Source organism: Staphylococcus piscifermentans, from assembly GCF_900186985.1.
GTDB lineage: Bacteria > Bacillota > Bacilli > Staphylococcales > Staphylococcaceae > Staphylococcus > Staphylococcus piscifermentans.
Genome location: NZ_LT906447.1, coordinates 2,537,544 through 2,595,214, shown reverse-complemented (window position 1 = coordinate 2,595,214; position 57,671 = coordinate 2,537,544). Strand labels below are relative to the sequence as shown.

Annotated in this window: 59 protein-coding genes, 2 riboswitches and 1 other annotated feature (2 of these 62 cut by a window edge); of the genes, 36 read left to right on the top strand and 23 right to left on the bottom strand. The window is 37.1% G+C overall.

Features of this window, described 5'->3' with window-relative positions; translation table 11 throughout:
• The 4 genes from CKV71_RS12225 to ychF all read left to right on the top strand — a co-directional run.
• Nucleotides 1-549: the 3' portion of a ParB/RepB/Spo0J family partition protein gene (locus CKV71_RS12225; RefSeq protein ID WP_095107350.1), read on the top strand. It extends 255 nt beyond the left edge of the window; only the last 549 of its 804 coding nucleotides appear in the window; its start codon lies beyond the left edge, outside the window; it ends in the stop codon at nucleotides 547-549.
• Between the two features lie 89 nt (nucleotides 550-638).
• Entirely contained in the window at nucleotides 639-1,538 is a 900-nt protein-coding gene (locus CKV71_RS12220; protein WP_095107141.1) for a mechanosensitive ion channel family protein, read from the top strand.
• A gap of 18 nt (nucleotides 1,539-1,556) precedes the next feature.
• A complete protein-coding gene (locus CKV71_RS12215; protein WP_095107140.1) occupies nucleotides 1,557-1,769 on the top strand; it encodes a DUF951 domain-containing protein in 213 nt (70 codons plus the stop codon).
• A complete protein-coding gene (ychF, locus tag CKV71_RS12210; protein ID WP_095107138.1) occupies nucleotides 1,769-2,866 on the top strand; it encodes a redox-regulated ATPase YchF in 1,098 nt (365 codons plus the stop codon). The genes CKV71_RS12215 and ychF overlap by 1 nt, the downstream gene beginning before the upstream one ends.
• Nucleotides 2,867-2,935: 69 nt before the next feature.
• Here the strand turns inward: ychF and CKV71_RS12205 are convergent, their stop codons facing one another.
• Nucleotides 2,936-3,646 (bottom strand): dihydrofolate reductase family protein, encoded by a 711-nt coding sequence (locus CKV71_RS12205; protein ID WP_095107137.1) that lies wholly within the window; start codon nucleotides 3,644-3,646, stop codon nucleotides 2,936-2,938.
• 353 nt (nucleotides 3,647-3,999) lie between these two features.
• On the opposite strand from CKV71_RS12205, the gene CKV71_RS12755 reads away from it, so the two are divergent.
• Together CKV71_RS12755 and CKV71_RS12195 are read left to right on the top strand one after the other, a co-directional pair.
• Nucleotides 4,000-6,363: a putative mucin/carbohydrate-binding domain-containing protein gene (locus tag CKV71_RS12755; RefSeq protein WP_269457253.1), complete on the top strand. Its 2,364-nt coding sequence runs from the start codon at nucleotides 4,000-4,002 to the stop codon at nucleotides 6,361-6,363.
• Nucleotides 6,364-6,435: 72 nt separating this feature from the next.
• Complete coding sequence (locus CKV71_RS12195; protein WP_095107135.1) at nucleotides 6,436-9,030, top strand: Ig-like domain-containing protein; 2,595 nt, start codon at nucleotides 6,436-6,438, stop codon at nucleotides 9,028-9,030.
• Between the two features lie 193 nt (nucleotides 9,031-9,223).
• Here the strand turns inward: CKV71_RS12195 and argF are convergent, their stop codons facing one another.
• The 3 genes from argF to CKV71_RS12180 all read right to left on the bottom strand — a co-directional run bounded on the left by argF (nucleotide 9,224) and on the right by CKV71_RS12180 (nucleotide 11,028).
• Nucleotides 9,224-10,228 (bottom strand): ornithine carbamoyltransferase, encoded by a 1,005-nt coding sequence (argF, locus tag CKV71_RS12190; protein WP_095103028.1) that lies wholly within the window; start codon nucleotides 10,226-10,228, stop codon nucleotides 9,224-9,226.
• A gap of 210 nt (nucleotides 10,229-10,438) precedes the next feature.
• Nucleotides 10,439-10,777, bottom strand: a complete 339-nt coding sequence (locus CKV71_RS12185) for a type II toxin-antitoxin system PemK/MazF family toxin (RefSeq protein ID WP_095107133.1) — start codon at nucleotides 10,775-10,777, stop codon at nucleotides 10,439-10,441.
• Nucleotides 10,771-11,028, bottom strand: coding sequence for an AbrB/MazE/SpoVT family DNA-binding domain-containing protein (locus tag CKV71_RS12180; RefSeq protein ID WP_095107132.1), 258 nt, complete (start codon nucleotides 11,026-11,028; stop codon nucleotides 10,771-10,773). The genes CKV71_RS12185 and CKV71_RS12180 overlap by 7 nt, the downstream gene beginning before the upstream one ends.
• 155 nt (nucleotides 11,029-11,183) lie before the next feature.
• On the opposite strand from CKV71_RS12180, the gene CKV71_RS12175 reads away from it, so the two are divergent.
• The 7 genes from CKV71_RS12175 to CKV71_RS12145 all read left to right on the top strand — a co-directional run bounded on the left by CKV71_RS12175 (nucleotide 11,184) and on the right by CKV71_RS12145 (nucleotide 16,442).
• Nucleotides 11,184-12,224, top strand: a complete 1,041-nt coding sequence (locus CKV71_RS12175) for a thermonuclease family protein (RefSeq protein WP_095107130.1) — start codon at nucleotides 11,184-11,186, stop codon at nucleotides 12,222-12,224.
• 145 nt (nucleotides 12,225-12,369) lie between these two features.
• A complete protein-coding gene (rpsF, locus tag CKV71_RS12170; RefSeq protein WP_095107129.1) occupies nucleotides 12,370-12,666 on the top strand; it encodes a 30S ribosomal protein S6 in 297 nt (98 codons plus the stop codon).
• A 22-nt stretch (nucleotides 12,667-12,688) separates the two neighbouring features.
• Nucleotides 12,689-13,213 (top strand): single-stranded DNA-binding protein, encoded by a 525-nt coding sequence (gene ssb / locus CKV71_RS12165; RefSeq protein ID WP_095107126.1) that lies wholly within the window; start codon nucleotides 12,689-12,691, stop codon nucleotides 13,211-13,213.
• Nucleotides 13,214-13,269: 56 nt separating this feature from the next.
• Nucleotides 13,270-13,512 (top strand): 30S ribosomal protein S18, encoded by a 243-nt coding sequence (gene rpsR / locus CKV71_RS12160; protein WP_012664058.1) that lies wholly within the window; start codon nucleotides 13,270-13,272, stop codon nucleotides 13,510-13,512.
• A 612-nt stretch (nucleotides 13,513-14,124) separates the two neighbouring features.
• On the top strand, nucleotides 14,125-14,343 hold the full coding sequence (locus CKV71_RS12155) for a hypothetical protein (RefSeq protein WP_095107122.1): 219 nt from the start codon (nucleotides 14,125-14,127) through the stop codon (nucleotides 14,341-14,343).
• Between the two features lie 683 nt (nucleotides 14,344-15,026).
• On the top strand, nucleotides 15,027-15,620 hold the full coding sequence (locus CKV71_RS12150; RefSeq protein WP_095107120.1) for a hypothetical protein: 594 nt from the start codon (nucleotides 15,027-15,029) through the stop codon (nucleotides 15,618-15,620).
• Nucleotides 15,621-15,848: 228 nt separating this feature from the next.
• On the top strand, nucleotides 15,849-16,442 hold the full coding sequence (locus CKV71_RS12145; protein WP_095107118.1) for a histidine phosphatase family protein: 594 nt from the start codon (nucleotides 15,849-15,851) through the stop codon (nucleotides 16,440-16,442).
• A gap of 178 nt (nucleotides 16,443-16,620) precedes the next feature.
• Here CKV71_RS12145 and CKV71_RS12140 read toward each other — a convergent pair whose 3' ends face one another.
• The 7 genes from CKV71_RS12140 to CKV71_RS12115 all read right to left on the bottom strand — a co-directional run bounded on the left by CKV71_RS12140 (nucleotide 16,621) and on the right by CKV71_RS12115 (nucleotide 23,232).
• Complete coding sequence (locus tag CKV71_RS12140) at nucleotides 16,621-17,787, bottom strand: ArgE/DapE family deacylase (RefSeq protein ID WP_095107116.1); 1,167 nt, start codon at nucleotides 17,785-17,787, stop codon at nucleotides 16,621-16,623.
• 250 nt (nucleotides 17,788-18,037) lie between these two features.
• Entirely contained in the window at nucleotides 18,038-18,661 is a 624-nt protein-coding gene (locus CKV71_RS12135; RefSeq protein ID WP_095107114.1) for an NDxxF motif lipoprotein, read from the bottom strand.
• Between the two features lie 69 nt (nucleotides 18,662-18,730).
• The gene (locus CKV71_RS12130) at nucleotides 18,731-19,360 is read right to left on the bottom strand and encodes a phosphatase PAP2 family protein (RefSeq protein ID WP_095107112.1); all 630 of its coding nucleotides are present in this window, start codon (nucleotides 19,358-19,360) and stop codon (nucleotides 18,731-18,733) included.
• Nucleotides 19,361-19,469: 109 nt separating this feature from the next.
• Nucleotides 19,470-19,796 (bottom strand): hypothetical protein, encoded by a 327-nt coding sequence (locus tag CKV71_RS12460; RefSeq protein ID WP_126557865.1) that lies wholly within the window; start codon nucleotides 19,794-19,796, stop codon nucleotides 19,470-19,472.
• Nucleotides 19,797-19,941: 145 nt separating this feature from the next.
• Nucleotides 19,942-21,465: an alkyl hydroperoxide reductase subunit F gene (gene ahpF, locus CKV71_RS12125; protein WP_095107110.1), complete on the bottom strand. Its 1,524-nt coding sequence runs from the start codon at nucleotides 21,463-21,465 to the stop codon at nucleotides 19,942-19,944.
• A 16-nt stretch (nucleotides 21,466-21,481) separates the two neighbouring features.
• A complete protein-coding gene (gene ahpC, locus CKV71_RS12120) occupies nucleotides 21,482-22,051 on the bottom strand; it encodes an alkyl hydroperoxide reductase subunit C (protein WP_095107108.1) in 570 nt (189 codons plus the stop codon).
• A 401-nt stretch (nucleotides 22,052-22,452) separates the two neighbouring features.
• Nucleotides 22,453-23,232: a 2-keto-4-pentenoate hydratase gene (locus CKV71_RS12115; RefSeq protein WP_095107107.1), complete on the bottom strand. Its 780-nt coding sequence runs from the start codon at nucleotides 23,230-23,232 to the stop codon at nucleotides 22,453-22,455.
• Between the two features lie 163 nt (nucleotides 23,233-23,395).
• Between CKV71_RS12115 and nfsA the strand changes: the two genes are divergently transcribed.
• Complete coding sequence (nfsA, locus tag CKV71_RS12110) at nucleotides 23,396-24,151, top strand: oxygen-insensitive NADPH nitroreductase (RefSeq protein ID WP_095107105.1); 756 nt, start codon at nucleotides 23,396-23,398, stop codon at nucleotides 24,149-24,151.
• Between the two features lie 121 nt (nucleotides 24,152-24,272).
• On the opposite strand, the gene CKV71_RS12105 is transcribed toward nfsA, so the two are convergent.
• The 4 genes from CKV71_RS12105 to CKV71_RS12090 all read right to left on the bottom strand — a co-directional run bounded on the left by CKV71_RS12105 (nucleotide 24,273) and on the right by CKV71_RS12090 (nucleotide 28,231).
• Nucleotides 24,273-25,598 (bottom strand): L-cystine transporter, encoded by a 1,326-nt coding sequence (locus tag CKV71_RS12105; RefSeq protein ID WP_186824457.1) that lies wholly within the window; start codon nucleotides 25,596-25,598, stop codon nucleotides 24,273-24,275.
• A 385-nt stretch (nucleotides 25,599-25,983) separates the two neighbouring features.
• On the bottom strand, nucleotides 25,984-26,958 hold the full coding sequence (locus tag CKV71_RS12100) for a hypothetical protein (protein WP_095107103.1): 975 nt from the start codon (nucleotides 26,956-26,958) through the stop codon (nucleotides 25,984-25,986).
• Nucleotides 26,959-27,076: 118 nt separating this feature from the next.
• Nucleotides 27,077-27,742: a hypothetical protein gene (locus tag CKV71_RS12095; RefSeq protein WP_095107101.1), complete on the bottom strand. Its 666-nt coding sequence runs from the start codon at nucleotides 27,740-27,742 to the stop codon at nucleotides 27,077-27,079.
• 108 nt (nucleotides 27,743-27,850) lie between these two features.
• Entirely contained in the window at nucleotides 27,851-28,231 is a 381-nt protein-coding gene (locus CKV71_RS12090) for a general stress protein (protein ID WP_095107099.1), read from the bottom strand.
• Nucleotides 28,232-28,470: 239 nt separating this feature from the next.
• Nucleotides 28,471-28,572: riboswitch (purine riboswitch) on the top strand.
• A gap of 395 nt (nucleotides 28,573-28,967) precedes the next feature.
• Here CKV71_RS12090 and xpt point away from each other — a divergent pair.
• From xpt to CKV71_RS12065, 5 genes are all read left to right on the top strand, one after another.
• Nucleotides 28,968-29,546, top strand: a complete 579-nt coding sequence (gene xpt, locus CKV71_RS12085; RefSeq protein WP_095107097.1) for a xanthine phosphoribosyltransferase — start codon at nucleotides 28,968-28,970, stop codon at nucleotides 29,544-29,546.
• A 1-nt stretch (nucleotide 29,547) separates the two neighbouring features.
• Entirely contained in the window at nucleotides 29,548-30,816 is a 1,269-nt protein-coding gene (gene pbuX, locus CKV71_RS12080) for a xanthine permease PbuX (RefSeq protein WP_095107095.1), read from the top strand.
• Nucleotides 30,817-30,849: 33 nt separating this feature from the next.
• Nucleotides 30,850-32,316 (top strand): IMP dehydrogenase, encoded by a 1,467-nt coding sequence (guaB, locus tag CKV71_RS12075; protein ID WP_095107093.1) that lies wholly within the window; start codon nucleotides 30,850-30,852, stop codon nucleotides 32,314-32,316.
• A 16-nt stretch (nucleotides 32,317-32,332) separates the two neighbouring features.
• Nucleotides 32,333-33,874 carry a glutamine-hydrolyzing GMP synthase gene (guaA, locus tag CKV71_RS12070; RefSeq protein ID WP_047132259.1) on the top strand — a complete coding sequence of 514 codons (1,542 nt, stop codon included), beginning with the start codon at nucleotides 32,333-32,335 and terminating at the stop codon, nucleotides 33,872-33,874.
• 274 nt (nucleotides 33,875-34,148) lie between these two features.
• A complete protein-coding gene (locus CKV71_RS12065) occupies nucleotides 34,149-35,195 on the top strand; it encodes a PTS sugar transporter subunit IIC (RefSeq protein WP_095107091.1) in 1,047 nt (348 codons plus the stop codon).
• 150 nt (nucleotides 35,196-35,345) lie between these two features.
• Here CKV71_RS12065 and CKV71_RS12060 read toward each other — a convergent pair whose 3' ends face one another.
• Entirely contained in the window at nucleotides 35,346-35,750 is a 405-nt protein-coding gene (locus tag CKV71_RS12060) for an NUDIX hydrolase (RefSeq protein WP_095107088.1), read from the bottom strand.
• A gap of 159 nt (nucleotides 35,751-35,909) precedes the next feature.
• On the opposite strand from CKV71_RS12060, the gene CKV71_RS12055 reads away from it, so the two are divergent.
• From CKV71_RS12055 to CKV71_RS12045, 3 genes are all read left to right on the top strand, one after another.
• Nucleotides 35,910-36,383, top strand: coding sequence for a complement inhibitor SCIN family protein (locus CKV71_RS12055; RefSeq protein ID WP_095107086.1), 474 nt, complete (start codon nucleotides 35,910-35,912; stop codon nucleotides 36,381-36,383).
• 331 nt (nucleotides 36,384-36,714) lie between these two features.
• Nucleotides 36,715-36,990 (top strand): AbrB family transcriptional regulator, encoded by a 276-nt coding sequence (locus CKV71_RS12050; protein ID WP_095107084.1) that lies wholly within the window; start codon nucleotides 36,715-36,717, stop codon nucleotides 36,988-36,990.
• A gap of 148 nt (nucleotides 36,991-37,138) precedes the next feature.
• Entirely contained in the window at nucleotides 37,139-39,037 is a 1,899-nt protein-coding gene (locus CKV71_RS12045; RefSeq protein ID WP_095107082.1) for a DUF5776 domain-containing protein, read from the top strand.
• Nucleotides 39,038-39,087: 50 nt separating this feature from the next.
• Here the strand turns inward: CKV71_RS12045 and abc-f are convergent, their stop codons facing one another.
• Nucleotides 39,088-40,674 (bottom strand): ribosomal protection-like ABC-F family protein, encoded by a 1,587-nt coding sequence (gene abc-f, locus CKV71_RS12040; RefSeq protein ID WP_167376377.1) that lies wholly within the window; start codon nucleotides 40,672-40,674, stop codon nucleotides 39,088-39,090.
• Between the two features lie 312 nt (nucleotides 40,675-40,986).
• On the opposite strand from abc-f, the gene CKV71_RS12035 reads away from it, so the two are divergent.
• From CKV71_RS12035 to CKV71_RS12000, 8 genes are all read left to right on the top strand, one after another.
• Nucleotides 40,987-41,712, top strand: coding sequence for a phosphoadenylyl-sulfate reductase (locus tag CKV71_RS12035; RefSeq protein ID WP_095107079.1), 726 nt, complete (start codon nucleotides 40,987-40,989; stop codon nucleotides 41,710-41,712).
• Nucleotides 41,713-41,874: 162 nt separating this feature from the next.
• On the top strand, nucleotides 41,875-43,725 hold the full coding sequence (locus tag CKV71_RS12030; RefSeq protein ID WP_095107076.1) for an assimilatory sulfite reductase (NADPH) flavoprotein subunit: 1,851 nt from the start codon (nucleotides 41,875-41,877) through the stop codon (nucleotides 43,723-43,725).
• A gap of 23 nt (nucleotides 43,726-43,748) precedes the next feature.
• Entirely contained in the window at nucleotides 43,749-45,458 is a 1,710-nt protein-coding gene (gene cysI / locus CKV71_RS12025; protein WP_095107072.1) for an assimilatory sulfite reductase (NADPH) hemoprotein subunit, read from the top strand.
• 28 nt (nucleotides 45,459-45,486) lie between these two features.
• Nucleotides 45,487-46,263: a uroporphyrinogen-III C-methyltransferase gene (gene cobA, locus CKV71_RS12020; protein WP_095107069.1), complete on the top strand. Its 777-nt coding sequence runs from the start codon at nucleotides 45,487-45,489 to the stop codon at nucleotides 46,261-46,263.
• A 153-nt stretch (nucleotides 46,264-46,416) separates the two neighbouring features.
• Nucleotides 46,417-47,319 (top strand): sulfite exporter TauE/SafE family protein, encoded by a 903-nt coding sequence (locus CKV71_RS12015; RefSeq protein ID WP_095107067.1) that lies wholly within the window; start codon nucleotides 46,417-46,419, stop codon nucleotides 47,317-47,319.
• A gap of 18 nt (nucleotides 47,320-47,337) precedes the next feature.
• Nucleotides 47,338-48,537, top strand: a complete 1,200-nt coding sequence (gene sat / locus CKV71_RS12010; RefSeq protein ID WP_095107065.1) for a sulfate adenylyltransferase — start codon at nucleotides 47,338-47,340, stop codon at nucleotides 48,535-48,537.
• 5 nt (nucleotides 48,538-48,542) lie between these two features.
• Nucleotides 48,543-49,142 carry an adenylyl-sulfate kinase gene (gene cysC, locus CKV71_RS12005; RefSeq protein WP_095107063.1) on the top strand — a complete coding sequence of 200 codons (600 nt, stop codon included), beginning with the start codon at nucleotides 48,543-48,545 and terminating at the stop codon, nucleotides 49,140-49,142.
• A 138-nt stretch (nucleotides 49,143-49,280) separates the two neighbouring features.
• On the top strand, nucleotides 49,281-50,063 hold the full coding sequence (locus CKV71_RS12000) for a (S)-acetoin forming diacetyl reductase (protein ID WP_095107061.1): 783 nt from the start codon (nucleotides 49,281-49,283) through the stop codon (nucleotides 50,061-50,063).
• A 173-nt stretch (nucleotides 50,064-50,236) separates the two neighbouring features.
• On the opposite strand, the gene CKV71_RS11995 is transcribed toward CKV71_RS12000, so the two are convergent.
• Nucleotides 50,237-50,710, bottom strand: coding sequence for a thioesterase family protein (locus CKV71_RS11995; protein WP_095107059.1), 474 nt, complete (start codon nucleotides 50,708-50,710; stop codon nucleotides 50,237-50,239).
• A 165-nt stretch (nucleotides 50,711-50,875) separates the two neighbouring features.
• Nucleotides 50,876-50,981, top strand: a riboswitch (SAM riboswitch).
• A 73-nt stretch (nucleotides 50,982-51,054) separates the two neighbouring features.
• Between CKV71_RS11995 and CKV71_RS11990 the strand changes: the two genes are divergently transcribed.
• The 6 genes from CKV71_RS11990 to CKV71_RS11965 all read left to right on the top strand — a co-directional run bounded on the left by CKV71_RS11990 (nucleotide 51,055) and on the right by CKV71_RS11965 (nucleotide 55,169).
• Complete coding sequence (locus CKV71_RS11990) at nucleotides 51,055-51,234, top strand: hypothetical protein (RefSeq protein ID WP_095107057.1); 180 nt, start codon at nucleotides 51,055-51,057, stop codon at nucleotides 51,232-51,234.
• A 19-nt stretch (nucleotides 51,235-51,253) separates the two neighbouring features.
• Nucleotides 51,254-51,709 (top strand): 2-thiouracil desulfurase family protein, encoded by a 456-nt coding sequence (locus tag CKV71_RS11985; RefSeq protein ID WP_095107055.1) that lies wholly within the window; start codon nucleotides 51,254-51,256, stop codon nucleotides 51,707-51,709.
• Between the two features lie 105 nt (nucleotides 51,710-51,814).
• Nucleotides 51,815-52,061, top strand: a binding site (T-box leader).
• 66 nt (nucleotides 52,062-52,127) lie between these two features.
• Complete coding sequence (locus tag CKV71_RS11980; protein WP_095107050.1) at nucleotides 52,128-53,255, top strand: 5-methyltetrahydropteroyltriglutamate--homocysteine S-methyltransferase; 1,128 nt, start codon at nucleotides 52,128-52,130, stop codon at nucleotides 53,253-53,255.
• Between the two features lie 225 nt (nucleotides 53,256-53,480).
• Entirely contained in the window at nucleotides 53,481-53,804 is a 324-nt protein-coding gene (locus CKV71_RS11975; protein WP_095107047.1) for a PadR family transcriptional regulator, read from the top strand.
• On the top strand, nucleotides 53,797-54,357 hold the full coding sequence (locus tag CKV71_RS11970; protein WP_095107045.1) for an HAAS signaling domain-containing protein: 561 nt from the start codon (nucleotides 53,797-53,799) through the stop codon (nucleotides 54,355-54,357). Before CKV71_RS11975 ends, CKV71_RS11970 begins: the two co-directional genes overlap by 8 nt.
• Complete coding sequence (locus CKV71_RS11965) at nucleotides 54,354-55,169, top strand: DUF4097 family beta strand repeat-containing protein (protein WP_157738605.1); 816 nt, start codon at nucleotides 54,354-54,356, stop codon at nucleotides 55,167-55,169. The genes CKV71_RS11970 and CKV71_RS11965 overlap by 4 nt, the downstream gene beginning before the upstream one ends.
• Before the next feature lie 240 nt (nucleotides 55,170-55,409).
• Here the strand turns inward: CKV71_RS11965 and CKV71_RS11960 are convergent, their stop codons facing one another.
• From CKV71_RS11960 to CKV71_RS11940, 5 genes are all read right to left on the bottom strand, one after another.
• Entirely contained in the window at nucleotides 55,410-55,733 is a 324-nt protein-coding gene (locus CKV71_RS11960) for a hypothetical protein (RefSeq protein WP_167376376.1), read from the bottom strand.
• Nucleotides 55,727-56,116, bottom strand: coding sequence for a hypothetical protein (locus CKV71_RS11955; RefSeq protein WP_095107039.1), 390 nt, complete (start codon nucleotides 56,114-56,116; stop codon nucleotides 55,727-55,729). Before CKV71_RS11955 ends, CKV71_RS11960 begins: the two co-directional genes overlap by 7 nt.
• Nucleotides 56,113-56,655: a DUF805 domain-containing protein gene (locus CKV71_RS11950; protein ID WP_095107348.1), complete on the bottom strand. Its 543-nt coding sequence runs from the start codon at nucleotides 56,653-56,655 to the stop codon at nucleotides 56,113-56,115. The genes CKV71_RS11955 and CKV71_RS11950 overlap by 4 nt, the downstream gene beginning before the upstream one ends.
• Before the next feature lie 109 nt (nucleotides 56,656-56,764).
• Nucleotides 56,765-57,298: an HTH domain-containing protein gene (locus CKV71_RS11945; protein WP_157738604.1), complete on the bottom strand. Its 534-nt coding sequence runs from the start codon at nucleotides 57,296-57,298 to the stop codon at nucleotides 56,765-56,767.
• A gap of 368 nt (nucleotides 57,299-57,666) precedes the next feature.
• Nucleotides 57,667-57,671 carry the end of a type 1 glutamine amidotransferase domain-containing protein gene (locus CKV71_RS11940; protein WP_167376375.1) on the bottom strand. The gene runs 694 nt beyond the window's last position, so 5 of the gene's 699 nt are visible here — the last part of the coding sequence; the start codon falls outside the window, past its right edge; its stop codon occupies nucleotides 57,667-57,669.

Here is a 57,671-nt window from a genome sequence, read left to right as displayed (position 1 = left end):
GAAGCGGAGATGATGGAGCTTGCGATTATCGAGAATTTGCAGCGTGAAGATTTGAATGCGGTGGAGGAAGCGGAAAGTTACCGTAAACTCATGGATGATTTGAAGCTGACGCAAAAGGAAGTAGCAACCAGATTAGGGAAATCGCGGCCTTACATCGCAAACATGCTGCGCTTATTGAATTTACCGTCGGCGATTACCGAATACATTAAAGCGGGCAAACTGTCCGGTGCGCATGGTCGAACTTTATTAGTGCTGAAGGATGAGCCGACGATGAAACGTACCGCGAAACAAGCCATTCGCGAAGCATGGAGTGTGCGCTATTTGGAGAAGTACGTCAGTGAATTGACTTCTGAGGAAAAGAAACCGTCTAAAGAGGAGCCGTCTCCTAAAAAGCCGCGCCTGATTCAAAGAGAAGAACGGCGCTTGAAAGAGCGTTATGGAACCAATGTCGCAATTACGACAAAACGCAATAAAGGACAGATTACCTTTGAATTTACTTCTGAGGAAGAATTCTTACGCTTAATAGAAGCTTTCAATAGTGAATCGTAAGAAATTGAGCGCAATTCATGGTAAAATATATATTTGATGTAAAAAAAGAATATTAAAAACATCTTGCAGTAAGACAGGAGGAAAACGGCTTGAACACGTTTTGGAATACTTTAAACGGGGTCTTCAATTCATTAATTGAACCTTTTACGAAGTCTGAAACCTATGCAGAACTCTTAAATAGGCTCATCATGATCCTGATTTATATTATTGTCGCGATCATTGTTATTAAAGTCTTGAATAAATCAATTGAACAATTTTTCAAATTACAAAATCGTACGAGTCATGGCAGAAAGCGTTCGATCACACTGACTGCTTTGGTCAAAAATGTCGTTCGTTATGTGGTCTGGTTTATCGTACTGACGACAATTTTAGGTAAATTCGGTATTAGTGTCTCGGGTCTCTTAGCTGGGGCTGGAGTTGTCGGTCTGGCAATTGGCTTTGGTGCACAGACAATTGTTAAAGATATTATTACAGGTTTCTTTATTATCTTCGAAAATCAATTTGATGTCGGAGATTATGTTAAAATCAATATGAACGGAACTCCGATTACAGAGGGAACAGTTCAGTCTATTGGTCTGCGTTCGACACGTATTCATGCTTATACTGGCGAGCTTACAGTTTTGCCGAATAGTGTGATGTCTGAGATTACCAACTTTTCAGTCTCAAACGCAAAAGCCTTGGTTGAAGTACCGATTGCAATGGATGAAGATGTGGATAAAGTTGAACAGAAATTAAATGATTTCTTAGCTACTTTACACTCAAGTTATTATATTTTTGTGTCGAAGCCTGAAATTCTGGGGATTGAGGATTTAACAGGAAATGCTTATATTCTTAAAGTAGCGGCTGAAACGACACCGAATAATGCAGTGCCAGGTTCACGTATTTTGCGTAAAGAGATTGCAAACTTCTTGAATAAAGAAGGAATCAAATCTCCTACACCAGTTATGATGCAATATAACGGTCAATTCGGGCAAAGTGACAATTCATAATGATGGAGGATTGTGTAAATGGCAGCACAGTATGGTCTCAATGATATTGTAGAAATGAAAAAAGCGCATGCTTGCGGTGCAAATCGCTTTAAAATTATACGCATGGGTGCTGATATTAGAATCAAATGCGAGAAGTGCCATCGAAGCATTATGATGCCTCGTACAGAGTTCAATAAAAAATTAAAAAAAGTACTTGTATCCAATGATACAAATGAGAAGGAGAATGAATAATGGCTTTAACAGCTGGTATCGTGGGCTTGCCGAACGTCGGAAAGTCTACACTATTTAACGCAATTACAAAAGCAGGTGCGCTTGCGGCAAACTATCCTTTTGCTACTATCGATCCTAACGTCGGAATTGTAGAAGTACCGGATTCTCGTTTGAAAGCACTCTCTGATATTGTGAATCCTAAAAAAATCATTCCGACTACTTTCGAATTTACAGATATTGCCGGAATTGTAAAAGGAGCGTCAAAAGGTGAAGGCCTTGGAAACAAATTCTTATCACATATCCGTGAAGTAGATGCGATTTGCCAAGTCGTACGTGCCTTTGATGATGAAAACGTAACACACGTTTCTGGACGTGTTGACCCATTAGATGATATTGAAGTCATTAATATGGAACTTGTTTTGGCTGATTTAGAATCAGTGGATAAACGTTTGCCACGTTTAGAAAAAATGGCGCGTCAAAAAGATAAAGATGCGGTTAATGAAGTACGTATTTTAGAACGTATTAAAGAAGCTTTAGAGGCCGGGGACCCTGTCCGCAGTCTTGAATTCAATGAAGAAGACGCTAAATATGTCAAACAAGCGCAGTTATTAACTTCTAAACCTATGATTTATATCGCTAATGTGGGTGAAGATGAAATTAATGAAGCGGATAATGAAAAGGTACAAACGATTAAAGAATACGCTGATAAAGAAGGTTCTGAAGTAATCGTTATCAGTGCAAAAATTGAAGAAGAAATTGCAACGTTGGATGAAGAAGATAAAGAAATGTTCTTGGAAGACTTAGGTATCACTGAACCTGGTCTGGATCGTTTAATCCGCAGCACTTACGACTTGCTTGGACTTGCAACATACTTTACTGCAGGTGTTCAAGAGGTGCGTGCTTGGACATTCCGTAAAGGTATGACAGCACCACAATGTGCGGGTATTATCCATACAGACTTCGAACGTGGATTTATCCGTGCAGAAGTAACAAGCTTTGAAGACTATGTAGAAAATGATGGGGAACATGGTGCGAAAGAAGCGGGTAAAATGCGCTTAGAAGGTAAAGATTATATCATGCAAGACGGCGACGTTGTACACTTCAGATTTAATGTGTAAATAAAGCTAATAAATAAACGGAAAAGTTCTTTAGTTAATCTAAGAACTTTTCCGTTTTTTTATATCATTTTAAATTTTGTAGTACAACCATACGATATTGCCATCCAATTGTTCAACGTGGTCGATTTTATAATTTTGGATGACATCACTTTTATCTTTTTCATTATTATCAAATAAATGTGGACGGTTAAAATGATCATCTACTACAGGCGCGATGATGACACTAATTTCATCAACTAGTCCTTGTTCAAAGAACGACCAGTTTACACCGCCACCGCCTGATAAAGTAAGTTTTTCTAAGTTGAATAATTGATTTAATTTAGAAACAACAGATTTTAAATCTAATTTTTTATCCGGGCCACCAAAAACATAAGAAATATTAAGGTTTCTTAAATATTCAAGGTAGGCATCAGATACCTTTTCTGAAAGTACTTCGATAACGTGCATTTTAGGTCTATCGCGGAATTCGATATAATTTTGTTCCCAAGCAGCTTTACCAGAAGGGTCAATAGAAATGACATAATGGTCTAAGTCTGTATTAGCAATAAAATCCTCATTTCTTGAATATGATTTAGGATTTTCAGGCAAGCTAGGCATTTCTTTACTTGTGAAGTTTTCTTCGATGGTTTTACGTCCTAATATCATTGCATTTGAATTGATTTTTTCATCTGCATATTCATAGGCTTTTCCTAAGTTTGCTCCGGCCGCTTTATTATAAGGGCCTGTGATATTACCATTGATTGATTCGGACATATGCAAAATTATTTTTGGTCTCGTCATCAAAATACCTCCTATTATAGTTGAAAGAAATATCATCAATCTCCTATTTATTTTTATATAATAAACGGTAACACCTGAAAGAAATATTACAAATAATAGATGTTAAAAATAGAGTAATAATACTCACATACGAAAAAAAGAGTTTAACTAGACTGAGGGAGGTCTAATTAAACTCTTTTTATTTTCGTTTCAATAATGAAATGGGACGAAACAGAAGAAAATTATTTCGTCGTACCTTCTTGCTTGGTAAACAATCATTAGAAATTTAGATTTCAGAGATGAAAAGAAGTGCTATTCATAATAATAAAATGATAAAATTGTGTAGAGTTAAAAGTGAAAGAAGGGACAACTTTATGTATCAACAACATTCAAATAAACTTTCTAGTAAAGGAGAAAGAAAGAACAAGTATCATATTAGAAAATTCAGTGCTGGAATTGCTTCGGTACTGTTTGGAAGCCTAGTATATATCAATTCAGGCAATATTGCAGAAGCTGCAGAAAATGAAATAAATCAAACCGCTTCAACAGGAAATCCAAGTCAGTCAACTATGGTTGAACAACCAAACGATAAACTTACGGCAGAAAATAATGACAATGCAACGCAGAATTCACAAGCTGTAAAAAGCCAAGAAACACCAATAGATGAAAAATTAGAAAATAAGAAAGATACAACTGTGAATCAACCTATAATTAAACCAAGAGCTGTGCCTGAAACTTCATCTGCTGCTCATCTGACAGTTGCAGCACCATCAGCCCCTGTGGAAGCGAAAAAGACAACTTATCATGCACCAGCTCCAGAAGCAAATGCTACAACTGTTGCACCGATTGAGGGAATTAAAGAACAAGTCTATTCCAAAGAAGTTGACTATTACCCAGCCTCTAAAGTAGCTAAAACTGCAGAGCAACAACGTGGTATTTATCAAGCACGTGAAAGTCTTGGACTGATAGTACCCGCAGGTAAGAATTTTTATATCCGTCAAGCACAAGGGAGCAATCAAACAGATTTGCGTGTAGATTTAATGACTGATGACAGTCCATTAATCAGAAATGCTAATGTTTCTAAAAATGGCAAGTGGACTCATATTTCCACCACTACAGATAGTACAGCTTTCTTAAGAATTCCTGCAGGATTAAATAAAAAACCAGTAGTAGAATACTACGTTGAAGGTGATTCGGGTATAACTTTGCCCACTTTCCGAAAGAATGGCAACCAACAAGAATTTGTGGAAGATTGGAAAAAACGTGATACTTCTTATGGATACGTAGATGGTGATAAAATTGCATTTTTAATCCCCCGAATTGATCTCGAGCGTATTGCTAATTTAGGTGCTAAACCTGGACGCTATAGCTTTCATAGCTTGGAAGAGATGATTGAATATTATGAGGATATTATTAATCATTATGATCGCTGGGTAGGTCTTAATGACGATATCAATTCGATTCACTATAATGTACCTCACAAATATTTTACTATTGCAGATAAACGTGGATTCGGATTAGCTTACTATTCTACAAACAACATGGGCTCAAATAGTCCTTCAATGTATGGCTATTTAGAAAAAGGATGGTTGTCGTTGCACGAAGTCGGTCATGGTTATGATGGTGCTATGACTGGTGATGGAAAGATGGAATTAATCGAAGTTGAAAATAATATTTTAGCTAACCAATATCAAACAACTGTAATGGGCATCAATGATGGATGGTTATATGAAGGCAGACAAGACAAAGTCCAAAAAGGTATCCATGACCGTATTATTAAAGCAAATGGAACATTCAAATTTGGCGGGTCAGGCTTTAGAGATCGACTTGATTTTATGACAAAAATGGTTAGATTAACCGGGATAGACGGATTCACAGATTTATGGAAAGGAATTCGCGAAGAAGAAGCTGCTTTAACGAAGTTGAATAAACCTTTTAACCAAGATGTACCACGCTGGATTAATACATTTTGGTTGGCAGAACATGGAGTGAACGGAACTGCTTATTTCGATTTATACAATATCCCAATCACACAAGATTTAAAAAATGAGCTTTCTACGTATAATAATAGTTTCGCTTATCCATTAGCAATGTTGATAGATAATCCAGAAGAACAGAAACGTTTAAAGGAAAAGTTAAACCTTTCTTCAATATACGAATTAGTGAAATCAGCTGATTTAGCAGATACTGAGCTATCTTCAAACGCAGAAATAATTTTGAATTTAAATGGACAAACATTGCCCGCAGATGTGAAAGTCAGCTTATTGGAAGGCGGAAAAGAAGTGACTCAAGCCAAAGTAGAAGACGGTAAGGCAGTCTTCCCTGCTGTAAAACCTGGCGTTTATAAGATTGCAGCCCCACTCTCTTTAGATAATGCCTTGCCGGTTAGTCAATATTTAATAGTAAGAGAGAAAGGTGATAATCAAGCTATTTTAGACTACCCTAAACATAATACAACACAAGCAATTATGACACAGCGAATATCTCTAAGAGGGTTAGGAAATTCAGAATTTGCTTATGTAGATTACAATCCTGAAAAGAAAACAGTCAAGTTTGTACAAAATAGCGGTCAACCTCATTTGTATTTTTCAGATGAATATGTCCATCTAAAAATCGAAAAAGCGGACGGCACAGTCTTATTAGACGAGTCATTTGTAGGTAATCATAACTTAAAAAGTAAAGTTCAAGATTTCAATTTAGAATATGGAGATAAAATTACCGTTCGTCATAGAGAATAAGCGGCAAGACGAGCAGTTGTACGTAAAGAAACTAACGAAGACATCAATTTACCGAATAAACATGATCAGACTGTGACTTATGTACTCACAGATAAAGGATTTACGGTTAATACAGAAACACAAGCAGATGCTGATCGCAGATACGATGAGGCAATTCAAGGGGATACAGAGAGACTTGTACTTGATATTAAAGCGCATCCAGAAAGAGATTATCGCACTAAATTATTTCATGTGATGCAAGGTGTGAAATTTGCGAGCCCAGATTTGAAGACAGAGTTAGAAATCATTTTAACTCCACTCGCTGAAAAGTATTATGTATCAACTCCGACAATAGAACCGATAGAAGCAGGTGCTGATACTTTAAGTGGAAAAGGTGACCCGGAAAGCACTATTACTGTGACGCTTCCAAACCGTCAAATCGTTAAAACCGAAGTTGATAAAGATAGCAATTGGAAAGTGCAACTTCCAGAAGATATAGTTTTAAAACATAACGATGTTACATTAGTAAAAGCTACCGGGGAATTAGGCTCAGTTAGTAAAGATGTAATTGTGACAGCGGTTGATACTCAGGCTCCTGCTCAACCAGTGATTAATCGTATTGAAGCAGGAAGTGCTGAAATTAATGGCACAAGCGAACCTGAAAGTCTCGTAATTATCACTCTGCCAGATAATCAAAAAGTTGAGAGTACAACAGATAAACAAGGCAATTGGAAAGTAACGCTTGGCACTCCATTAAATCATGGACAAAATGTTAAAGCAGAAGCTCAAGATGCTGCAGGTAATAAATCTATAATGTTATCGCAAATAGTTGAAGATACTATCTCTCCTGTGAAACCAGTAATTCAACCTATAGAAGCAGGCACAAATCATATTTCGGGAACAAGTGAACCGAACAGCACAGTAATTTTAAGTATTCCAGAAGGTAAAACATTAGAAGTACTGACAGATGCGCATGGCAATTGGGAGGCAAACTTGCAACAGATATTGAATTACAATGATGAAGTGAAAGCTGTGGCAAAAGATGTAGCCGGTAATACTTCTTCGGAATCCGGTATTATTGTCAAAGACACAAAATCACCGGCGGCTCCAGTGATTAAAGCAATTGAAGCAGGCAGTACAGAAATCAGCGGGGCAAGTGAACCGAATAGCACTGTAGTAATAACATTGCCAGATAATAAAGTAGTGGAAGTTCAAGCAGACGCACAAGGCAACTGGAAAGCGACTTTACCGTCAGTCTTGCATCATAATGGCGAAGTGAGTGCGATTGCAAAAGATCTTGCAAATAACGAATCATCAAAAGCAACGCAAATTGTTAAAGATACTAAGGCACCGACTACTCCAGCAATTAATGCAATTGAGGCAGGCAGTACAGAAATCAGCGGGGCAAGCGAACCGAATAGTACTGTAATAATAACAATTCCAGGAGATAAAATAGTGGAAGTTCAAGCAGACGCACAAGGCAACTGGAAAGCGACTTCATTGTCCGTCTTGCATCATAATGATGAAGTAAGTGCAATCGCAAAAGATATTGCGAATAACGAATCACCAAAAGCAATACAAATTGTTAAAGATACAATAGCTCCAGCCATTCCTAGTATTGAACCAGTCAAAGAATCGGATAAAAAAATAGTAGGACTGGCTGATCCATTTACAATAATTCATGTAGAATTATCAGCAAATAGTCCTATATTAATTGAAGCTGATGCATCGGGTAAGTGGGAGTACTATTTAAATGAAAAACAAAAATTAGAGGGCAATACATTAATTAAGGTATTTGCTACTGATAAAGCTGAGAATAAATCAGCTCAAAATGAAAGTTTGATTGAAGCTTTGAAATCTACTGTTGTGGAAGTGCCTGTTACAGAGGTTGAAGAAAATTTAAGTGAGCCAACATTTGAAGTAACCGAAGAAGAAATTTACGAACCATTAAAATTACCTGAAGAAGAAAATTTTGAGGAAGAAACAAGCGAAGAATTTGAAAGTACAGAAATGGAACAGCCTGAAGATCCTTTTGCTACTGCTGAAAATGAAGAAATAGAAAATGAGGAATTAGAAGCGGACGATGAGGTTAATAACTCTCAAACTGATACTTCATTAGTTTCTCAAAATACAGATGAAATAGAGGAAGAATTTGTTTCGATATCGCCGATTATTCTAGAAACAGGAGAGGAAGTTGATGCGGAAGAAGAGAATTTAAATTCAGAGAAAAATCCTCTTATTGAAAATGATGATATATATAAAGAAAATATAACATGTTCAGACAATGAGAATTTAGATATAGAAGAAAGTAAAGCGTCTATCACTCCAGTTGAGGAAGAACAATTGAAGGATGAAGACGATTTGATAATCAATAAAGAAGACAAAGAAATACTACTGGATAAGACAATAACAAAAGAAATAAGTGCAAATGTATTTAAAGCAGAAGAAAAAACTGAAGCTATTTCTCAGAGAAAAAATAAAAACTCTGTGCAAAATCTTCAAAAGGTAAAAAGTAAGTATATTGCTAAAAGAAGCAAGAGTGCGGATAAACAAGACACTGCAATCAATAAGAAACTACCTACGACAGGACAAGATAATAAGAATATATTAATAGGTGGATTACTTGTATTATTAGGAACATTATTCAGTAATAGAAGATTTAAACGTAACAATAAAGCCGAACGATAGGATATAAAAAGTACGCTAAGATATGGATTCTATAGATACCTGAGTGTATTTTATAATTTGAAATCAATGTTCGTGTTTAAAATCAGTTGTTTCTAATAAATAAGAAATTCAGAAGACTACTCGGTGTCTAAAAAGAAGAGCCACGACAAGACAATCTTGCCTTGTCGTGGCTCTTTAAGTTACTTAAAATTTATTATCCGATATCTCCTAAAGTAGCGACCATTACTGCTTTGATTGTGTGCATACGGTTTTCAGCTTCTTGGAATACTACTGAATGTTTGCCTTCGAAGACTTCATCTGTAACTTCCATTTCTTTCAAGCCGTATTTGTCTGCGATTTCTGCACCGATTTTAGTTTCATCGTTATGGAATGAAGGTAAGCAGTGCTCGAAAATCACACGTGGATTACCAGTTTTTTCAATCATTTCTTGGTTCACTTGGTAAGGTTTCAATAATTTGATACGTTCTTCCCAAACTTCGTCAGGTTCGCCCATTGATACCCAAACGTCTGTGTAAAGCACGTCAGAACCTTTCACACCTTTGTCGATGTCGTCAGTAACCAAGATTTCGCCGCCGTTTTCTTCAGCCAATTCTTTACAACGATTCAATAATTCGTCTGTTGGATTTAACTCTTTAGGACATACCAAGTGGAAACGCATACCCATAATTGCGGCACCAGCCATCAATGCGTTCGCTACGTTGTTGCGTCCGTCACCAACATATGTGAAGTTGATTTCGTGATAAGGTTTTTTCAATGTTTCTTTGGCAGTCAAGAAGTCAGCCAATACTTGCGTAGGGTGATCTTCGTCAGTCAAACCGTTCCATACCGGAACACCTGATTTTTCAGCCAATGTTTCAACAGTACGTTGAGAGAATCCGCGGTATTCGATACCGTCATACATGCCGCCGAGTACGCGAGCAGTATCTGCTGCTGTTTCTTTTTTGCCCATTTGGCTGCCTGTAGGTCCAAGATAAGTGACGTGAGCACCTTGGTCGTAAGCGGCAACTTCAAATGCGCAACGAGTACGAGTTGAGTCTTTTTCGAAAATTAATGCAATATTTTTTCCTTTCATCGTTTGTTGCTCAATACCTGCGTATTTCGCACGTTTCAAATCTTCTGAAAGGTTGAGCAAGAATTCAACTTCTTTCTGTGAAAAATCTAATAATGTTAGGAAATTTCTGTTTCTTAAGTTTTGCATTATACATACAACTCCTCTTTGTGATTGATTTCACTTTTATTATAAGCGCTTACAATTTAAAATCCAATTCAAAACATGTTTATCTACAAAACTTTCACAATTACGCAATAATTTAACAAAAAATATACTATTTTAATATTTATTTTTAACTCTTACATTATTGGTTTACCCTGCCTAGAAGTTTTAAACAAGAATTATATCAGAAGTTGCTTACTGAAATTCTATCCTGAGTATATTCGTAATAATGTCGTCAATTTGATGCATGACTTCGTGAGAAACGCTATCTACTATCCGAAAATGACGTGTACTTAAATCGAGGGTGCGGATTTGGCCGACATCAACTGTACCTTTGATATGATTTTCTAAGGTTTTCAAAGGAACATCAGTAGGGTATTTAACGGGACGGCTAGTAATTGGTGAAACCCACACGAGACTTGTTTTATCATTAAAGCTTGTACGGCTCAAGACCACACAAGGTCGGTATTTTCCTTTTTCTCGGCCTAGTATAGGATCTAAATTTACGTCGATAATTTTATATTGTTCTACCATTTTTCACGCTCCGATGCTTCACCCCATTGGTGAGTTTCGTAATCTTCATAACTACCGCCTTGTTCGAAAAATTGTTGCCATTCTTCAGAGAAATTGGGATGGCTTTCTTTTTTTAAAATAATCTGGTTGTTGCGTACTTCCTGGATTAGGACATCGCCAGGTTTTAAATTTAATTCTTTAATGACTGAATCCGGCAGAGTTACAGCGTGTGATGCGTCAGATTTAAAAATTCGTGCTTTATTTTCAGACATATTCAACACCTCTTTAAGACTATTTTAACTTAAGTGGCAAATAAAATCTGAATGTCTACTTCTTATAAATGCAAAGTAAAAAAATAATCATAGATTTATCAAAATTATAGTATAATAATGTCATAAATAAAGACATGGCAGAGGTGTACTACATAATGCAATTTTTGAGTGTGATATGTTTTATTGTATTTTTTATATTTTTAATTCGACTTATTTATTTGGCAACTACGAGAAAGCCTAAGAAAACGGCTGTTACTATCATTGCGGCCAGCCTCTTTCTAGGTATTCTTTTCACGGCAGTGAGCGGGGGAGATGAAGAGTCTTCTAAGTCTCATGAACAGAAGACGGCGCATCAAACGGATGAGAAGGCGAAGAAGTCACCGGAGAAGGATTCGGATGCTGAGAATGAAAAGGAGAAGGAGTTTAAGACTGCTCCAACGCAGAAACCTAAGGCTAAGGAGGCACCAAAAGAGGAGCTTCAGAAAGCTGAAAAAGCGGATTCTCAGAAGGAAGCGAATGGCTTGGTGCGAGAGGAAACGACTTATGCGAGGGCAGTTGATGGGGACACGGTACGTTTAATATATAATGGTAAAGAAGCTGTGTTTCGTTTGTTATTGATTGATACGCCGGAAACGAAGCATCCTACGAAGGGTGTGCAACCTTATGGTAAGGAAGCGTCGGCTTATACGAAGAATATGTTGGAAAATGCTTCGAAAATTGAAGTTGAGTTTGATAAGGGTGGTAAGACTGATAAATACGGTCGTTATTTAGCGTATGTCTATGCGGATGGCAAGATGGTTAATGATGCGTTGGTGCGTCAAGGTTTAGCGAAGGTGGCGTATGTTTATCCTCCGAGTGTTACGTACTTAGATCAATTGAAGGAAAGTCAGCGCTTAGCTCAAGAAGAGCATTTGAATATTTGGAGCGGCGATGTGCCTGCTGATACGGAGGCTCAGTCCAGTGCGCCTAGTGAAGCACAAACTTCAAAGCAGACAACAGGTCAGTCTGAGGGGAGTGTAAATTCTGGTAGTGCGACAGGGGCATCGAGTCAAAGTCCAAGCAGTAATGCAAGTGAAAGTTATGCTAATTGCACGGCGTTAAGACAAGTTCATCCTGAGGGTGTTCCGCAAGGTCATCCTGCTTATCAAGCTAAAATGGATCGTGACAAAGATGGTTACGCGTGTGAAGTGAACTAAGAAATCAGGTTGAAAAGTGCTGTAAAAAAGATTGTAAAAAGTAATTGCGTGTGCTATAATTCTTGATTGTGAGTAATGAAAATTATTCCTTGCTTGCTACATCAGATAGTAAGCCGCATAGACCACAAGGAGGTGCAAATATAAAATGAGAACTTATGAAATTATGTACGTAGTTCGTCCAAACATTGAAGACGAAGCTAGAAAAGCATTAGTTGAACGTTTCAACGGTATTTTAACTAAAGACGGTGCTGAAATCATTGAAGAAAAAGATTGGGGCAAACGTCGCCTTGCTTACGAAATTGAAGATTTCAAAGAAGGTTACTACAACATTGTACGTATCAACACTGAAGACAGTGAAGCTACAGATGAATTCCAACGTTTAGCTAAAATCAATGACGATATCATTCGTTACATTGTAATCCGCGAAGACGAAGATAAGTAAAAAACAGAATGGGGGCGTTTAAATGCTTAACAGAGTTGTATTAGTAGGACGTTTAACTAGAGATCCTGAATACAGAACGACACCCTCAGGCGTAAGTGTAGCGACTTTTACCTTAGCGGTTAATCGTACGTTTACGAATGCGCAAGGGGAACGTGAAGCAGACTTCATTAACTGTGTTGTTTTTAGAAAACAAGCAGAAAATGTAAACAATTATTTGTTTAAAGGTAGTCTTGCCGGCGTTGATGGTCGCTTACAATCACGCAGTTACGAAAACCAAGAAGGACGTCGTATTTTTGTGACAGAAGTTGTATGTGATAGTGTTCAATTCCTTGAACCTAAGTCACAAAATCAACGTCACGGCGGCCAACAATCTGGAGGCGGTAATAACCAATTCCAAGATTATGGTCAAAGTTACGGTGGACAACAACAAGGTCAAAATACGTCATCTTATCAAAATCAAAATTCATCAAAATCTGGACAATCTGACAACCCATTTGCAAATGCAAACGGCCCGATTGATATCAGTGATGATGATTTACCATTCTAATCAACGTGTAATGAACGTAGAAATTTGAAAATATCAATTAAAGGAGGCAGTTAACCATGGCAGGTGGACCAAGAAGAGGCGGACGTCGTCGTAAAAAAGTTTGTTATTTCACAGCAAACGGAATTACACACATCGACTATAAAGATACTGACTTATTAAAACGTTTTATCTCAGAACGCGGTAAAATTTTACCACGTCGTGTAACTGGCACTTCAGCTAAATATCAACGTATGTTGACTACAGCTATCAAACGTGCTCGTCATATGGCTTTATTACCATATGTTAAAGAAGAAAACTAAGATAAAACTTATAGATAAACCCCGTAGGCATCGCCTTACGGGGTTTTTTAATGTCTGAAATACTGTTGGGAGGGCGGAAAAAGGGCAGAGATGGTAGGAGAACGATGGAGAAAGACAAATTGAAATAGGAATGGCGCGAATATGATTGTTAAGTGTTAAGTGGGGATATTGGCCAAGATTGAGAGCAACGTGTCCAATAAATAGATATATTGGCCAAGATTCGAAGCAACGTGTCCAATAAACGGATATATTGGCCAAGATCGAGAGCAACGTGTCCAATAAATGGATATATTGGCCAAGATCGAGAGCAACGTGTCCAATAAATGGATATATTGGCCAAGATCGAGAGCAACGTGTCCAATAAATGGATATATTGGCCAAGATGGCGGTCAACGTGTCCGATACTTTCATAACAATTTTAATAATACAATAGTGATATGTGACTTATTTTGAAATATGGGAAGCGATATAAATGAAATAACTACTAAACAGACACATACGCACTCTTATAAATGTTTGACTCACTATACATAAAGGTAATTCAACTATTAATAGGGTTATTAAAATTAAATTATCTCGTTAGCGTATCTAATATCAAGGAGATGAACAGATATGAATGATGAAAGAAGATATGAGTTATTGAAGATGTTTTTACGACCTACTGAAGACGATGGTGAAACAACTTCTAAGAAGCAACTTAAAGAATTAAAAGACGATATTATCACTTTAAGCCACGAGGGATATGTAGATATTGATTATATAGATGGCGAAATTAATTCATGGCAAGTCACAGATGAAGGAAAGAAATTTGTAAATGAACATGGTAAATAAATTTGGAGAAGCTGAGGCAGAATTTAAAGTCTCGGCTTATTTTATTAATAGCCGAAAATGATTCGGATAAAATTATTTTACATCGAGTTTTCTCTGGGGTATTTTTTTCATTTAATAAGAAAATGAAAAAAAGGGGCTGGGACATAATAATAATAATGTCTCAACTCCTCTCTTTGAACTGGCAGTGGCTATCTGAATAGAAAATGCGCTTGTTCCTAGCTTTTTTCTATTCTAGTTAGCCTTGCCGGGGCAGAACAACGAAATAATTTTAATCAATGTTATTTCTGTTCTGCTCTCCTTCTGCAGTCATATTTAAATTATTACTATTTTTTAGGTTTGAAAGTGTCTACTAAGCTCACGATTAATTTGATAATACCACCGATAATATCTGCTACCATCATGATAAGTAACCTCCTTCGTTTTATCTTGATTTTATCGTACAAGATTTGGAGAAAGTTTTGGCGAATATTCCTTAACTCGAGGTATTATGTCCCAAAGTGTTGTGAAACGAATCTTAAATAACGGTTAAGATTCCTAACTGTAAGCGTTATTTTTTGGATGATAGTCATCAATTATATTGTGAACCGCGTTTAGCATAACTGCGTAGGGGTATACTTTCTCTGAGATGTATCCAAATACATTGGACAACTGAATAAACTCGATGGATGAAGGAGTTTTTAATTATGAGCAGAGAAGATATTAAAAAAAATGACCAAAATTATTATGACCATTTAGATCAAAGCGAACATGATGAAAGTCATTTCGACTTGCACAGAGTAGAAAGTTTACTTCAAGAATACAAAGATAATCGTGACAAATGGAATAAAGAAGAACGTACTAAAGAATTGGATATGATTGAAGAAGAAATTAAGAAACAAAAGATGCTAGTTAAAGATAGAGTGAAACCTGATAATATTCCTGAAAAAGAAAGATTGTCTAATATATCAGAAAAAGTAACGGATCAAGTGTTTGGTATATTTGAACATACCGATAGCTTTGATGAAGCTAAAAAATTCTTAGAATCATATTACCAACGCGGCAAAGTTGATATGACTTATGGTCGAGCATTTATTTTAATGTGTGAAGATTCATTACTTGCAAAAGCTAAAGACGAATATGGTAATAATGAAGAAAATGAAAAGTTGATTGACTTTATTTCTAAGAAAAATATTGAATTAGCTAAAGAAATTATGTCAGACGATTATGTTCATTTGTTAGAAGATGAGCGCGAATTTTTACTTATCTTAATGAAAAATAATAAATTAGATTTACTTTAAGTGAAACTTTAAAGTTGGGTGTGTAGGCACTCAGCTTTTTTTATTTTCGAGAAGATTTAGAAAATATTAAAATTACATAACAAAGTGACAAAACAATCATAAAATTGAATAAAAACATGTTATCATATTGTGGAATAAAATACATAATGGCGCCTATAACTTTATTATCAATAATATATTAATAAGGTAACTGGCTATAAAGGTAAGTAATAATTGGAGTGAGACAACATGGAGATTTATTTAATTCGACACGGAGAATCAACAGCAAATTATGATAATAGAAACGGAAAGCATTACTTTTGCGGTCAGCTGGATGTAGATTTGACTGAAGCGGGTATTCAATCAGCAGAAAGCTTGAAAGCGTATTTTTCAGACATACATATTGATCATATTTATGTTTCAGATTTAAAAAGAACAGTACAAACTTATGAAAATGGTTTTGATGAAACTATTCCTGTTACAATTACAGCGTTGTTAAGAGAGCGCTCTTTGGGGAAGTTTGAAGGGCATTCTAAGGACGCACTAATAAAGCAATCTGAATATCGTCCTTATTTTGAAGATCCGCTCATGTCAAATTTCAGGCATAGCTTCACACAACGTGCACCGGGCGGAGATAATTATAATGATGTGTTGGCCAGAGTGGATGAGTTTTTCTCTGAACTATTTGATAAGAAAGATAGCGTAGTAGTAATTGTAGCGCATTTAATTTGGATTCGGTGCTGCTTATTCTATTTAGGTATCATCACTGAAGAAGAATTATTTAATAAGAAAATCAAGAATACTACGCCGATTTTAGTTAATACAGACCACATCGTTTATTGATATAGTTAGGTAAAAAAAGAGGGGAGCAAGGCAATGCCGTGCTCCCGTTTCTAAACTGGCAACAGCTATCTGAATAGAAAATGCGCTTGTTCCAAGCTTTTTTCTATTCTAGTTAGCTTTGTCGGGGCGGAACAACGAAATAATTTGAACCAATATTATTTCTGTTCCGCTCCCAAGATTATTTTTGATGATCGAGATATTCTACAAACAAGGCTTCGAATAAGTCGATGAAATTAAGATAATCTTCTTTCTTTACATATTCATCAATAACATGTGCTTGGCTGGTTTCTCCAGGACCAAACATGATAAATGGGAAGTCTTCTCCTTTGTCTACTACTAAATCAGAAGCATCCGTGACGCCAGGAGAAGCTTTTTTAGGCACTTCTTTTCCTAAATATTGTTTGCTCAATGCTTGAGCTGCATCCACTAAACGGTTATCGCCTGTAGTAAATACAGGAGGGCGTGACATATACGTATCAATTTGCAAATCGCTATCTGGAGCATCGACTTTCACATTTTTAGCAATTTGCTCGAACAGTTTTTGATAACTCTCATTGTTTGCTTCGGGTATCGTTCTCACATTGAATTCTGCCTCTGCATAATCAGGTATAGAGTTGACCTGTGAGCCACCGTTAATAATAGTCGCATTTACGACGGAATCGCCTAGTAATTCATTGCTATCTTTAATTGAGTTATAGGCCTGGTTAATACGGTTGATAAAGTCCACTAAAGGATTGATTGCGTTATAACCTAAGTCCGGCATCGAACTGTGAACAGATTTACCATTTGAAGCAACGCGGATATCCATAGACCCTTTGTGCGCATAAATAATTTTATCTTGCGAAGGTTCTGCAATGACTAATGCATCCACATCGTTCATATAACCCTCTTTATAAAAAGCTTTAGCGCCATATCCCTCAATTTCTTCACCGACTGTAGCTAATAAACGAATCGTTCCGTTTTTCGGCAAGCCTTGCTCGTGCAATTCAATCATACTAATGACAAACGCTGCTAAGCCTGATTTCATATCGGCAGAACCACGACCGTGCAACCGTCCTTCATCATCTTCTGTCAATTTAAAGGGAGGTGTCTGCCATTTCGAAGCGTCACCCGGTGAAACCACATCCATATGTCCAGAGACAGCTAAGACAGGCGTTCCGCTTCCGATTTCCGCAACTAAGTTAGCACGCGAATCAGTAACTTTAATAATCGTTGACTGAATATCATGTTGCGCCAATAACGATTTCAAATATTCAGCGACTTCTAATTCATTGTCATTTACGGACTCAATACCTACTAAATCAGCTAATATTCTAATCTTCTCATCTGTACTTAATTTTCCCATAATCAACATCCCCTCATCTTATTTATCCTTATATATAATAGTATGTTCCGAAATCACATAATTCAAACAAATCACTCAACACGCATTCAAACTAATAAACACGAACATTAAATAGCGGGTTTTTCTTTGCTGTAAAAGACGAACTATGTGAGAGATAAAAACTTTTAAAGTACGCCCTGAAAAAGGGAGATTAAATCGGCATAATAAAAGCCCGCTTCACTTATCCTCAGAGTGAAGCGGGCATACATTTTTATTTATCTATTGCTTTGGTTTCTAGATTATGCGCCTTCAAGAAAGCTTTAATTTTCTTTTGCTGTTTATTATTGACGTCACCAGCATAGTTAGTTGGAACGTCTACCACATTGACTGTATTATTTGGACTGTAACTTAATTCCTCAAGTTGCTGATCTGCTTGTGCCGCTTTATGGTTAACCGCTTTGAAATATTTCTCGATACGCTTAATATCTTCTTTTTCATTTGCAGGCACTTTATTATCTTTAATATAACTTTCGAAGTTCATCTGATTCTTAGTCGCAATGTTTGCAAGATCACGTAAATCAGAATCTAACTTTTTAGAGACCTTTTGATTACCGTCATATTGTTCATCGAGTTGGTGCTGAAGCACATACTTGTTATCGATAATATCGTTGTTAGCTTTTAAGTATGCTTTCAATTTTTCATCCATTTCCTTTTCAGTCAGTTTTTTACCTTTCTCATCTGATTTGAAAATTTGGATTTTCGAAAGCGGGGTTGCATTTTTAGGTGCGTATTTTGCATTGTGGTGTTGTGAGTCGTCTGAATTCTGGCCGCATGCACTTAATACAACTGTCAGCACCAAAGCTAGTGTAATACTTATGAGATACTTTAATTTCATGAGATTTGAAACTCCTTTAATAATCTGCTTGCTCTTATCATCCATTATAGCCTATCTCTGTATCAGACCTTAAGTGTCGAAATTCTTACGTCTTGGATGACGTAAATAAGTTGTAAATGGGACATCTAAATGGTACTTCACTAAATAATGATGCGCAACTTGTAAACACAAAACTTCAAATACCAGGCTTGCAACGGTATCTGAAAAATAATGCGCGTGTAAGTAAATTCGCGAAACCATCATGATGAACACCATAATATACACGATAATATGCCAATAAAATCGGCGGAACAACATTAAGAATACTACGCCTGCTACGGCTATTGTCAACGTATGCAAACTTGGGAAGCTGTATCCTGAAATATATTCTACCGGTCTAGGACGGTGAATAAAATATTTCAAGCCGATTCCTAACAACAGAGTACAAGTCGCAAAGATAGAAGTAATATATGCGACTTGTCGATTTTTAAATAAGAGAATAAGAATGATAACGGCCATTACACCGACCATATGCCAAGGCGCAAATATCTCTGAGTAGTAGGTCAGAAATGTATGAGCATAAGGTATGTAATGGAGCAATCTCACTAAATGATAAACAGGTTCATCGATGAAGAGAATGAGATTCGATTTCACGAGAACCATTAAAGCAATTAAGATAATTAAAGTGGAAGCAATATATTTTCTGTGGATTGCTGACATATTAAAAACCTGACTTTCTGAATTAATAACTTAAATTATAGCGGATAGCACGCCTGTTGCCATCCTACTTTGGAACGAACTCATGTTTTTATTTTTGGTGAAATTCGATTTATTCATTTGTCTGATTGATATAATGCTTTACCTTTTTAGAAATGATAGTCAGGGAAAGTAAGTAAATCACTAACTCTACCAAAATCAACCAGGCATTGTGAAACTTCACTAAAGTGAAAATATCGATAATCATACATGAAAAGCTGAGATATAAAAGACGTTTGAAATACTTTAATTCGAGTACTTGGTAGTAGCGTTGAATTTCGCGCCAATCAATATGTTGCACGGTGTGATGAGAGTTGAATCCAAGGAAAAGATTTCGTGTGTTGGCAGAGGCGCTGGAAGCTTGACTGATATGAATGAGTGAAACAAGTAGTAAGAGCATAATGAACGCAAGCTCCTTTAGCTATAAAATAGAGTAACAATATATATTCTAACATAATTAAAATACAAAAAAAGAAACGGAATCCTCAATAATGTAGGGATTCCGTTTCTCTACTTTCCGTAATAATCAAAATGATAGGGAGAGATTAGTTACGGATAATATAGTCGAATGCATTCAATGCAGCATCTGCACCTGAACCCATTGCAATAATAATTTGTTTGAAGCGATCATCTGTTACATCGCCTGCAGCAAATACACCTGGCATACTTGTTTCTTGTTTACGGTCGACCATAATTTCACCATGGTCATTCGTATCAATAGCACCTTCTAACCATTCAGTGTTTGGTAATAAGCCGATTTGAACGAATACACCTTCAACATCGATTTGGTTTGTTTCGCCAGTTTTATTATCTGTATATTTAAGTCCGGTTACGTGATCTTTACCAAGAATCTCTGAAGATTGCGCGTTTTTCAAGATTTCAACATTCGGTAATTCACGTAAACGTTTTTGCAGAATTTCATCTGCACGTAAAAAGTCTTTGTATTCCACAAGTGTAACGTGTTTTACAATACCTGCTAAATCGATGGCTGCTTCAGCACCAGAGTTGCCGCCGCCGACTACTGCTACATTTTTGCCTTCGAATAGAGGGCCGTCACAGTGAGGGCAGTATGCTACACCTTTGTTTCGCAATTCATCCTCACCAGGAATATTCAGATTGCGGAAACGTGCACCTGTAGAAATAATCACTGTTTTACTTTTTAGTTTTGCATCATTATCTAAAGTTACAACAATACCGTCTTCAGTTTTCTCGATATGAGAAGCACGGATACCTTCCATTACGTCGATATCGTATTCATTAATATGCGCTTCTAAAGCAGATGAGAATTCTGGACCTGTTGTTTCTTTGACGGTAATAAAGTTTTCGATACCTGCAGTTTCGTTGACTTGGCCGCCGATACGGTCTGCAACGATGCCAGTACGTAGTCCTTTACGAGCAGTATAGATTGCAGCTGTACCGCTTGCAGGACCTCCGCCGATGACTAATACATCGTAAGGTTCTTTATTATCATATTCAGCTGGGTCTGCTTTGCTTCCTAACATGTTTAAGATGTCAGAAATACTCATGCGGCCATTACCGAATTCTTCGCCATTTAAGAACACAGCAGGTACTGCCATGATATCTTCAGATTCTTCTTTGAATACTGCGCCATCAATCATAGTGTGTGAAATATTCGGATTGAGCACACTCATTAAGTTTAGCGCTTGAACCACATCAGGACATTTATGACAGCTTAAGCTGATAAATGTTTCGAAATGAAGCGGTTGATCTAGCGCTTTAATTTGATCGATAACACTTTGTTCTTCTTTAGGAGGGCGGCCGCTGACTTGTAATAAAGCCAGAACGAGTGAGTTGAATTCATGACCTAACGGCACACCGGCAAATACAACACCAGTGCGCTCATCAGGGCGGTCTACACTAAAACTTGGTGTACGTTCTAGTGTATCCTCTTTAACAGTGATATGAGATGACATATCAGCAATTTCATCTAACAGGTCTTTCAACTCTTTAGATTTTTCGCTGTCATCATAGCTCGCTGTTAAAACCACGTCGCCTTCCATTAATTTAAGAAGTTGGGATAATTGTGATTTTAACTCTTTTTTCAGCATTTAAATGAATGCCTCCTTAAATTTTACCTACTAAGTCAAGACCTGGTTCTAAAGTTTCTCCGCCTTCTTCCCATTTAGCAGGGCAAACTTCGCCTGGATGTTGACGTACATATTGAGCAGCTTTGATTTTGTGTACTAACGTGCTTGCGTCACGGCCGATTCCGTCAGCGTTGATTTCAGCAGCTTGTACTACGCCGTCTGGGTCAACGATGAAAGTACCGCGTTGAGCTAAGCCTTTTTCTTCATCTAATACGTCGAAGTTACGAGTGATTGTTTGAGAAGGATCACCAATCATTGTATATTGCAATTTGCTGATTGCATCTGAATGGTCATGCCAAGCTTTGTGTACGAAATGAGTATCAGTTGATACTGAATAAACATTCACGCCTAATTTTTGTAATTCATCATATTGACCTTGAACGTCTTCTAATTCAGTTGGACAAACGAATGAGAAGTCAGCTGGATAGAATACTACAACGTTCCAAGAACCGCGTAATGTTTCATCTGAAACTTCGATAAATTCATCTTCTTTAGGGTTATATGCGTCTGCTGTGAATGGTAAAATTTCTTTGTTAATCAATGACATAAAATACATCCTCCTAGAAATATAAGTAGTTGATTTAGATTAGAATCCAATTAAGAAAGCTACATTGTCTTAATTATTTAATTATAATAATTCTAATCTCTTCGAAACCTATTATCACATTTACGGTATAAATAGTCAATATAAGAAACTCAATTTGAATATACCTTTATTTTCGAGGCAAATCTCTTGATTTATAAAGGTTTTTAGACCTTTCGTGCTCGTCTGCGTGAAATAAGATTTCTTAGAGATTGATACGTGCTGTGTAATATCAATTAGCGTTTCATTTTCTCAATAAAGAATAGTGATTATTAATCGCAATCACATTTCCATTATCATTATACCCACTTCACACCAGTGTATGTGCAGTGAGAAAACTTTGAAGAACTGTCTTGTTTTTGTGTTTATTTTTCAAAAGTAACTTGGATAGCGCCAGGATAACTATATTCAGCTGTATAAGTGCCTTCTTTGGCAGGGACAGGCGGTACAAAGGTACCTGATGATACGATTTCTCCTTTGTGGAGGTGTTTGCCTTGTTCATCAAGTTTGCGAATTAACCATTTCAATGCTTCAATCGGATTATCCAAGACATCAGAAGACACGCCTGTCGCAATTTCTTCATCATTATGAGAAAGTTTTAACGTAATCTTTGCAAAGTCTTCATAAGAAACGGGGTCTGCTGCTTCACCGAGTGCTACTAATCCAGAAGCGGTATTATCTGAAATCAGATCGCCTAAAGTGAAGTTAGGGAACCAGTCGATATAACGTGCATCAGGTATTTCAATACCAGGGGCTACTTTAATACTTTGTAAAATTTCTTCATCTGAAGCACTGATAGTTAAATCTGCAGTCAAGACAAAGACTAATTCAGGTTCAATCAACGGTGCGAACAGTTTGGATAAAGCCACTGTATCTCCGGATTTGACCACCTTGTTAGATAAGATAGTGCCATATGCAGGTTCATCTGTACTTGCATAGGCCTGTGTTTCAGCGCTGGTCATACTCACTTTATAGCCGGCAATTTCACTATTGTCAGCCTTTTTAAGTTCTGAAATCAATTCGTCTTGAATTTGATAAGCGACAGGCTCCTCTACTTCATAAGTTTTAGAAATAAATTCTACCGGTTCATGATTTTGTTGCGCTTTGAATAATGTGTTGACGATTTCTTTTTTGTGTTGAGTCACAAAAACCACTCCTTTTATCAGAATATTACTATTATTAGAATAACTTTAATTGAAAAAACTTTCAAAGCGTTTATTTTTATATCTGACTGAAGAGAAGGTAGAATAGGAAACAGTATGATAACTTTAACTATTTAAAGCTAATAAATTGGAGGCGGAATGTTTTATGTCAGATATGATTGAACAATTAATGAATCGACATCATTCAGTAAGAAAATTCAAACAAGAACCATTAAGTAAAGAAACTGTGAAACAGTTGGTACAAGCGGGACAAAGCGCTTCAACTTCTAGTTATTTACAAACATACTCAGTTATCGGTATCACTGATCCTGAGATTAAAAAAGCATTGCGCGAAGTTTCTGGACAAGCTTATGTAGAAGAAAATGGTTACTTATTTATGTTTGTAATGGATTATCATCGTCATGAATTAATTAATGAACAAATTGACGGAGACATGGAAAAATCATTCCAATCTGCTGAAGGATTGCTAGTAGGAACTATTGATGTTGCGTTATTAGCACAAAATATGGCGGTAGCAGCCGAAAGTTTAGGATTAGGTATCGTTTACTTAGGTTCAATGAGAAACGATGTAGCTCGTGTGAAAGAACTCTTGAAATTGCCTGAGTACACTTTCCCATTATTTGGTATGGCAGTAGGAGAGCCGGCTGATGATGAAAATGGTGCACCGAAACCGCGTCTACCATTTGAAAGTGTCTTCCATGAAAATGAATACAATCAAGATAAAGCAGATCAATTAGCTTACTTGAAAGAATTTGATACAGAAGTCAGTGAATATTATAAAAAACGTACTGGCGGACAACGTAGTGAAACTTGGTCACAACAAATTGCTGGTTTCTTAGGTTCTAAACAACGTGCAGACATGTTGGATGAATTGCATAAATCTGGATTTATTGAAAGATAAGAGTTTATTAGCGAGTGGGGTTCTCTTGAAGAGAATCCTGCTCTTTTTTTATTTTTTTTTCAAAAAGAAAAGTACTGACGGTAAGGTCAACACCTCAGTCAGTACTCTAACTCTGATTATCTTAATAATCTGTGCTTAAATCACCATATTGGTTTGAATTGAATTTTTCTTTATCAAGATTGTTTGTAAGTTTTGCTGTGCCTGTGCCTGCTAACATAGAGTCATTTACATTCAACGCTGTACGTCCCATATCGATTAATGGTTCGACTGAAATTAAGACCCCTGCAAGTGCGACTGGCAAGTTCAGTGTTGATAAAACTAAGATGGCTGCGAAAGTTGCGCCGCCACCGACTCCAGCTACACCGAATGAACAGATGACTACTACTGCTACTAATGTAATGATGAATTGGAAGTCAACTTGTACGTGTGCCACAGGTGCAACCATTACGGCAAGCATAGCAGGATAGATACCTGCACAACCGTTTTGGCCGATGGAAAGGCCGAATGAAGCGGATAAGTTCGCAATACCTTCGGGAACACCTAAACGTGATTTCTGCGTTTGCACGTTTAATGGTAATGCGCCTGCACTTGAACGTGAAGTAAAGGCGAAAATAAGAACTTCTGCTGTCTTTCTTAAATAACGCCAAGGATTTAATCCAAGCACTCCTACAATAATCAAGTGAATGATGAACATGGTGATTAAGGCTGCATAAGAAGCGAGAACGAATTTTCCGAGCGTCCAAATTGCGCCGAAATCACTTGTGGCAATTGTAGAAGCCATAATCGCTAAGATACCGTATGGCGTTAAGCGCAAGACGAAAGTAACGATAGACATGATTAATGAATAAACGGCTTCAATACCACGTTTAACAATATGTCCATTGTCTGGTTGTTTGCGTGCAACACGTAAGTAGGCAAAGCCGATAAATGTTGCAAAGATAACTACTGCAATGGTAGAAGTTGTACGTTGACCTGTGAAATCTAAGAACGGATTAGTAGGTAATAATTCTAAGATTTGTTGTGGCAAGGTACTTGCGGTCATTTCTTTAGCTTTTTGAGAAATTTCTGTTCCACGAGCATGTTCAGCGCTTCCTAAATCAATAGATGAAGCATCTAAACCGAATACTAGTGCTGAAATGATACCGATGATAGCGGCTACAGCGACTGTACCGATGAGAAAAACGAAAATGAAGAAACCAATTTTCGCGAATTTTTCACCTAATTGAATTTTAGTGAATGCTGAAACAATACTGATGAAAATCAATGGCATGACAATCATTTGTAATAAGGCGACGTAACCATCTCCGACGATGCTGAACCAGTCTGTAGTTGTCGTAGTAATCTTTGAATCTGATCCGTAAGCGAGATGCAGAATCGCTCCTAATACAATTCCAATGCCTAATGCTGCGAAGACACGTTTAGAGAAAGCCACGTGTTTCTTCGCCATGAAAAATAATCCTATGATGAGAAGTAAAAATACAATGATGTTAAGAATGATAAAACCCAATCGAATCGAAACTTCCTTTCTTCTGTTAATTTAATATTGTAAGAAGCACAATTATGAGTTTTAAATAGCATTTATGTAGAAAGTTCACGTATCCCTAGCCCAATTGTAGACATGAATAATTACAAAAGACAAATTAAGAGTAGATATCTATTGTTAAATGATTATTAATGCTATTTAAATCCTTAGTAAATATATCGTATTTATCAACACGGGTCAATGGCGGTTTTGATAGGGGGAGGAATAGAATTAACTGTGAGTAAAGGATGGTATATAGAAAAAGAACTGAGACCTCAATAAAAGTCTCAGTTCTGTATATCCTAATTAGTTACATTCCGAATAAACGTGCGAAGAAACCTTTCTTCTCTTGTTTATGCTGAGCAGAAGGTTGGTGTTCATTACGTGGAGCATCCACAGGAACTTCTGGCTCAGGTGTTGTAGTTTCAGGTGTGCCTTGTACTTCAGATGAAGGTACACTGTTTGAATCTTTTTGTTTTGAAGAAGATTGATTTTCAGTTTTAGACTTATCTTCTTTATCAGTAGAAGCAGCAGACGCTTTAGGTTTAGTTTCAGATTGAGCAGAAGCAGTTGTTTTGCTTTCTTCTTTCTTCTCAGGTTTTGCTGAAACGGCTGCACCTTTGAAATCTGCTGTAGAATTTGATTTTTCATTTTGAGATGTTGCTTTAGCAGGTTCAGATTTAGCGGAAGAAGCGGTAGTTGATTTTGATGCTCCAGGTTTAGTTTCTTGTTTAGCTTCTTGCGGTTGAGACAACACTTTAGCTGTATTTGATTCCACAGCTTTAGTATTATCTGCTACTGCTTTAGCATGTTCTTGTTGCGCTGTCTCGATCGCTTTCAATGTTTCGGCATGTTGATCAAGCTTATCAGTCAACTTTTGCTGCAATGTTTGCAAGTCCTTTTGTTGCTGATGTACTTGAGAAATCATTTGACCGAGCATTTGACGTTCTTCGCGCATTTTTGCAATGTCATTATGCAAGTCGTTTAAAATCTTAGCGAAATTTTGGTCGCTTGGAAGATTTTCTTCGTCTTCTTTAACAACAATTTGCAAGAAGTCGTTTTCTTTTTCTAATTCTTCAAAAGCTAATTCGTAGCTGTTTGTTTTTTTAACTTTCTCAGCAATTTCTTTAAATAGTTCGATATCTTCTTCTTGGAAGTCAGTCGCTTCACGGCCGCGATATTCTGTTTTATTTAAATGGTATCCGCGTTCTTCTAAATGTTGAACGATTTTACGTACTTGTTTCTCGCTCAATTCAACGCGTTGGGCAAATTCTTTTGTTAGCATCTAATCAGTATCCTTTCACTTCTATATTGTTTTAGTGAGACGTCTGTCTTCCGGCACACAAACGTCAGTCTAACCTCTATGCTAGTTTACCGTGATTGCTGCAAGATTTCAAGTTGTCTCAGGATTTTCGCAAGTCCATTTCTTCTAACAGAGGATACACTCTTTTTCGTGAAAGGTGATTCGCAAAAACATATTTTAAGATATAACATGACTTTACACTCGTAGCATAAATATCTTTCGTTAGAGGAATTCGAGTGTGCAAGAATAAATTTAATGGGACAGGCGGTGCTTCTTTTTCAAGCCCTGGACGCTTATAATCAATCTCAGTTTGTTCTTCAAAGCCGTGATCATTTAAAAATCGGTGACGTTTAAAGAGTAGGTCAGCGTCTTTCTCGTCCATAGAATCAGGTAACGGCAAGGCTTCCATCATAAAGAAATTTACTTCGCGATTATGAACACGTTCAGCCAGATGGTCCAATTCATTTTGAACTTGTGCGAGTGTGTCGGTTAAATATTGTTCACGTTCAGGTGTATCTACAGCTACGAGATAAATAATAAAGGCAGCATTGGTAGTGGCTTCATAATGAGCAGTTGCTAAACTCACAACTTTTCCTTTATCTAAACCTACTAAAAAGACATAATCATTTTTAGTCCTTTTATTCTCAAGAGATTGTTTGAAGACGTGGTGTTGTTGCATGACGTTGCCGAATTGGTAAGTATCATATAAGTTTAAGGCAGCTTCATATAACGGATCAGATGTTTGTTTTACTAGTTTAAATTCCATAAATTTTGCCCTCCCGCATTTTTCTTTTCATTATAGCATAGCGGAAATAATGATTAAGAAATAAAAAAATCGGCAGAAATACTGCCGATTTCATCACTCAACTAAGTATTAAATTTCATATTCTTTCTCAGGCTTTTTTTCATCGTGTTCTGCTTTGAACTCTTTTCTGCTGTGAGGATGTTTACCAGCTAAAATAATGATATTGCCATTTAAGATTTCACGTTTGCATACTTTTCTTTCTGTATCAGTTAAATCATAGTGTCCAAGTACGGCTTCTTCTCCATCCTCTCCAGTAAGGAGGCGGGCTACTCGGTCACTGAATGTACCGCTTGTTGATTGTACTTTCATATCTGTACTTTCAACGCTGTCAATGTGCAATTTGTTTTTGCTGATAACCGATAGCTCGTCTTTTGTGTAACCTTCATCTAATTTGCGTTTTAATGCGTCGAAAATCTCATCTTGTGATGTAAGAATAAGAATGTCTGCCATAGTAAAGCTCCCCCTCCGAAATGATTACTAATATAAAACTATTTACCCTATCTGATAATAATGTAAACGGTTCAATTATTATGGTACGTCTAATTCCAGAAGTTTTCAAGAAGATAAAGTTGAAAATTCTGAATAATAAAGGCGTCTATCGTATTTGCTTACAATGAAAATAGAATTTCTAGAAAATAAGAATATCTCTTTAAGGAATATTGAAAAATAGCGTCAAAATGTGGTATTATCAGTAAATAATTTAACTAACTCATATAATCTAGAGAATCAGGCTTTAGAAGTTTCTACCATGTCGCCTTAACGACATGACTATGAGTCACTTAAACAATACAACACAATGGTGCATTTTAGAAATACGGGAAGTGCGTGCAGGGCAGAGATTTATATGTGAGGACTATTTGGGGAAATGGGACATATACTTCATTGCTTGCAAGATAACATATTTCTATTTGCGAAATGGGAACATTCTAGCTTCTCAAATCATCATCTTTCATATTTTTGCTTTGGCACCTAGCTATAAGGGGTTTTTGGCTAGAGCTGATATGAAACAACAGCCTCAGCAGCTGTTAATTTATATGGAGAGACAAAGTCGGTTATCATTTTCATAACCTCCTTATTCCAAGCAAATAATAAAATGATATGTATTGCTTATGCCACTCATAGATCCTGAAACTAAGTTAGTAGTTTGGGATTTTTTTTATACACAAATTGAGGAGGGTGTTTTTACGTGGAAGCGTTGAGACAGAAAGTTAAAGAAGATGGTGTAGTCATCGGAGAAAAGATTTTGAAAGTTGACGGTTTTTTAAATCATCAAATTGATGCACAGCTTATGTATGAAATCGGAGAAACATTTTATGACCAGTTTAAAGATCAAAAGGTGACTAAAATTCTAACTGTAGAAGCCTCAGGTATTGCACCTGCAATTATGGTTGCTTACAAATTCGGAGTGCCTTGCTTATTTGCGAAAAAAGCAAAACCTAACACTTTGAATAAAGGTTTCTATCAAACAGATATTCATTCCTTTACGAAAAATAAAACAAACAGTGTCATTATTTCGGAAGAATTCTTAGATGAAAATGACCGTGTCTTGATTATCGATGATTTCTTAGCGAATGGAGATGCATCCCTTGGGTTGAACCGTTTAGTTCATCAAGCAGGCGCAGAAACAGTCGGTATCGGTATTGTAGTAGAAAAAAGTTTCCAACAAGGCCGTACAAGATTAGAAGAAGCTGGCTTAAAAGTATCTTCTTTATGTGAAGTAGCTTCTCTTGCGGGTAATAAAGTGACTTTGGTCGGAGAAGAATAATATGAAGAATTTCATTTTAAGTCTACAACATTTACTTGCCATGTATGCAGGTGCTATACTTGTTCCAATTATCGTCGGGACAAGCCTCAAATTCACCCCAGAAGAAATTGCTTATTTAGTCACAGCAGATATCTTCATGTGCGGGGTCGCAACATTTTTAGAAGCAAACAAGATTACAGGTACAGGCTTGCCGATTGTCTTAGGTTGTACCTTCACGGCGGTTGCACCGATGATATTAATAGGACAGACCAAAGGATTGGGCGTACTTTACGGCTCCTTGTTCCTTTCGGGTATCCTAGTGGTCTTAATCGCCCCTATCTTCTCATACGTAGTAAAGTTCTTTCCGCCTGTTGTTACAGGTAGTGTTGTCACAATTATCGGAATTAATTTAATGCCTGTAGCCATGAACTATGTTGCTGGAGGCCAAGGTGCTAAAGACTATGGGGATATGAAAAATATTATCTTAGGCTTTTCCACTTTACTGATCATCTTAGTTTTACAGCGCTTTACACGTGGATTTTTGAAATCTATTGCCATACTGCTCGGACTTATTGCAGGTACTTGTTTAGCAGGAGTATTCGGTATTGTAGATTTAAATCAAATCGGTACAGCGCATTGGTTTGAATTACCAAGACCTTTCCGCTTCTCTGGCTTCGGTTTCGACATAGGCGCTACCCTCGTATTCTTTATTGTTGCACTTGTCAGCTTGATTGAGTCAACTGGAGTCTACACAGCATTAAGTAAAATCACTGGCAGAGAATTGAATCGTAAAGATTATCGCAGAGGTTACACTGCCGAAGGTCTTGCGATTATCTTAGGTTCAATCTTCAACGCCTTTCCATACACTGCTTATTCTCAAAATGTCGGTTTGGTTTCCCTCTCTGGCGTGAAAAAGAATAATGTCATCTATGGAATGGTCATACTGCTCTTAATTTGCGGATGTATTCCGAAATTAGGTGCTTTAGCCAACGTCATACCACTTCCTGTACTTGGAGGCGCAATGATTGCGATGTTTGGAATGGTAATGGCTTATGGTGTAAGTATCTTAGGCGGTATCGACTTCAAGAACCAAAACAATTTATTAATAATTGCAGTATCAGTAGGACTCGGCACAGGCATCAGCGCTGTTCCTGAAGCATTTAAAGCAATGGGAGAGCAGTTTGCTTGGTTAACTCAAAATGGAATTGTACTCGGTGCAATTTCAGCAATTATTCTTAATTTCTTTTTTAACGGTATAAAGTATCAACAAAATGAGGAAAATGTGAAATAATGTAATTAATAAAATAAATGGAGGCTGTATTCAATGTGGGAAAATAAATTTGCTAAAGAATCTTTGACGTTCGATGATGTACTATTAATTCCAGCGGAGTCTAACGTATTACCGAAGGAAGTTGATTTAAGTGTTGAATTATCAGACAGAATCAAATTAAACATTCCAGTAGTCTCAGCAGGTATGGATACTGTTACTGAATCAAAAATGGCAATTGCAATGGCAAGACAAGGCGGTCTAGGTGTCGTTCATAAAAATATGAACATCGAAGACCAAGCGGATGAAGTACAAAAAGTAAAACGTTCTGAAAATGGCGTTATTTCTAATCCATTCTTCTTAACTCCAGATGAAAAAGTTTACGAAGCAGAAGCGTTAATGGGTAAATACCGTATTTCTGGTGTACCTATCGTAGATAACAAAGAAGACCGCAACTTAGTTGGTATTCTCACTAACCGTGACCTACGTTTTATTGAAGATTTCTCAATTAAAATTTCAGATGTCATGACGAAAGAAGACTTAATTACAGCTCCAGTAGGCACAACTTTAGATGAAGCAGAATCAATTTTACAAACACATAAAATCGAAAAATTACCATTAGTTGAAAATGGCAAATTAAAAGGACTTATCACTATTAAAGATATTGAAAAAGTTCATGAATATCCATTTGCAGCGAAAGATTCATTAGGTCGTTTATTATGTGCAGCAGCAATTGGTATTTCTAAAGATACTGATATCCGTGCTGAAAAATTAGTTGAAGCAGGCGTAGATGCATTAGTTATTGATACAGCACACGGTCACTCACAAGGTGTAATTGACCAAGTTAAACACATCAAAACAACTTATCCTGAAGTTACAGTGATTGCAGGAAATGTTGCAACAGGCGAAGCGACTAAAGCATTGTTTGAAGCGGGGGCAGATGTCGTTAAAGTAGGTATCGGTCCTGGTTCAATCTGTACAACACGTATCGTTGCAGGTGTAGGTGTACCTCAAATTACTGCAGTTTACGATTGCGCAACTGAAGCACGTAAACAAGGTAAAGCAATTATCGCTGACGGCGGAATTAAATTCTCTGGTGATATTGTGAAAGCATTAGCAGCCGGCGGACATGCAGTAATGTTAGGCAGCTTGCTTGCAGGTACTGAAGAAAGCCCAGGAGAAACTGAAATCTTCCAAGGCAGACAATATAAAACTTATCGCGGAATGGGATCATTAGGTGCTATGGAAAGTGGTTCAAATGACCGTTATTTCCAAGAAGATAAAGTACCTAAAAAATATGTTCCAGAAGGTATTGAAGGCCGTATTGCTTATAAAGGTTTATTACAAGACAACATCTATCAATTGATGGGTGGCGTGAGAAGCGGTATGGGTTACACAGGTTCTCACAACTTGAAAGAATTACGTGAAGAAGCAATGTTTACTCGTATGGGACCAGCTGGTTTAGCAGAAAGCCATCCGCATAACATCCAAATTACAAAAGAATCACCAAACTACTCAAGATAAAAGGAGAACAAGATTTATGGAAATGGCGAAAGAACAAGAGTTAATTCTTGTATTAGACTTCGGTAGCCAATACAACCAATTAATTACACGTCGTATTCGTGAAATGGGCGTATATAGTGAGTTGCATGATCACGAAATTTCTATTGAAGAAATTAAAAAGATGAATCCAAAAGGTATCATTTTGTCTGGTGGTCCTAACTCAGTATACGAAGAAGGCTCATACACAATCGACCCTGAAATTTATAATCTAGGCGTGCCTGTTCTTGGTATTTGCTACGGTATGCAATTAACGACTAAATTATTAGGCGGTAAAGTAGAACGTGCAAATGAAAGAGAATATGGTAAAGCTATCATCCATGCTAAAGCAGATGAATTATTCTTCGGATTACCTGAAGAACAAACAGTATGGATGAGCCATTCTGATAAAGTGATTGAAATTCCAGAAGGCTTTGAATCAATTGCAGATAGTCCAAGTACGCCATATGCTGCAATTGAAGATAAAGAGCGTCGTATCTACGGTGTTCAATTCCATCCAGAAGTACGTCATACAGAATACGGTAACGATATTTTACGTAATTTCGTACGCCGTATCTGTGACTGTACTGGTGAATGGACTATGGAAAACTTCATCGATTTAGAAATCGAAAAAATTCGTGAGCAAGTCGGCGACCGTAAAGTATTATGTGCAATGAGCGGCGGTGTAGATTCATCAGTAGTTGCTGTATTATTGCATAAAGCAATCGGTGACCAATTGACTTGTATCTTCGTTGACCATGGTTTGTTACGTAAAGGCGAAGGCGACATGGTAATGGAACAATTTGGTGAAGGTTTCAACATGAATATTATTCGTGTAAATGCCAAAGATCGTTTCATGGATAAATTAAAAGGTGTTTCTGATCCAGAACAAAAACGTAAAATTATCGGTAACGAATTCGTTTATGTCTTTGATGATGAAGCATCTAAATTAAAAGGTGTAGACTTCCTTGCACAAGGTACGCTTTACACTGACGTAATCGAATCAGGTACTAAAACTGCACAAACAATTAAATCTCACCACAACGTAGGTGGATTACCTGAAGACATGCAGTTTGAATTAATCGAACCTATCAATACTTTATTCAAAGATGAAGTGCGCGCTTTAGGTATTGAATTAGGTATTCCTGAGCACTTGGTTTGGAGACAACCGTTCCCAGGTCCAGGACTTGGTATCCGTGTACTAGGTGAAATTACTGAAGAAAAATTAGAAATCGTTCGCGAATCAGATGCGATTCTACGCGAAGTGATTCGTGAAGAAGGACTAGAACGTGAAATTTGGCAATACTTCACAGTATTACCAGGTATGCGTTCAGTAGGTGTTATGGGTGACTATCGTACTTATGATTATACGATTGGTATCCGTGCCGTAACTTCTATCGATGGTATGACAAGTGACTTTGCGCGTATCGATTGGGAAGTATTACAAAAAATCTCAAGTCGTATTGTAAACGAAGTTGATCATGTAAACCGCGTTGTTTATGATGTAACTTCTAAGCCGCCAAGTACCATAGAATGGGAATAATGATATAACTGATATATGAGGCTAGAAACGTTGATATAATGCGTTTTCTAGCCTCTTTTTTGATTATCAGCGGTTGTGTGACTACGTATTATAGACGTCTAAGTTATGGGTAGATTATTCATGTCATGGATTTTTGAGAATCTTTTTTTGAAACAATATCAGCCTAAAATCGTAATTACAATTTAGAAAATTCAAATTAAACAAAAAATTCATTGCAATTTTCCTTAAAAAAAGATAAAGTTGAGTCACTATACTTTTTAAGGAGCTGTGTAAAATAGATATTATAATTGGTACTGGCTTATTATTACTCATCTTAGTCTTTTTCACGTTATTTACATATTATGCACCAGATGGCCGTGCAGTAATGGGGGCTTTGGCTACTGCAGCAATTGCGACATTTTTAGTTGAAGCGCTTCAGGGATATGTTTTGGGAGATATCTTACATATTGAATTTTTGAAAAAAACAGGGAAATTAGCAGGGACATTAAGTGGTGTTATTGTAGGTTTTCTAGTCGCTTTATCTAGAAAAATAAACACACAAAATTCAGCTTTGCTTGCTGTATCATTTGCAGGAATCGGGTTAATTCCAGCATTATTCGGAGCTTATCTCATGACATTTGTTATTCGATTGATAGAAAAGAAAATTACAAATGGATTAGACTTTATCATAGTTGTGATTTTCTGTATCCCATTAGCGCGTCTATTAGGAGTAGGTTTTACCCCGTTAGTTGATGGGTCGTTGCTGAAAATCGGGGGTATCATTGATGCAGCGATGGCAGCAAGTCCATTGCTTATGGGCTTAATACTTGGCGGTATTATCACAGTAGTAGGTACTTCACCGCTGAGTTCTATGGCACTTACAGCGATGTTAGGATTAACAGGTGCTCCGATGGCAGTTGCCGCTCTAACAGCATTTGCTTCCAGCTTTATGAATACAACTCTCTTGCATCGCCTGAAAATCGGTAATTTGAAATCTGTGATTTCTATTGCAATTGAACCTTTATCAAAAGCGGATTTAGTATCATCAAATCCTGTGCCGATATATGTTACAAACTTTATAGGCGGCGGACTTGCTGGAATGGTAATTGCTTATTCAGGTTTAATTAACGACGCACCAGGCACTGCAGCACCAACACCAGGTATATTGGTAATGTTTGGATTTAATCCTGCATTAGAAGTGTTGAAATATGCTGCGATTGCTGCAATAATCTGCTTTATTGTAGGTATCGTTATGTCATATTTATTTAGAAATTATCCTATTCGAAATAGTGAGGTTACAGGATATCAATCGAAAATAAATCCAGAACTAACAAAAGTATAAGAAATTTAAAACACAGTAATCTTCTTGGGGTTACTGTGTTTTAGTGTATAAACTTGAGAGTATATAATTAGTAATATTAGAGAATGATTTGCGAAGCAGAAAAATATAGAAAACAATATTTGATACTAGGAAAAGTTATTTATTGGGCATTTAAAATGAAATTAAAAAAGGTTTCTTTTCCTCAGAAAAGCACAAACGTATACGTTCAGTAAAATTTCCCCAGGTTACTTTTTCCATTACTTCTGCATAAGTGAAGAAACCGACTTCTAAACTTTCGTCACTTATTGTAAGTTGACCACTGATATATTTACCTTTAAACAAGTTGTTGATAATAGAATGCTCTGTATTTTGAAAAACACCGCAGAACTCAGTCAACTCAACGTCAACGCCTGATTCTTCTTTGACTTCGCGGATGACACCTTCTCGAATGGTTTCCCCGTTTTCAATTTGACCGCCAGGAATTTCCCAACCGCGCAAGGGGCTTTTAATTAATAAAATTTTGTCTTCGTCGTTTAATACAACACATGAAGCAGACACTATATGTTTTGGTGGCATTACAATTCTCCTTTCATTGTCGTTCTTCTATACCCGATGATTATAAGTTTATCTCATCTATTCTTTGAATAAAATAATTAAAATTTAATAATTAGTTAATTCAATAAAAGTTATTTCTGACTTACAATTTGAGTATGTAAATTAAAGGAGATAACAACGATGAATTTTAAACAATTTTTACTCTCAGGATTAGCAGTAGCTTTACTTGGATCAGCGGGAGCGAGCGTATTTTCAAATCAAGCTGAAGCTGCTTCTTATGGGGCGTATGAATTCCGTGACTATAATGTAACAGCCAAAGAAAACTTAAAGAACTTACTTAATGCAAGTTCATATTATAAAGCAATGGCGAAAGAATCTGGCGCAACGCTTTATCAAAACAAATTAAATCAAGCGATTTTCTTTGCTAAAAAACAACAAAATGCCTCAAATGATTCACAAGTTGTAACAGCGATTAATAAATTATCAGTTGTCTATAACGAAGTATTCCAAATCTACTTACAAACTGAAAAGGGTAGTTCAGATGTTCAAGGTAAAAAGACAGAGCTACAAAATTTAATTATTAAAGCAAACAGTTTGTTAACTGAAAGTAGTCATTCAATGAATCAAGACGAAGCACAATTGAAAAGACAGTAGAGCAAGCACAAGTTGTATTGAACCAAGCGCAACCAGGCTATGAATTAGTTAATGCGATTAGCTCAGTACAACAAGGCATTCATAATGTTGAGCAATACAAAGCATTTGTAAACTATCGTTAAAAATATAAAGATAAGCAGTCTTTCTAATGTACGTTTATGTATATTGGAAGGTTGCTTTTTTAATTCACACGAGTCACAAGTCTTTTGTTTTTAAAAGTGTCCAATTAGTAACATTAAATAATCTAATTTAATATATGCATCCCATTTGTATTTACCTATGTAAGTACTTGGAATACAATTATTTTATTATACAAAAGGAGTGTTTTTGAATGCCTCGATCTTTACACAATATTAATTTGACGTATAAACGTACTTTGGGAGTAGAGGATTTTAAAGTTTTAAGTTTAAGCAATCAAACTATGAAGCTTTCAGGTTTGAAAATAAGAGATAAAGTGGAAATTCAAAAAAGTAATGACGAGATTCTTATTAAGAAAAAAGAGAATAATATGGAAGATAGAATTGAAAAATTTTATCAAAACGGCGGTAAATACACTGAATTAGAAATTGATTTCGGAAGAACTATTGGACGTGAGATGGAGATATAATAGTTAAATAAATCCTATTGATTTAAAATTCAACAATACCTTTAATACTATTTTTAGCCCTCCTCCCTTTGTAAACATGAATTTTTATGTAGCGGGTAAAAAATAAATAAAATATTTCAGAAGACCATGCAGACGAGGAGGGACTGTTGTGACTAAAGATTTAGCAATCATCGTTCCAGTTTACAATAAAGAACTATTTTTAGATAAAACAATGCAATCAATTGATAACTTAGATCTCGATAAATCTCAGATAGAAGTAATTTTTGTAGATGATGCTTCTACTGATCAATCTTTAGAAAAGATAAAAACATATGAAAATGAATATAACTATGTGAGTGCAACACAATTAGAAGAAAATACAGGAAGCCCTGCAATGCCTCGCAACGTAGGAATAGACGCTTCTGATAGTAACTATATTATTTTTTTAGATGCAGACGATTGGTTGGATGCAGAAGGTTTCCCTAAACTGCTGCAACAAGCATTAGGCACACAAAATGATATTTTATTTGGACAAAGTTTACGACACAAAAATCATTCTGTGCGTAAAATTGCTCGCTTCTCTTCATACGAAACAGCATCTAACCTTATTCCTTATGAAATAGATAAAATATTCAGAGCAGTAGGCCCGCCCGGCAAAATTATAAAATCCTCCGTTATTAAAGAAAACGATATCCGTTTTGAATACATGAAGTATGGTGAAGATAAATTATTCTTCACTGAAGTGATTGCCAAATCGGAAACTGCAGGAATGAATGAAGCGACTGCCTATCACGTCAATCGTTATGGTGCGAATCGCTCATTAATCAGCGAAACAGATATCTTTGAAAAGACGACTTGCAACTTACAAATCTTGAAAAAATTATTTGAATTAGACATCCCTGAGACGGCACGCCACAATGCTATCAGCCGTATTATAGAGATGGACTATTTATCCCGCCTCTTTATCAATAAACGTTTCTTAAAAAGTGAGGATAAACAAGCCTTTTATGACGCTTTTGCGGAAATGGAAACGGTGTTAAAACACCATCATCTCAATATTAGAGATTATCTTACTGAAGATAAATATGAAAAAGTCTACCAATTACTTAATCATTCTGATAAAGAAAAAGTTGTGAAACTTATTAAAATTCTGGTTAAAGGTGAACGTGCACCACGTTATGTGTCAAACGGTTTAGTCCACTTTGCAGTGCCAGAGGAATTACAAGAAGTTGCCCCTCTCTCTGAAGATTTCTTTGCCGTGTACGGCGGTACGGAAGAAGCGGATGGCCAATTCTATGAGGTGGTTTATCTTTATAAACGCATGTCTGCCCAAATTAGTCGTGTGCAGTTGGTGAAGCTGGGGGACGAAGCGGTGACCAGAGATGTTGGATATCAGGTCAGGGGCGGAAGATTGCGTATTCCGACGAAAGAGTTGGAGGAAGTGAATTTCAACTTTAATATTCAAATCACCTATAATCACTATCGTCCATGCACAGTTAATATGAATTTGCCAAGTGCTAGCCAGCATCCTGCATTGAAGCGGCAACAATTTAAAGCTGAATTTGAAGATAAGCGTTATCAAAAAGCAGCCGATCAACCTCAATTTGTTGATACTACTAAGTATTATGATCAAAATCCAGGTAAAGTTTATGCGATTAAGCAATTTAAAGTGTATGGAGATGTGGAATTTCAAAAAGAGGCTGCACGCGAAATTGAGGTTGGTGAATTGTTTGCGGTGAAGGGAAATCAATATACAGAAAAAGGGACGCCACGTCTTATTTTGGAAGACGGTTCAGTTGTGACTGCAAATAAAAAGTTCGTCGCTGTTTTGGATGATACGGTGGCAGATCAATATTTAATAGAAGTTCCTGCAAGCGTACAAGTGCTGAAAGTTTGCAAGGCCTATAATGACCGTAACTTTAAAGAGGAAGCAGGTTCGAAGTTTGCGAAAGGCGATGTTGTAAATATCGATAAAATCGTTTTCTCTTCTAATGGCACGCCGCGTTTGAAGACAGATAAGGGGACATATATGACTGCTAACCGAGACTTTGTAAAGCCGATAACCTAATTTAAGATATTGAAAGAGGAACTGAGTTTAACTATCGGTTCCTCTTTGATTTATTCATTTAATTTTTCAAGTATCGTTCTTTTTTCTTTCAAATATTCTTGAAACTGGGCATCAAGTTCATCTGAGGGATTGAGACTCAAACGACTTAAGATGTCTGAAATACGATTTTCTATTAACATGAGTTGGTTACGTAATGCTGTTTTGTCTTCTGTAACTTCAGGCTGTTCTAGTGTTTTAACGAAATGATGATAGTCTTCATTAAACAACTTTAATTGTTGATCGGATAAATATAATATCTTATTAGTAACGTTCGCTAAAAATTCTCGATCATGAGATACAATAATACTTGTGCCTTCATAATCTTTTAAGAGCTGTTCTAAAGCTTCAATAGATTCAATATCTAATGAATTCGTGGGCTCATCTAATATCAATAAGTTAAAAGGACTTAAAATCAACTGGCATAAAGCAACTTTGACTTTTTCACCACCGCTTAACACTGCAATCTTCTTATAAACTGAATCTCTACGAAAATGCATACGTGCTAATACAGTTCGAATCAAAGTTTCGTCGTGTTCGCTATGCGCTTTGATGAAATTCAAAATATCTTTGTCTTCATCTAATTCGCTTAACTTCTGACTTAAATACCCAATGCGTAAACTTGGAGACAGTTTTAGACCTTCTTCATTTTCTACAACTGCTTTTAGGAACGTTGATTTACCTGAACCATTTGCTCCGACTAAGCCGATTTTATCGCCGCCGTTCATGTAAAAATAAGCATCTTTCCACAATGCTTTATTACCAATAGATTTTGAAAAATAATCTGCGTGAATCACCGATTTATTTCTCAACTTGTCTGCAAAAGGTAAACTTAATTGAATAGATTCAACACTTTCCGGACGTTGTTTTACCTCCAGTTGGTCCAACCGCTTCTGCATTGTTTTTGCATTTTGATCTAATTTTTTCTGTTTCCCTTGATAGTGATGCTTGAAGTTAGCTGCTTCATTCGCTCCAATTCCCTTAGGCACCTTTGTGGCTCCTTGCGCACGTTGTTGTTTAGACTGAATTGCTTGTTCCAGTTGCTTTTTCTTCTGCTCATATTGATGATAATCATCCCACGCTTGCTTTTCCAAATCCGCTTTTTGTGCAGCATAAGCATCATAACCGCCATTAAATACAGCAACTGTCTGATTATTGATTTCCCATATTGTTTGGCAAGTCCGCTTTAAGAACGTTCTATCATGCGAAATAATCACACACGCACCTGTAAACTGCTTGATTTCTGACTCTAAAGCTTCAATTGCTTCTACGTCCAAATGCGTTGTCGGTTCATCCGCAAATAAAATATCCGCATTTTTCTTTAAAGCTTCAGAAACATACTTCCGCATCATTTCGCCACCGCTCAAGTGACTGTTCCATTGAGTAAATTGCGGAATGTGTGCAATTATACCCTTGCGATTAACATGTCCGCTGTCAGGCTCAATCGCTCCGCTTAAAACTTTGAGTAAAGTCGATTTTCCGCTGCCGTTTCTGCCCACAATCCCGATACGTGCACGTGGTTGCACACTTAAATGTGAGACTTCAAATAAACAGCGGGCCCCTATACTCAATGAAATATGATTCGCTTCAATACTTCCCATGATCCCACCTCTTTCGTTCCTCATCATAACACAACCCTTCACCCGCTCTATTCATTTTTTGAAAAAAGAACTGGGAGAGTAGTCTTAAAAATAAAATTATATACTTCCCGGAGTCTGACCGGTCTCTAAAGAGGGGTAAATAAGTATAAAAAGAGATGAGATATTAATTTTGTAAATGTTCCGATAATTCATTGACATGAATAAAAGAACGCGGTATGATTTTTAACATAATTATTTTCAGACAATTCATACATCGTTACTGTTTGAATTGTAACTCGCAAAATTTATATAATATGAGGGGAGAGTATTTATTTGGATTCTAAAATCACTTATACAAACTTCGCCTCACACCCATTTGATTCATTAAATATCTTTGATGAAACGAAGGGTGCGTATCAAGTCTTGAAATGGGCTTATGATACCTATGGAGATGAAATTGTGTATGCATGCAGTTTCGGAGCTGAGGGCATTGTTTTAATTGATTTGATTTCACAAGTGAAGCCAGATGCACGCATTGTATTTCTCGATACAGGACTCCATTTTGAAGAAACTTATGATTTAATCGAACGCGTTAAAGCAAAGTATCCAGAACTGAACATTGAATTAAAGAAACCAGACTTAACTGTAGACGAACAAGCAGAACATTACGGCGACAATCTATGGCGCAGAGACCCTAATCAGTGTTGTTATATTCGTAAAGTGAAACCGTTAGAAGAAGTCTTGACAGGACAAACAGCCTGGGTTTCAGGACTTAGAAGAGAACAGTCTCCTACACGAGCAAACACAGACTTTTTAAATAAAGATGAACGTTTTCAATCTGTGAAAGTCTGTCCGTTAATCCATTGGACTTGGGATAATGTATGGGATTACATTAAATCTAATGATTTACCATACAATGCGCTTCACGATCAGAATTATCCGAGTATCGGCTGCGCACCATGTACATCGCCTGTAGCAGCAGGTGGAGATTCCAGAGAAGGCAGATGGTCGAACAATATGAAGACCGAATGCGGACTGCATGTAGGCCGTAAGTCTTAAAGTTAAGTCGCGGCAAAAAATTTTGTTGTTAATTCTTAGTAATCCTATTGGAATTAGACCGGCGTAATAGTGATAAGCGTTTAGGTTCCGTAAAATATATTTTTTTAAGCATAATTCCTACTAAAAAACTAAGAATAAATTGAATATATAGGGGGAAGAGACTTGAACTTATCATCAACAAACAGTCCGTTCAACGATGAACAGGCACAACTTATTAACCAAGCTTTATCAACCTTATCCAACGACCAGAAACTTTGGTTGAGCGGTTATTTGACAGCTAATATGCAAGGCAGTGAAGCCGGTGCAGTTCCAACGCCAGCAGCTGGAGCTGTACAAGTACCTGAAACACAAGGTGCACAAGCAGCACAACCGCAAGTCATCGAGCCTAGAAAAATCACAGTATTATTCGGCTCTGAGTCTGGTAATGCACAATGGGTGGCTGAACTATTAGAAAGCAAATTGAAAGAAAATGATTTCGATGTCACATTATCTGAAATGGATCAATATAAAACGAAAGAACTGAAAAAAGTAGAAGATTTATTGATTGTGACTTCCACACATGGCGAAGGGGATCCACCGGACAATGCAATTTCATTTTATGATTTCTTATATGGACGCAAAGCGCCTAACTTAGAAGGTGCACGCTTCTCCGTATTAGCACTCGGTGACCAATCTTATGAATTCTTCTGCCAAACAGGTAAAGATTTCGATGCACGCTTAGAAGAATTAGGGGCAGATCGTATCTTGCCGCGTGTAGACTGTGATATTGACTTTGAAGAATTAGCGAATGAATGGATTGACAATATCATCAACGAATTAGGTGACCAAGAGGTAAAGCAAGTCGTTCAAGATGCGCAAAGTGAACCGATTCAAAATGATATAGCTGCCCCTGTTTACTCACGTACGAACCCGTATGAAGCTGAAGTATTAGAAAATATTAATCTTACAGGACGCGGTTCTGACAAAGAAGTGCGCCATCTTGAACTTTCATTAGAAGGCTATGGCGAAGAATATGCGCCAGGAGATTCGATTAATATCTTACCTGAAAATGACCCAGAACTTGTTAGTGAATTAATCGAAATGCAAGATTGGGATTCTGAACAAGAAATTGAAGTCGATACCCAAGGTGGAACAATGACTTTATCAGATGCATTGACTTCTTATTTCGAAATTACCAAACTAACGAAACCATTGTTGGAAGGCGCAGCTCAAATTTTCGACAACGAAGAATTGATGGATCGTCTTTCAGATAATGAATGGGTGAAAGAATATATTTACGGCCGTGATTTGCTGGACTTATTGGATGACTTCCCGACTGAAGCATTACAACCTGATCAGTTACATCAATTCTTGAGAAAAATTCCGGCACGCAGCTATTCTATTTCTAGCAGTAACCAAGCAAATCCAGATGAAGTCCACATTACAGTTTGCGCGGTCCGCTATGAAGCACACGACCGTGAACGTTCAGGCGTCTGCAGTGTGCAATTAGCAGAAAGAGTAGAACCGGGCGATAAATTGAAAGTGTACTTGAAGAAAAACCCTAATTTCAAATTCCCATTTGATGAAACAACGTCTGTCATTATGATTGGACCAGGAACAGGTATTGCGCCTTTCCGTGCTGTTTTACAAGAGCGTGAAGAGTTGGATTTAACAGGCAAAACATGGTTATTCTTCGGAAATCCGCATTTTACAACGGATTTCTTATACCAAACTGAAATTCAAGAATGGCTGGATAGTGGCGTCTTGGAAAAAGTAGATTTGGCCTTCTCAAGAGACCAAGAAGAGAAACGTTATGTTCAACACTTGATTGATGAAAATAGCGAAGAATTCTATGACTGGTTAAGAAATGGCGCAGCTGTCTTTGTTTGCGGCGATGAAAAAAACATGGCCAAAGATGTACACCAAGCAATTGTCCATGTTTTAGAAAAAGAAGGCGGCTTGACTGAAGAAGAATCAGAAAATTATTTAGCAGAATTGAAAAAAGACAAACGCTATCAACGTGACGTTTATTAATATTCAAGGGGGGACAGTCCAAGATGGCGAAAAATGATAATGAGTTATACAAAGGCTTAGATGATTTAGAACGTATAAAAGGAGAAAGTAATTATCTGCGCGGCACTATCGTGGAAGGGTTGAATAACCCTGTCACAGGTGCCATTGCAGATGCGGATACTAAACTGTTGAAGTTCCACGGCAGCTACATGCAAGATGATCGAGACTTGCGCCAAGAACGTCGTAAGCAAAAATTAGAACCGCTTTACGCTTTCATGATTCGTGTACGAATTCCTGGAGGCAAAGTTTCAACAGACCAATGGTTGAAACTCGATGCACTAGCAGATAATTATGCGGGAGAACAAATTCGTTTAACAACACGACAAACATTACAATATCACGGCATCTTAAAACGTAATTTGAAGAAATCTATGCAGAGCATTCATGATGCTGTATTAGATTCGATTGCAGCTTGCGGCGACGTTACACGTAACGTGATGTGTAATCCGAATCCTTATCAGTCTGATATTTACGCAGAAGTCAATCGCGCAGCAGACAGTATCAGTGAACATTTATTGCCGAAAACAACGGCTTACCATGAAATCTGGCTAGATGGCGAGAAGATTGTAGATACTAAAAAAGAAGACCATGAACCGATGTACGGCAAAACTTACTTACCACGTAAATTTAAAATCGGCATTGCAGTACCACCTTCAAACGATATCGATGTGTATTCACAAGATATCGGTTTAATCGGTATCGTAGAGAACGACGAATTGATTGGCTATAACGTCTCTGTCGGCGGCGGTATGGGAATGAAACATGATGATTTGAGAACTTATCCTCAAGTCGGCAAAGTGATTGGTTTTATCCCTAAAGATAAAGCAGAAGAAGTTTGTGAAAAAATCTTAACTATCCAACGTGACTACGGCGACCGTTCAGATCGTGCACAAGCTCGATTTAAATACACAGTTGACCGTAAAGGTCTAGATTGGATCAAGCAAGAATTGAATGACCGTTTAGGATGGGAGTTAGAAGAAGCGAAACCGTTTGAATTTGAAGATAACGGAGATCGTTTAGGTTGGACAGAAGGTTCAGGCAAACATCATTACACACTTTTCATTCAAAATGGCCGTATCAAAGACACTGAAGATTACAAGTTGAAATCCGCAATTAAAGCCTTAGCGGAAGTTCATAAAGGTGACTTCAGAATGACACCGAACCAGAATTTGATTATTGCTAACGTAGATGAAAAGGATAAACCAGAAATTCAACAGATTATTGATGAGTATGGTTTAACAGATGGCAAGAATTACAGCGGTTTACGCCGTAACTCTATGGCGTGTGTGGCCTTCCCGACTTGCGGACTTGCCATGGCTGAATCAGAACGCTATCTACCTTCATTAGTTAGTAAAATTGAAGATTTATTAGATGAATTCGGGTTAAGCGAAGAAGAAATTACAATTCGTATGACGGGCTGTCCAAATGGATGTGCGCGTCCGGCTTTAGCTGAAATTTCATTTATCGGTAAAGCACCAGGCAAATATAATTTCTACCTAGGCGGCAGTTTTAAAGGCGACCGTTTGAACAAATTATATAAAGAAAATATTGCAGAAAAAGAAATCCTAGAAAGTCTGCGTCCTATTTTGGAACAATATAGTAAAGAACGCGAACAAGGCGAACATTTCGGTGACTTCGTAGTACGCAAAGGTATTGTAGATAAAGTAACAGATGGACGCGATTTCCGCGGTTAATTTTTAAAAAAACAAACGGGGTGATCAGATGGGAAAAGTATATATAGTTGGAGCAGGCCCGGGCGATCCGGATTTAATCACCGTCAAGGGCATGAAAGCCATTGAGAGTGCAGATGTGATTCTATATGATCGCCTTGTTAATAAAACATTATTAGAATACGCCAAACCTAACACGAGATTTATTTATTGCGGCAAGGATCCGAATGGACCTTCCATCCCTCAATCAGAAATCAATCATTTATTGGTCAGCTTAGCAAGTAAAGGACATACCGTCACTCGTCTTAAAGGCGGAGATCCTTTCTTGTTCGGCAGAGGGGCAGAAGAAGCAGAAGTATTGGCAGACCATCATTTGCCATTTGAAATTGTACCAGGCATTACTTCCGGTATTGCAGCACCTGCTTATGCTGGGATACCTGTGACGCATCGCGATTACAGTTCTTCTGTAGCGTTTGTAACAGGCGTCAATAAATCACAAACCTTTAAACAAGACTATTGGAAACATTTAGCACGCGGTCCTGAAACTTTGTGTATTTACATGGGGGTCAGCCGTTTGCCTGAAATCAGCCGTTTACTGATTGAAAATGGCAGAGCTGCAGATACACCCGCAGCATTGGTTTATCAAGGTACATCTGATGTGCAACAAACTGCGATTGGAACTTTGGAAACCATCGTAGAAGACGCCAAAGATTTTAAAAATCCTTCGATGATTATCGTGGGGGAAGTTGTACGTATGAACAGTAAAATCAACTGGTTCCAAGAATATGCACAGCATCAGCAAGAAACAGAAGCAGCAGTGCAATCGTAATAAGTTGATGTAGGTTGAACAACAAAGAAAGTGAAATTTCTTCAACTATAAATCCTTGTAAACCAATAGGAATAGTAAAATTATTGGCTTAAAAGTCAGTTAAAATAAATTGAAAATTATGAAAATATCTACTCGAAGAAAGGAGCAGAGACAATGAAAAAATTAATAATAATCGCTTTTGTCGGTTTCTTTGCACAACTGATTGACGGGTCTCTCGGCATGGGGTTCGGTGTTACTTCATCATCTATCTTATTAACACTCGGACTCACTCCTGCCATTGTTTCAGCGACAATTCATTTTTCTGAAATTGCAACTACCGCAGCATCAGGTATTTCACATATGTCATTTGCAAATGCAGATAAGAAACTCATTCTAAGATTGGCGGTGCCGGGATCCATGTTCGCTTTCATCGGTGCAGCCTTAGTCAGTCATCTGCATGCTGGATTAGTCAAACCGGCCGTTGCTTTGTTCCTGATTTCGATTGGATTATATATTCTGTACCAATTTGCATTTAAAGGTAAAAAAAGCTACAGCGACGGTCCTCCACCAAGTAATAAGCTGTTAATTCCGCTTAGTTCTTTGGCAGGATTCTTAACAGCTGTCGGCGGTGGCGGTTGGGGACCGGTAAATACATCGGTATTAGTTTCAAGACGTAATGCGAACGTACGTCACGTCATCGGCAGTGTTTCAGTCAGCGAATTCTTTGTTACCATCGCTGCTTCTATCAGTTTCTTAATTTTCCTAAGATTAGATCAAATTAATTGGGGATTAGTAGCTGCATTGAGTATCGGAGGCGTGGCAGCCGCACCATTTGCTGCATGGATGGTAAAGGTGATTCCGGTAGAAGTACTTGGTATTTTTGTCGGCGGTTTAATTATATTTACTAATAGTAACACGTTGATGAATGCTTTCGGCGCTAATGCAGGAATCGCAGCAGTGGTAAGAATTACAGTAGTAGTCGCATGGTTAGTACTTTTAGTTTACACCTTGAATAAAGCTGGCAAATTGCCCAACTTTTTTCAGAAAAAGCAAACACATAAAGTAGGAAAAAATTAAACAAGGGAGATGGATAAAATGGCAACAGCAACTCAAATTATCAAGGATACAAGCACACCTCATGGTGGAGAACTGATTAACCGACAACTTGAAGGTTCAGAAAGAGAAGCATTTATTAAAGAAGCGGCTTCTTTCAAGAAATTGACGTTGAACGCATGGAGTTTATCTGACTTGGAATTAATTGCAATCGGCGGATTCAGCCCTTTAACAGGATTTATGGGAGAAGCGGATTATACGAATGTGGTGGAGAACTTGCATTTAGCTGACGGCACCTTATGGAGTATTCCTATTACTTTACCTGTAACTGAAGCACAAGCTGAGACTTATCAAGTAGGTGACAAAATTGCTTTGTATGGTGAAGATGACAAACTTTATGGAGTATTAGAATTACAAGAAAAATTTACTTACGATAAAGAAAAAGAAGCGCAGAATGTTTATGGAACAACTGAAGAAGCGCATCCAGGCGTGAAAAAAGTATATGAAAAAGGTAACGTTTATTTAGCAGGTCCGATTCAATTAGTGAACCGTCCTGACCATAGTGAGTTTGAAGAATTCGAATTAGATCCAATTGAAGTCCGACAAATGTTTCATGATTTAGGTTGGAAAACAGTAGTCGGTTTCCAAACACGTAATCCAGTTCATCGTGCGCATGAATATATTCAGAAAGCGGCTCTAGAAACAGTGGATGGATTATTATTAAATCCTTTAGTGGGCGAAACGAAAGCGGATGATATTCCAGCAGATGTACGTATGGAAAGCTATCAAGTTATTTTGAAAAATTATTTCCCGGAAAATAGAGCGCGTTTAGCGATTTATCCAGCAGCAATGCGTTATGCAGGACCACGTGAAGCTATCTTGCATGCCATTGTACGTTTGAATTACGGTTGCACACATTTCATCGTGGGTCGTGACCATGCTGGTGTAGGTGATTACTATGGTACATACGAAGCACAAGAACTCATTAGTCAATATGAAGATGAACTTGGCATTAATATTATGAAATTTGAACATGCCTTCTATTGCACAAAATGCGAAAATATGGCGACAGCTAAAACTTGTCCGCATGATAAAAAATATCATGTACATTTAAGCGGTACAAAAGTACGTGAAAAACTACGCAACGGTGAACCATTGCCGAAAGAATTCTCAAGACCTGAAGTAGCAGAAGTGCTGATTCGTGGTTTGCGCAGACATAGAGAACAAAATGGGGAGGCTTAAAGGAAATGGTTAAATCGCAAAATATTACTTGGCATGATTCAGAAGTAACAAAAGCAGAACGGCAAGAGAAAAATGGCCATAAGAGTGTGGTGCTCTGGTTTACTGGCTTATCAGGTTCTGGGAAATCAACCATCAGTGTTGCTTTAGAAAAAGCATTATTTGAACGTGGCGTCCGTTCTTATCGCTTAGATGGTGATAATATCCGTCATGGATTGAATAATAATTTAGGGTTCAGTCCTGAAGATCGAAAAGAAAATATCCGTCGTATTGGAGAAGTGAGCAAACTTCTAGCGGATGCTGGATTAATCACTTTAACGGCTTTTATTTCGCCTTATAGAGAAGACCGTGACCATGTACGTGAAATCTTAGAAGATGGCGAGTTTGTAGAAGTTTATACCAAAGCAAGTGTAGCAGCTTGTGAAGAAAGAGACCCTAAACAATTATATAAAAAAGCACGCGCAGGAGAAATTAAAAACTTTACGGGTATTGATGCTCCATATGAAGCTCCTGAACAACCAGAAATCATCGTGGATACTGAAGAAAATTCGGTAGAAGAAGCGGTAGAACAAATTATCCGATATTTAGAAGACCAAAAAGTAATATAATTTTTTAAATGAGAAGCACATACAGTAATGAGGGACTGTATGTGCTTATTTTTGTGGATTATTTTGAGATTATTCAGAAAATAAACTATAATATAAGTGAGAATTCATATTTCATACAACAAGGAGTTGGACATCAAGATGACAGAAGTAAAAGGACAAGTAGCATTAGTTACAGGTGGAGGGCAAGGTATTGGGGAAGCCATTTGCCGAAGATTAGCAGCAGATGGGTTTAAAGTAGGAGTTGCAGATTATAATATCGAAACTGCTGAAAACGTTGCGCAAAGTTTAAACGATGAAGGTTATGAAGCATTAGCAGTCAAAGTGGATGTAGCTGATCGTGATCAAGTCTTTGCGGCGGTAAAAGTAGTGAAAGAACACTTTGGTGATTTCAATGTGATTGTAAATAATGCTGGTTTAGGCCCGCAAACACCATTAGATACAATTACGTATGAACAATATCGTCAAGTATTTGATGTCAACGTAGGTAGTATCTTCTGGGGTATTCAAGCAGCAGTAGAAGCTTTTGAATCTTTAGGACATGGCGGTAAAATTATCAGCGCTTCTTCACAAGCAGGTCAAGTCGGCAACCCAGGTTTAGCTTTATATGGTGCTACTAAATTTGCGATTCGCGGAATTACACAAACTGCAGCACGTGATTTAGCAGACAAAGGTATTACAGTGAACGCTTATTGCCCAGGTATTGTGAAAACACCGATGATGGAAGATATCGCGCAAAAAACTGCGGATGAAGCGGGCAAACCTTACGAATGGGGAATGGAACAATTCTCTAAAAATATTGCATTGAAACGTTTATCAGAACCATCTGATGTCGCTGCATGTGTATCTTATTTAGCAGGACCAGATAGTGATTACATGACAGGACAAGCATTGATTATTGATGGCGGTATGGTGTTTAACTAAGCAATATAAGATGAAACGAGCTGGGACATTATAATGTCTCAGCTCCTCATTTGAAATGGCAGTAGCTAACTGAATAGAAAATGCGCTTGTCCCAAGCTTTTTTCTATTCTAGCTAGCTTTGCCGGGGCAGAACGACGAAATAATTTAAATCATATTATTTCTGTTCTGCTCCCTTATTTTTTACGTCTGATTCCAATTTGATGTCCTAATTGTTTCGGCGTTTCAAAATCCCCTTGTTCTTGATAATATTTTTCGATATTTCCATACACGAACTCAGGGAACTCAGCACTGCGACGTTCTTCGTTATTAATGCACATCATAATGACTTCATAAGCCGCTGTTTGTACACCATCTTGATTGAACATTTTTAAGAAGAAGTGCACACGTTTATGGTCGAAGTCATAAACATATACTTCCACTTTAAATTCTTCGTCTAAGACCATTTCTTTCATGAAAGTAATATGTGCTTCTAAATTAAAAATAGTTGTATCGTGGTTTTGACGATAATCAATCGAGAATCCTAAACTTGCAAAGAAGCCTACTACAGCATCGCTGAATATAGAGAAATATTGCGCGTCATGTAAATGTTGATTATGATCAATCCAAGACGGATGGACCTTATCTTCGTATGTATAAATTGTACCCATATCAAACATCTCCCTTTATTTGAACATATTTGAAGTTTAACATAATTTTGTACAATAAATAGTTTAGATGGTTTATAAATGAAATTTTCGACTTTCTCTTATTTTTTGTAGTGAATAAGTTGAAAAAGTACAGGAATACGGTATGATTATAAATGAATAAAATAGTTCTTATTAAGAGTGAGTGGAGGGACTTGGCCCTATGAAACTCCAGCAGCAACCGTTTTGCGGTATCGTGCTAAATCCAACAAGTTGATGACTTGAAAGATAAGAAGATGTGTTGAAGCGCTTCTTCTTGTAAGGAGGGCTATTTTATTTATCCAAAAATAATAAAGGTGGTAAATAAAATGAAACAATTCAGCAAACAACAAATTAGAGAAAAGATGGACGAACTCGAACACTGGGAAAATTATAAACCTATGAATATGGCGAGCAGCATGGGAAGAAAAGCACAAATCAACAATCTTAAAGCTTCAATCAGAGGAATGGTGCCTATTGAAGTGATTAAAGAATGGTTGAAGGAATAAGAATGTGAGATAAAATATTATGATAGCAATCAGTGCATGTTTAATTGGCGAAAATGTTCGTTATAACGGTTCAAACAAGTTAAATCAAGAATTGCAAGAGCTAGTCACACAGCATAAAGCCATCAGTATTTGTCCTGAAGTATTAGGAGGTTTATCTACACCTAGACCTCCTGCAGAAATTGTAGGTGGCGATGGTAGAGGTGTATGGAATGATAAAGCAAAAGTTTTAACCAATACTGGAGAAGATGTGACAGCACAATTTAAGGAAGGTGCTTTAAAGGCACTAGAAGTGCTTCAAACATATGGTTGTACTGCTGTTGTGCTTAAAGCTGGAAGTCCTAGTTGCGGCTCGAAAGTTATTTATGATGGTACGCTCTCTGGTGAATTAAAAAAAGGAATAGGAGTGACTGTCGCTTTATTTGAAGCTCATAACATTCGAGTTAAAGATGAAAATAATTGGAAAGAATTATTATAGAACCAAAGTTATAAAGAGTTTGTTGAAAATAGCAAACTCTTCTATTAATTTTAAAGTTGACAGAATATTCTTTTAAATATACAATGAGCATTAATCAAATAATTCGAAAAGATAAAGATGAGTAAAGTATATATTTAAAAATCTTCAGAGAGCTTTTGTGTGGTGTGAAAAAGTGATTTGAGAATATAGAAAATGGACTCTGAATCTGTTAGCTGAATGATTAAGTTGACACGTAGTGGCGCGCGTTATAATCGCCGGAAGTACTAATATTTAATAGTGCTTTTTCAGAGGTGTGCTATGATGCATACAAACCCGGGTGGTACCGCGTGGAAATAGATTCTTCGCCCCTATAGAGCTTTAGCTTTATAGGGGTTTTTCGTGTTATTTGGACAAGATAAATAAAACAGGGGGATTTAACATGAGTGAATTATTAAGATATGACATTGTAGGAAGTTTTTTAAGACCGGAAGCTTTGAAAGCAGCACGTGCTCAATTTGAAGCAAGTGAAATCGACCAAGATGCACTTTCGAAAGTAGAAGATGCAGAGATTAAGCAACTCATTACAAAACAAGTAGAAAATGGTTTGAAATCCATTACAGATGGAGAATTTCGTCGCAGTTGGTGGCATTTAGATTTCTTTTGGGGACTAAATGGTGTAGAGGCGATTAAAGATGCAGGAGGATTTGAGTTTGCGAATGTCCAATCTCGCTTTGAAACAGCAAGATTAAGCAATTACATAAGCGGAGAACATCATCCGTTTGTGGAACACTACAAATTTTTAAAAGCACACACACCAGAAGGCATTGAAGCACGACAAACTGTGCCGGCACCAGCGCGCTTATTCTCTGAACTGACACGTAAAGAAAATATTGAAGCGACTAGAAAATTCTATCCCACAGATGATGCATTGATTGACGCGATTGCACAAGCTTATCAAACTGTCATCCAAGATTTATATGACGAGGGGTTACGGACTATCCAATTCGATGATACTACTTGGGGCAGATTAGTAGGAGATCAAACAGAAATTAACGGTAAAAATGGAGATGCGAAAGAGAAAGAACGTTTGAAAGAAGTATTTGTAAAAGCGAACAACAAAGCCATCGAAGGATTGCCTGAAGATTTAACGGTACAAACACATGTGTGTCGTGGAAATTACCGTTCAACATGGTTTGCTGAAGGGGCATATGATTCCGTTGCCACTCCGCTTTTTGATAGAGAAAATGTTGATAATTATCTTTTAGAATATGATACAGACCGTTCAGGAGGGTTCGAGCCGCTAAAATATGTGTCCGAAGGTAAAAATGTGGTGCTAGGATTAATTACTTCGAAAGACGGCCAACTCGAAGACCGCGATGAAGTCATTGCACGAATTAAAGAAGCAAGCCAGTATATTCCGTTAGAAAATTTAGCCTTGAGTACCCAATGCGGATTTGCCTCTACTGAAGAAGGCAACAATCTTACTGAAGAAGAGCAATGGGCTAAGATCCGTTTAGTGAAAAGTATTGCAGAAGAAGTGTGGAATACTGAAAAAGTTGAAGGATAAGTAGAATAAGGGAGCAATCGTTGTTTTGGGTTAGCCGAAGCAACGATTTTTTAATGCTTAGAAAGCTTTAATAGCAGGGTTGATGGCTTAGACAGAATATCTGACACAACTTATACATATATTTATTAACCAGTACCTTGTAATGTTTAATACTGCATGCTATATTATAGATAACAACTAGTGAACATTACACAGTACTGAGTAATGTATATTGGAGGTAATGCGATGAATATACAATTTAAAAAAGGTGCATTGGAATTTCTAGTATTACTCATCATTAAAGGTGAAGATCAATACGGATATTCCTTAGTCCAAAAGATTACACCTCGCATCGCAATCGCGGAAGGTACGGTATACCCGCTTATGCGCCGCCTGGTAAAAGAAGGTTATTTAACCACTTATTTCAAACCATCCACAGAAGGTCCTGCCCGTAAGTATTACAAAATTACTGAAGAAGGTAGAGAGCGTCTTCAGTCGCTACTAGCAGAATGGAAAGATTTCACCGATGCTGTCAATTTGTTTATAAAGGAGAGTGAAACCGATGAGTAAACAAGAATATTTGAGATTATTAGATCGCTATTTAACAAGAGTCACTCCAGAAGAGCGACGCGATATTTTAGACGAATATGAAACACACTTTATCAGCGGTAAAGAAGCTGGTAAATCAGAAGATGAAATTGCTGAAGAACTCGGTAATCCTAAATATATCGGCCGTGAAATGAGTGCCACTGCCGCAATGGATAAAGCAGAGAGCTCTAAAAATCCTAATCATGTGACAAATGCCGTACTAGCAGTTATGGGTCTCAGCATTCTTAACTTCTTTGTAGTCATGGTAGTACTGACTACATTGATTGGTCTCCTTTTTGGACTAATCACAGCAACTGCCACGCTTCTGGTTTCGCCTGTTTTACTCTTAGTAAAAGGTTTCATAGACGGATTCGGTACCATCATTCCTTTGGATATCTACTCAGTCTTTGCTTTATTCGGTGTCGGATTAATGCTTCTAGTCATTACGTACTTAGCTTGTAAGTGGAGCTTCATCTTATTCATGAAATATCTCAGATGGAATATCGATGTTGTGAAGGGAAGTGCACGCTCATGAAAAAAATATTAATCATTTTATTTACAGTCGGGCTGCTCATGTTCATCGGATTTGGCTCAGCAACCTTTTTTGAAGCTAAAAAGATTGCAAATCAACCAAGAACGCCTGTCCACTACGTAAAGGATTATCAAAAAGAAGATGCTGCAATTAAAAAGTTGAAAGTAAATAGTCAGTTGGCTGATGTTAAAGTGCAACGTGGTAAACATTTTAAAGTTGAAGCGGCAGGCGGAGATAAAAAGAAAACAGAAGTAACAAGTGAAATTAAAGACGGTACATTGATTGTCAAAGAAAAACACAAAGGTTCAAAAATCAATTTCAACATCGGAGATATCAAGGCTTCAGACATTACGATTACAGTGCCGGATCGCATGCTAGAAACAGCAGAATTATATAATGACTCAACTGACATTACCGTAAAAGGATTGAAAGCTAAACAAGCCACTGCTAGCGCAAGTACAGGAGATATTGAATTTAGAAATAGTGATATCAGCCAATTGAACCTAGTCAATGATACAGGAGATATCGACTTGGCTAAAACGCATTTCAAAGATATAACAGCTGAAAGTGACACTGGCGACATTACTATTAATTCAATTAAGGGAGACGCTAATATTAAAGCAGACTCAGATACTGGCGATATTGAATTGAATTACACAGAACCACCTCAAAATACGAAACTCATTAATCATACTGATGAAGATAACGGCAGTGAAGTCAGAGTGAATCAACCTCAATTGAAAGCTGAAAAATATGGACAAGGCAAATATAAAGTTGAGGTAGATACAGATACGGGTTATGTAGAAATCAATTAATATTAATAGCAAGAGCGGGATTAAATTATGTCCCGTTCTTTTTTTGGTACAAAATTGTAATTATATGAAATGAATATTTATTTCGACTTTAAGTTTAATAACTTTGTCTGTGCTTTCTTATTCGCATCCTTATAAACCAGCGAAATTACAACAGATACTTTGTACACTTAAAAAAGAAACCTAGGAGGGTGGGGAAAAGAATAAAACTCCACTTTACCTAGGTTATTTGTATACACTCTATTAATTTTCAAGCTCGCTTCTACTAAAGTTATAGACGTTCTTATCGTTTTTCAAATCGTCTTTAGATAATGGAACCAATTTCTGATCTTTCTCTAATAAAGTAGTGAAACCTAATGATTTATCAGTGTCATCACTGCCAGTCACAACAGAAGGATCGAAAGTAAATGTGCCGTAAGTTTTAGGTTTGTCTGTAGGGTATTGAGTGCCGCCGCTGCTCGTTTCCGAGTATGCTAAGTGACTCTCGTTGTTACTTAAATCTTCCATAACACGGTCTACGGATTTTGTGTCGTGGTCCTTCATTCCTTTTTTATTGCTAATTACCATAGAGTGACAAGAGGTTTATTGTCGCTGTTTTCAATCACGATGTAGGCGGGGTCTTGCCATTTGGCTTCTTTATATTTAGAAGCGTTTTCTTTTTTCAATTTATCTTCTAATTCAGAAGGGGTATTACTTTCAAGGAAGGTTGTGGGCATTTCAGCTGATTGATTAATTGGAATGGATTTGATTTTGCCGTTCTTTGTAAAAATAATTTGCGAAACATATCCAGAATGCTCACCGCCACCGCCTGTTGCCCAAATCACATGTTCGTGTTCATCGTTGATAATATCTTTAATCGAAACTTCTTTTTTATCTTTAAAATCTTTTTCGCATCCTGTTAAAGTCATAAATAAAACAAGTGCAAATAGAATCGTAAATATCTTTTTCATTGTTGAGCACGCTCCTTTGATGGTGAAATTAAAATGGTGAAATTGTAGATAAATAAACCGATTGTTACTAATAAGAGCAACGATGCGATAGGGTTACCTGCACCGCTAGATACTTCAAAAAATGGCTCGATAGGTAAAATAAGACTTACCCAAATGCTCCACTTGCGCTTCTTTACATCGTTAAAACGTCGATATGTAATGGCGAGTTGAGGACAGAGTGTTACGATGATAAAGAATATCGCTATATATAATAGCGGAGACGCTTGTCCGGTTAATTCGTCTCTACCAGTAATACCGATAATTAATAATAGAGTTGTGATCAGAATATTAATAATCGTACTTACCCAAAAAGGTGTCCGTTTTGTCTTACCTTTAAAGTTAATAAAGTTTCGCCAAAAAGCTTGGTAATTCTGCCAAATATTAAGTTCAGAAGAAGCGGAAGACGTGGCGGTTTGTGTATTAGATGCGATAGGTGCACCACACTGAGCGCAAAATGCATCATTTGAATTTAATTTAGCTCCGCATTTATTGCAATACATTATGAGTAACCTCCTTATAAGTTATCGAATTCTTTTTCATTACTATTACTTTGGCCACACCCCGCTATAAGAAGCGGAGCTGCAATCAAAAGTGCAGGGATTAATTTTTTCAAGTTGTGCCTCCTGAATTTGTTTTGATTTCTTGATTTAAATATGTTTTTTGCATCTCTAACATCGCATCTACGACCTTCTGAAGAAGAGAAGCAGGTTCAATGACCCGAATACGAGAATGGTAAATAAAGACGAGAGAAAGTGCGTTCGGTTCGGGTATCCGCATCCGAACAAGTACCACATCCTCTGCTTTGTGTTGAATCAGTTCTGAGGTGTAATAAGGGCGGAGTTTATCAAAAACTTCTAATGTCATTTCAAAGGTGACAGAGATTTTAGGATAATGACGAAAGTTTTTAGGATTAATTAAATCAGGACGATTGAGATAATAACTCTCAGCTTTAGCATCATATAAAATCTGCGTTTGCCAAGATCCATTCTCAAACAAATAATTCCTTAAATTATCAATATCACGTTGAATTGTGCGCTTATTCACATCGAAACGTTCAGCCAAATCAGATTTATTTACTGTTTGTCGTTGTACGAGTCTTGTGTAAATATTTAAAATACGATATGCCTGTTCCGTAATCCTCACCTCAATTCGCTAACACTATGATACAAAAGAGATATAGGCACGAAAAGTCACTTTGAGGAGAATTTTGAAATTCTCTATAATACTTACTACAATAGGGCTTTAAACAATTTATTTTTAAATTTTTCTTTCGATAAAGACATCTCATGTCCAACCGACCTCCTTATTTAGATTCACGGCCGAACCTACACGTTAGGTCAACGTGTTTTAAAGCACCTTCATTTTTGGAAAAGAAAAGACGGGAGAGCGGGCACAAGCTTGAGAGGGCATTTTTTTCAGAGGTTTTGTAAAGGTTTTCAATGATAAAAAACGGCAGGGCTCAAAACGAAAGTTTTGAGCCCTGCCGGCGCGGTTTTTGTTTTTAAGGTTACTTATT

Coding starts and splice junctions, on each gene's coding strand:
- CKV71_RS12215 (WP_095107140.1), top strand. CDS start 1,557: ATGGCAGCACAGTATGGTCTCAATGATATTGTAGAAATGAAAAAAGCG.
- ychF (WP_095107138.1), top strand. CDS start 1,769: ATGGCTTTAACAGCTGGTATCGTGGGCTTGCCGAACGTCGGAAAGTCT.
- CKV71_RS12205 (WP_095107137.1), bottom strand. CDS start 3,646: ATGACGAGACCAAAAATAATTTTGCATATGTCCGAATCAATCAATGGT.
- CKV71_RS12755 (WP_269457253.1), top strand. CDS start 4,000: ATGTATCAACAACATTCAAATAAACTTTCTAGTAAAGGAGAAAGAAAG.
- argF (WP_095103028.1), bottom strand. CDS start 10,228: ATGCAAAACTTAAGAAACAGAAATTTCCTAACATTATTAGATTTTTCA.
- CKV71_RS12185 (WP_095107133.1), bottom strand. CDS start 10,777: ATGGTAGAACAATATAAAATTATCGACGTAAATTTAGATCCTATACTA.
- CKV71_RS12180 (WP_095107132.1), bottom strand. CDS start 11,028: ATGTCTGAAAATAAAGCACGAATTTTTAAATCTGACGCATCACACGCT.
- CKV71_RS12175 (WP_095107130.1), top strand. CDS start 11,184: ATGCAATTTTTGAGTGTGATATGTTTTATTGTATTTTTTATATTTTTA.
- rpsF (WP_095107129.1), top strand. CDS start 12,370: ATGAGAACTTATGAAATTATGTACGTAGTTCGTCCAAACATTGAAGAC.
- ssb (WP_095107126.1), top strand. CDS start 12,689: ATGCTTAACAGAGTTGTATTAGTAGGACGTTTAACTAGAGATCCTGAA.
- rpsR (WP_012664058.1), top strand. CDS start 13,270: ATGGCAGGTGGACCAAGAAGAGGCGGACGTCGTCGTAAAAAAGTTTGT.
- CKV71_RS12155 (WP_095107122.1), top strand. CDS start 14,125: ATGAATGATGAAAGAAGATATGAGTTATTGAAGATGTTTTTACGACCT.
- CKV71_RS12150 (WP_095107120.1), top strand. CDS start 15,027: ATGAGCAGAGAAGATATTAAAAAAAATGACCAAAATTATTATGACCAT.
- CKV71_RS12145 (WP_095107118.1), top strand. CDS start 15,849: ATGGAGATTTATTTAATTCGACACGGAGAATCAACAGCAAATTATGAT.
- CKV71_RS12140 (WP_095107116.1), bottom strand. CDS start 17,787: ATGGGAAAATTAAGTACAGATGAGAAGATTAGAATATTAGCTGATTTA.
- CKV71_RS12135 (WP_095107114.1), bottom strand. CDS start 18,661: ATGAAATTAAAGTATCTCATAAGTATTACACTAGCTTTGGTGCTGACA.
- CKV71_RS12130 (WP_095107112.1), bottom strand. CDS start 19,360: ATGTCAGCAATCCACAGAAAATATATTGCTTCCACTTTAATTATCTTA.
- CKV71_RS12460 (WP_126557865.1), bottom strand. CDS start 19,796: ATGCTCTTACTACTTGTTTCACTCATTCATATCAGTCAAGCTTCCAGC.
- ahpF (WP_095107110.1), bottom strand. CDS start 21,465: ATGCTGAAAAAAGAGTTAAAATCACAATTATCCCAACTTCTTAAATTA.
- ahpC (WP_095107108.1), bottom strand. CDS start 22,051: ATGTCATTGATTAACAAAGAAATTTTACCATTCACAGCAGACGCATAT.
- nfsA (WP_095107105.1), top strand. CDS start 23,396: ATGTCAGATATGATTGAACAATTAATGAATCGACATCATTCAGTAAGA.
- CKV71_RS12105 (WP_186824457.1), bottom strand. CDS start 25,598: ATGGCGAAGAAACACGTGGCTTTCTCTAAACGTGTCTTCGCAGCATTA.
- CKV71_RS12100 (WP_095107103.1), bottom strand. CDS start 26,958: ATGCTAACAAAAGAATTTGCCCAACGCGTTGAATTGAGCGAGAAACAA.
- CKV71_RS12095 (WP_095107101.1), bottom strand. CDS start 27,742: ATGGAATTTAAACTAGTAAAACAAACATCTGATCCGTTATATGAAGCT.
- CKV71_RS12090 (WP_095107099.1), bottom strand. CDS start 28,231: ATGGCAGACATTCTTATTCTTACATCACAAGATGAGATTTTCGACGCA.
- pbuX (WP_095107095.1), top strand. CDS start 29,548: ATGAAGAATTTCATTTTAAGTCTACAACATTTACTTGCCATGTATGCA.
- guaB (WP_095107093.1), top strand. CDS start 30,850: ATGTGGGAAAATAAATTTGCTAAAGAATCTTTGACGTTCGATGATGTA.
- guaA (WP_047132259.1), top strand. CDS start 32,333: ATGGAAATGGCGAAAGAACAAGAGTTAATTCTTGTATTAGACTTCGGT.
- CKV71_RS12060 (WP_095107088.1), bottom strand. CDS start 35,750: ATGCCACCAAAACATATAGTGTCTGCTTCATGTGTTGTATTAAACGAC.
- CKV71_RS12055 (WP_095107086.1), top strand. CDS start 35,910: ATGAATTTTAAACAATTTTTACTCTCAGGATTAGCAGTAGCTTTACTT.
- CKV71_RS12050 (WP_095107084.1), top strand. CDS start 36,715: ATGCCTCGATCTTTACACAATATTAATTTGACGTATAAACGTACTTTG.
- abc-f (WP_167376377.1), bottom strand. CDS start 40,674: ATGGGAAGTATTGAAGCGAATCATATTTCATTGAGTATAGGGGCCCGC.
- cysI (WP_095107072.1), top strand. CDS start 43,749: ATGGCGAAAAATGATAATGAGTTATACAAAGGCTTAGATGATTTAGAA.
- cobA (WP_095107069.1), top strand. CDS start 45,487: ATGGGAAAAGTATATATAGTTGGAGCAGGCCCGGGCGATCCGGATTTA.
- CKV71_RS12015 (WP_095107067.1), top strand. CDS start 46,417: ATGAAAAAATTAATAATAATCGCTTTTGTCGGTTTCTTTGCACAACTG.
- sat (WP_095107065.1), top strand. CDS start 47,338: ATGGCAACAGCAACTCAAATTATCAAGGATACAAGCACACCTCATGGT.
- cysC (WP_095107063.1), top strand. CDS start 48,543: ATGGTTAAATCGCAAAATATTACTTGGCATGATTCAGAAGTAACAAAA.
- CKV71_RS12000 (WP_095107061.1), top strand. CDS start 49,281: ATGACAGAAGTAAAAGGACAAGTAGCATTAGTTACAGGTGGAGGGCAA.
- CKV71_RS11995 (WP_095107059.1), bottom strand. CDS start 50,710: ATGGGTACAATTTATACATACGAAGATAAGGTCCATCCGTCTTGGATT.
- CKV71_RS11990 (WP_095107057.1), top strand. CDS start 51,055: ATGAAACAATTCAGCAAACAACAAATTAGAGAAAAGATGGACGAACTC.
- CKV71_RS11985 (WP_095107055.1), top strand. CDS start 51,254: ATGATAGCAATCAGTGCATGTTTAATTGGCGAAAATGTTCGTTATAAC.
- CKV71_RS11980 (WP_095107050.1), top strand. CDS start 52,128: ATGAGTGAATTATTAAGATATGACATTGTAGGAAGTTTTTTAAGACCG.
- CKV71_RS11975 (WP_095107047.1), top strand. CDS start 53,481: ATGAATATACAATTTAAAAAAGGTGCATTGGAATTTCTAGTATTACTC.
- CKV71_RS11970 (WP_095107045.1), top strand. CDS start 53,797: ATGAGTAAACAAGAATATTTGAGATTATTAGATCGCTATTTAACAAGA.
- CKV71_RS11965 (WP_157738605.1), top strand. CDS start 54,354: ATGAAAAAAATATTAATCATTTTATTTACAGTCGGGCTGCTCATGTTC.
- CKV71_RS11960 (WP_167376376.1), bottom strand. CDS start 55,733: ATGGTAATTAGCAATAAAAAAGGAATGAAGGACCACGACACAAAATCC.
- CKV71_RS11955 (WP_095107039.1), bottom strand. CDS start 56,116: ATGAAAAAGATATTTACGATTCTATTTGCACTTGTTTTATTTATGACT.
- CKV71_RS11950 (WP_095107348.1), bottom strand. CDS start 56,655: ATGTATTGCAATAAATGCGGAGCTAAATTAAATTCAAATGATGCATTT.